43 protein-coding genes and 1 CRISPR repeat array (2 of these 44 running past the window's edge) are annotated in these 57,671 nt (G+C 65.4%); of the genes, 29 read left to right on the plus strand and 14 right to left on the minus strand.

Going from position 1 to position 57,671, the window contains the following annotated elements; translation table 11 throughout:
- The 6 genes in view from ABD056_RS03065 to ABD056_RS03090 are tightly spaced (at most 50 nt apart) and all read left to right on the plus strand, a layout consistent with a single transcriptional unit that may run on beyond the window.
- Nucleotides 1–959 carry the 3' portion of an aldehyde dehydrogenase family protein gene (locus ABD056_RS03065; protein ID WP_343864292.1) on the plus strand. The gene continues 637 nt to the left of window position 1, outside the view, so only the last 959 of its 1,596 coding nucleotides appear in the window; its start codon lies off the left edge, out of view; the stop codon is at nucleotides 957–959.
- Nucleotides 960–964: 5 nt separating this feature from the next.
- Nucleotides 965–1,726 (plus strand): ABC transporter ATP-binding protein, encoded by a 762-nt coding sequence (locus ABD056_RS03070; protein ID WP_343864294.1) that lies wholly within the window; start codon nucleotides 965–967, stop codon nucleotides 1,724–1,726.
- Nucleotides 1,719–2,423 (plus strand): ABC transporter ATP-binding protein, encoded by a 705-nt coding sequence (locus tag ABD056_RS03075; RefSeq protein ID WP_343864296.1) that lies wholly within the window; start codon nucleotides 1,719–1,721, stop codon nucleotides 2,421–2,423. The genes ABD056_RS03070 and ABD056_RS03075 overlap by 8 nt, the downstream gene beginning before the upstream one ends.
- 50 nt (nucleotides 2,424–2,473) lie before the next feature.
- Nucleotides 2,474–3,688, plus strand: coding sequence for an ABC transporter substrate-binding protein (locus ABD056_RS03080; protein ID WP_343864298.1), 1,215 nt, complete (start codon nucleotides 2,474–2,476; stop codon nucleotides 3,686–3,688).
- A 31-nt stretch (nucleotides 3,689–3,719) separates the two neighbouring features.
- A complete protein-coding gene (locus ABD056_RS03085) occupies nucleotides 3,720–4,607 on the plus strand; it encodes a branched-chain amino acid ABC transporter permease (protein ID WP_343864300.1) in 888 nt (295 codons plus the stop codon).
- Nucleotides 4,604–5,611, plus strand: coding sequence for a branched-chain amino acid ABC transporter permease (locus ABD056_RS03090; RefSeq protein WP_343864302.1), 1,008 nt, complete (start codon nucleotides 4,604–4,606; stop codon nucleotides 5,609–5,611). The genes ABD056_RS03085 and ABD056_RS03090 overlap by 4 nt, the downstream gene beginning before the upstream one ends.
- Nucleotides 5,612–5,671: 60 nt before the next feature.
- Here ABD056_RS03090 and ABD056_RS03095 read toward each other — a convergent pair whose 3' ends face one another.
- Nucleotides 5,672–6,586: a LysR family transcriptional regulator gene (locus ABD056_RS03095; RefSeq protein ID WP_343864304.1), complete on the minus strand. Its 915-nt coding sequence runs from the start codon at nucleotides 6,584–6,586 to the stop codon at nucleotides 5,672–5,674.
- A gap of 264 nt (nucleotides 6,587–6,850) precedes the next feature.
- Here ABD056_RS03095 and ABD056_RS03100 point away from each other — a divergent pair, with 264 nt between their 5' ends.
- The 8 genes from ABD056_RS03100 to ABD056_RS03135 all read left to right on the plus strand — a co-directional run bounded on the left by ABD056_RS03100 (nucleotide 6,851) and on the right by ABD056_RS03135 (nucleotide 14,977).
- The gene (locus ABD056_RS03100; protein WP_343864307.1) at nucleotides 6,851–7,642 is read left to right on the plus strand and encodes a 5-oxoprolinase subunit PxpA; all 792 of its coding nucleotides are present in this window, start codon (nucleotides 6,851–6,853) and stop codon (nucleotides 7,640–7,642) included.
- A 59-nt stretch (nucleotides 7,643–7,701) separates the two neighbouring features.
- On the plus strand, nucleotides 7,702–7,938 hold the full coding sequence (locus tag ABD056_RS03105; protein WP_343864309.1) for an acetyl-CoA carboxylase: 237 nt from the start codon (nucleotides 7,702–7,704) through the stop codon (nucleotides 7,936–7,938).
- Between the two features lie 5 nt (nucleotides 7,939–7,943).
- Nucleotides 7,944–9,308, plus strand: a complete 1,365-nt coding sequence (locus tag ABD056_RS03110) for an acetyl-CoA carboxylase biotin carboxylase subunit (RefSeq protein WP_343864311.1) — start codon at nucleotides 7,944–7,946, stop codon at nucleotides 9,306–9,308.
- A 10-nt stretch (nucleotides 9,309–9,318) separates the two neighbouring features.
- Nucleotides 9,319–10,194: a 5-oxoprolinase subunit B family protein gene (locus ABD056_RS03115; protein ID WP_343864313.1), complete on the plus strand. Its 876-nt coding sequence runs from the start codon at nucleotides 9,319–9,321 to the stop codon at nucleotides 10,192–10,194.
- Entirely contained in the window at nucleotides 10,184–11,155 is a 972-nt protein-coding gene (locus tag ABD056_RS03120; RefSeq protein WP_343864315.1) for a 5-oxoprolinase subunit C family protein, read from the plus strand. Before ABD056_RS03115 ends, ABD056_RS03120 begins: the two co-directional genes overlap by 11 nt.
- Nucleotides 11,156–11,245: 90 nt before the next feature.
- A complete protein-coding gene (torT, locus tag ABD056_RS03125; protein ID WP_343864317.1) occupies nucleotides 11,246–12,307 on the plus strand; it encodes a TMAO reductase system periplasmic protein TorT in 1,062 nt (353 codons plus the stop codon).
- Nucleotides 12,308–12,416: 109 nt separating this feature from the next.
- Nucleotides 12,417–13,928 carry a sugar ABC transporter ATP-binding protein gene (locus ABD056_RS03130; RefSeq protein WP_343864319.1) on the plus strand — a complete coding sequence of 504 codons (1,512 nt, stop codon included), beginning with the start codon at nucleotides 12,417–12,419 and terminating at the stop codon, nucleotides 13,926–13,928.
- Nucleotides 13,925–14,977, plus strand: a complete 1,053-nt coding sequence (locus ABD056_RS03135; protein ID WP_343864320.1) for an ABC transporter permease — start codon at nucleotides 13,925–13,927, stop codon at nucleotides 14,975–14,977. Before ABD056_RS03130 ends, ABD056_RS03135 begins: the two co-directional genes overlap by 4 nt.
- Before the next feature lie 13 nt (nucleotides 14,978–14,990).
- On the opposite strand, the gene ABD056_RS03140 is transcribed toward ABD056_RS03135, so the two are convergent.
- Both ABD056_RS03140 and ABD056_RS03145 read right to left on the minus strand, forming a co-directional pair.
- On the minus strand, nucleotides 14,991–17,180 hold the full coding sequence (locus tag ABD056_RS03140; RefSeq protein WP_343864322.1) for an ATP-binding protein: 2,190 nt from the start codon (nucleotides 17,178–17,180) through the stop codon (nucleotides 14,991–14,993).
- Complete coding sequence (locus ABD056_RS03145) at nucleotides 17,177–18,085, minus strand: PhnD/SsuA/transferrin family substrate-binding protein (RefSeq protein WP_343864324.1); 909 nt, start codon at nucleotides 18,083–18,085, stop codon at nucleotides 17,177–17,179. The genes ABD056_RS03140 and ABD056_RS03145 overlap by 4 nt, the downstream gene beginning before the upstream one ends.
- Before the next feature lie 353 nt (nucleotides 18,086–18,438).
- Here ABD056_RS03145 and ABD056_RS03150 point away from each other — a divergent pair, with 353 nt between their 5' ends.
- The 7 genes from ABD056_RS03150 to ABD056_RS03180 all read left to right on the plus strand — a co-directional run bounded on the left by ABD056_RS03150 (nucleotide 18,439) and on the right by ABD056_RS03180 (nucleotide 27,086).
- Nucleotides 18,439–19,431 (plus strand): ABC transporter substrate-binding protein, encoded by a 993-nt coding sequence (locus ABD056_RS03150; RefSeq protein WP_343864326.1) that lies wholly within the window; start codon nucleotides 18,439–18,441, stop codon nucleotides 19,429–19,431.
- A 15-nt stretch (nucleotides 19,432–19,446) separates the two neighbouring features.
- Nucleotides 19,447–20,259: an ABC transporter permease gene (locus tag ABD056_RS03155; RefSeq protein WP_343864328.1), complete on the plus strand. Its 813-nt coding sequence runs from the start codon at nucleotides 19,447–19,449 to the stop codon at nucleotides 20,257–20,259.
- Nucleotides 20,260–20,372: 113 nt separating this feature from the next.
- A complete protein-coding gene (locus tag ABD056_RS03160) occupies nucleotides 20,373–22,616 on the plus strand; it encodes a TonB-dependent receptor family protein (RefSeq protein ID WP_343864330.1) in 2,244 nt (747 codons plus the stop codon).
- Between the two features lie 11 nt (nucleotides 22,617–22,627).
- Nucleotides 22,628–23,383 carry an ABC transporter ATP-binding protein gene (locus ABD056_RS03165; protein ID WP_343864332.1) on the plus strand — a complete coding sequence of 252 codons (756 nt, stop codon included), beginning with the start codon at nucleotides 22,628–22,630 and terminating at the stop codon, nucleotides 23,381–23,383.
- Nucleotides 23,380–24,615 carry an NnrS family protein gene (locus ABD056_RS03170; protein WP_343864334.1) on the plus strand — a complete coding sequence of 412 codons (1,236 nt, stop codon included), beginning with the start codon at nucleotides 23,380–23,382 and terminating at the stop codon, nucleotides 24,613–24,615. The genes ABD056_RS03165 and ABD056_RS03170 overlap by 4 nt, the downstream gene beginning before the upstream one ends.
- On the plus strand, nucleotides 24,599–25,360 hold the full coding sequence (locus ABD056_RS03175; protein WP_343864336.1) for a hypothetical protein: 762 nt from the start codon (nucleotides 24,599–24,601) through the stop codon (nucleotides 25,358–25,360). Before ABD056_RS03170 ends, ABD056_RS03175 begins: the two co-directional genes overlap by 17 nt.
- A gap of 349 nt (nucleotides 25,361–25,709) precedes the next feature.
- Nucleotides 25,710–27,086, plus strand: coding sequence for a DUF6035 family protein (locus ABD056_RS03180; protein ID WP_343864338.1), 1,377 nt, complete (start codon nucleotides 25,710–25,712; stop codon nucleotides 27,084–27,086).
- Between the two features lie 95 nt (nucleotides 27,087–27,181).
- On the opposite strand, the gene ABD056_RS03185 is transcribed toward ABD056_RS03180, so the two are convergent.
- Nucleotides 27,182–27,445 carry a helix-turn-helix domain-containing protein gene (locus tag ABD056_RS03185; RefSeq protein WP_343864340.1) on the minus strand — a complete coding sequence of 88 codons (264 nt, stop codon included), beginning with the start codon at nucleotides 27,443–27,445 and terminating at the stop codon, nucleotides 27,182–27,184.
- 136 nt (nucleotides 27,446–27,581) lie between these two features.
- Here ABD056_RS03185 and ABD056_RS03190 point away from each other — a divergent pair, with 136 nt between their 5' ends.
- From ABD056_RS03190 to ABD056_RS03210, 5 genes are all read left to right on the plus strand, one after another.
- Nucleotides 27,582–28,055 carry an alpha/beta hydrolase family protein gene (locus ABD056_RS03190; protein ID WP_343864341.1) on the plus strand — a complete coding sequence of 158 codons (474 nt, stop codon included), beginning with the start codon at nucleotides 27,582–27,584 and terminating at the stop codon, nucleotides 28,053–28,055.
- A gap of 739 nt (nucleotides 28,056–28,794) precedes the next feature.
- Nucleotides 28,795–29,388, plus strand: a complete 594-nt coding sequence (locus ABD056_RS03195) for a TnsA endonuclease N-terminal domain-containing protein (protein WP_343864342.1) — start codon at nucleotides 28,795–28,797, stop codon at nucleotides 29,386–29,388.
- 13 nt (nucleotides 29,389–29,401) lie between these two features.
- Nucleotides 29,402–31,543, plus strand: a complete 2,142-nt coding sequence (locus tag ABD056_RS03200) for a hypothetical protein (protein WP_343864344.1) — start codon at nucleotides 29,402–29,404, stop codon at nucleotides 31,541–31,543.
- A 2-nt stretch (nucleotides 31,544–31,545) separates the two neighbouring features.
- Nucleotides 31,546–32,523: an ATP-binding protein gene (locus ABD056_RS03205; protein ID WP_343864346.1), complete on the plus strand. Its 978-nt coding sequence runs from the start codon at nucleotides 31,546–31,548 to the stop codon at nucleotides 32,521–32,523.
- Between the two features lies 1 nt (nucleotide 32,524).
- A complete protein-coding gene (locus tag ABD056_RS03210) occupies nucleotides 32,525–34,426 on the plus strand; it encodes a TniQ family protein (RefSeq protein WP_343864348.1) in 1,902 nt (633 codons plus the stop codon).
- Nucleotides 34,427–34,460: 34 nt separating this feature from the next.
- On the opposite strand, the gene ABD056_RS03215 is transcribed toward ABD056_RS03210, so the two are convergent.
- The 4 genes from ABD056_RS03215 to ABD056_RS03230 all read right to left on the minus strand — a co-directional run bounded on the left by ABD056_RS03215 (nucleotide 34,461) and on the right by ABD056_RS03230 (nucleotide 39,885).
- A protein-coding gene (locus tag ABD056_RS03215; protein ID WP_343864350.1) for an IS630 family transposase occupies nucleotides 34,461–35,418 on the minus strand; the annotation gives its coding sequence in 2 pieces (ribosomal slippage) (nucleotides 34,461–35,066 and nucleotides 35,068–35,418; 957 coding nt in all).
- A gap of 253 nt (nucleotides 35,419–35,671) precedes the next feature.
- The gene (locus ABD056_RS03220; protein ID WP_343864352.1) at nucleotides 35,672–37,573 is read right to left on the minus strand and encodes a UvrD-helicase domain-containing protein; all 1,902 of its coding nucleotides are present in this window, start codon (nucleotides 37,571–37,573) and stop codon (nucleotides 35,672–35,674) included.
- Between the two features lie 2 nt (nucleotides 37,574–37,575).
- Nucleotides 37,576–37,944, minus strand: a complete 369-nt coding sequence (locus ABD056_RS03225) for a hypothetical protein (protein ID WP_343864354.1) — start codon at nucleotides 37,942–37,944, stop codon at nucleotides 37,576–37,578.
- 27 nt (nucleotides 37,945–37,971) lie between these two features.
- Nucleotides 37,972–39,885, minus strand: coding sequence for an AAA family ATPase (locus ABD056_RS03230; RefSeq protein WP_343864356.1), 1,914 nt, complete (start codon nucleotides 39,883–39,885; stop codon nucleotides 37,972–37,974).
- Between the two features lie 298 nt (nucleotides 39,886–40,183).
- Here ABD056_RS03230 and ABD056_RS03235 point away from each other — a divergent pair, with 298 nt between their 5' ends.
- On the plus strand, nucleotides 40,184–41,074 hold the full coding sequence (locus ABD056_RS03235) for a helix-turn-helix domain-containing protein (protein WP_343864357.1): 891 nt from the start codon (nucleotides 40,184–40,186) through the stop codon (nucleotides 41,072–41,074).
- Nucleotides 41,075–41,564: 490 nt separating this feature from the next.
- On the opposite strand, the gene ABD056_RS03240 is transcribed toward ABD056_RS03235, so the two are convergent.
- From ABD056_RS03240 to ABD056_RS03260, 5 genes are all read right to left on the minus strand, one after another.
- The gene (locus ABD056_RS03240; protein WP_343864358.1) at nucleotides 41,565–43,094 is read right to left on the minus strand and encodes an LA2681 family HEPN domain-containing protein; all 1,530 of its coding nucleotides are present in this window, start codon (nucleotides 43,092–43,094) and stop codon (nucleotides 41,565–41,567) included.
- A gap of 164 nt (nucleotides 43,095–43,258) precedes the next feature.
- Nucleotides 43,259–44,356 (minus strand): Wadjet anti-phage system protein JetD domain-containing protein, encoded by a 1,098-nt coding sequence (locus ABD056_RS03245; protein ID WP_343864359.1) that lies wholly within the window; start codon nucleotides 44,354–44,356, stop codon nucleotides 43,259–43,261.
- Nucleotides 44,349–49,586, minus strand: a complete 5,238-nt coding sequence (locus ABD056_RS03250) for a coiled-coil domain-containing protein (protein WP_343864361.1) — start codon at nucleotides 49,584–49,586, stop codon at nucleotides 44,349–44,351. The genes ABD056_RS03245 and ABD056_RS03250 overlap by 8 nt, the downstream gene beginning before the upstream one ends.
- Nucleotides 49,587–50,468 (minus strand): hypothetical protein, encoded by an 882-nt coding sequence (locus tag ABD056_RS03255; RefSeq protein WP_343864363.1) that lies wholly within the window; start codon nucleotides 50,466–50,468, stop codon nucleotides 49,587–49,589.
- Nucleotides 50,465–51,859: a hypothetical protein gene (locus ABD056_RS03260; protein ID WP_343864365.1), complete on the minus strand. Its 1,395-nt coding sequence runs from the start codon at nucleotides 51,857–51,859 to the stop codon at nucleotides 50,465–50,467. The genes ABD056_RS03255 and ABD056_RS03260 overlap by 4 nt, the downstream gene beginning before the upstream one ends.
- Nucleotides 51,860–51,998: 139 nt before the next feature.
- Between ABD056_RS03260 and ABD056_RS03265 the strand changes: the two genes are divergently transcribed.
- Nucleotides 51,999–52,874 carry a WYL domain-containing protein gene (locus tag ABD056_RS03265; protein WP_343864367.1) on the plus strand — a complete coding sequence of 292 codons (876 nt, stop codon included), beginning with the start codon at nucleotides 51,999–52,001 and terminating at the stop codon, nucleotides 52,872–52,874.
- 69 nt (nucleotides 52,875–52,943) lie between these two features.
- Nucleotides 52,944–54,089: a DUF3800 domain-containing protein gene (locus ABD056_RS03270; protein WP_343864369.1), complete on the plus strand. Its 1,146-nt coding sequence runs from the start codon at nucleotides 52,944–52,946 to the stop codon at nucleotides 54,087–54,089.
- A 108-nt stretch (nucleotides 54,090–54,197) separates the two neighbouring features.
- Here ABD056_RS03270 and ABD056_RS03275 read toward each other — a convergent pair whose 3' ends face one another.
- Nucleotides 54,198–55,199: a hypothetical protein gene (locus ABD056_RS03275; RefSeq protein WP_343864371.1), complete on the minus strand. Its 1,002-nt coding sequence runs from the start codon at nucleotides 55,197–55,199 to the stop codon at nucleotides 54,198–54,200.
- A gap of 688 nt (nucleotides 55,200–55,887) precedes the next feature.
- A CRISPR array of direct repeats spans nucleotides 55,888–57,671; the repeat unit is 36 nt; unit sequence GCTTCAATGAGGCCCCGGCGGTTGGGCCGGGGAGGC; it runs 3,499 nt beyond the window's last position.

Raw genomic sequence — 57,671 nt, forward strand, 5'->3', positions numbered from 1 at the left:
TGGTCTACAAGCCGAGCCCGCTGGCCGGCCTGACCGGCCGGCTGATCGTCGAGTGCTTCGTCGCCGGCGGCCTGCCGGACGGCGTGCTCAACCTGCTGTGCGGCGGTGCGGCGACGGGGGAGGCGATGCTCACCCACCCCGGCATCGACGGCGTCGCCTTCACCGGATCGCACGCCGTCGGCATGGACATCTTCCGCCGCTTCGCCGCCGGCCCGCAGGCGCGGCCGGTGCTGGCCGAAATGGGCGGCAAGAACCCGGCCTATGTCACCGCCTCCGCCGATCTTGATGTGGCGGTGGCCGGCGTGGTGCGCTCCGCCTTCGGGTTGCAGGGGCAGAAGTGCAGCGCCCTGTCGACTGTCTTCGTCGCCGACGCCGTGCACGATGCCTTCCTGGAGCGCCTGACGGCGGCGACCGAGGCGCTGACCGTCGGCAACCCGGAGGACGCCGGCGTCTTCATGGGGCCGCTCATCAACGAGGCGGCGCTGCGCCGGTTCGATGAGGCCTGCGCCGCCGGCCGCGCCGACGGCACCATCCTCTGCGGCGGCGACGTGCTGCGCGGCGGGGTGTACGACGGCGGCTGCTACGTGCGGCCGACGGTGATCGCCGGCCTGCCGGACGACCACCGGCTGCACCGGGACGAGCTGTTCCTGCCGGTCCTCACGGTGCGCCGCTTCATCGACCTGGATGCCGCCATCGCCGCCGGCAATGCCGTCCGCTACGGCCTGACCGCCGGCCTCTACAGCCGCGAGCTGGCGGAGATCGAGCAGTTCCTGGCGACGGCGGAGGCCGGCGTGCTCTACGCCAACCGGCCAAGCGGCGCCACCACCGGCGCCTGGCCCGGCATCCAGACCTTCTGCGGCTGGAAGGGCTCCGGCCTTACCGGCAAGGGCGGCCTCGGGCCGTGGTACGTGCCGCAGTTCATGCGCGAACAGAGCCACACGCTGATGGGGTGGGAGTGAAACCGATGGCAGCCCATGACGACTACGTCATCGAAACCCGCGACATGTCCAAGTCGTTCCGCGGCTTCCTGGCGGTCTCCGGGGTGAACCTGCGGGTGCGGCGGCACACCATTCATGCCCTCATCGGGCCGAACGGGGCCGGCAAGACCACCTGCTTCAACCTGATCACCAAGTTCCTGCAGCCCAGCAGCGGCCAGATCCTGCTCAATGGCCGCGACGTCACCCGTGCCAGGCCGGCCCATGTGGCGCGCATGGGCATGGTGCGCAGCTTCCAGATCTCGTCGGTGTTCCCGCATCTGACGGTGCTGGAGAACCTGCGCGTCGCCCTGCAGCGCAAGATGGGCAACAGCTACCAGTTCTGGCGCTCCGACCGCTGCCTGGACAGCCTGAACGACCGCGCGCGGGAACTGATCGCCGACGTCGGCCTGGCGGAGTTCGAGGACAGCTTCGCCGCCGAACTGCCCTACGGCCGCAAGCGCAGCCTGGAACTGGCCACCACCATGGCGCTGGAGCCGGAAGTCATGCTGCTGGACGAGCCCATGGCCGGCATGGGCAGCGAGGACATCCAGCGCACCGCCGCCCTCATCCGCCGGGTGGCGCAGGGCCGCACCGTGCTGATGGTGGAGCACAACATCAACGTGGTCGCCGACCTGTCGGACACCATCACCGTGCTCCAGCGCGGTCAGGTGCTGGCCGAGGGCACCTATGCCGAGATTTCGTCCAACCGCGAAGTCATCACCGCCTACATGGGAAGCGAGCATGAATGACGCCCTGCTGACCGTCCGCGACCTCCAGGCCTGGTACGGCGAAAGCCACATCCTGCACGGCATGGCCTTCGAGGTCGGCAAGGGAGAGGTGGTCACGCTGCTCGGCCGCAACGGCGCCGGCAAGACCACCACCATGCGCTCCATCATGGGGCTGGTTCGCCAGCGCCAGGGATCGGTGACCTTCGACGGGCGCGAGACCATCGGCCTGCAGGCCAATCAGGTGGCACGGCTCGGGCTGGCCTTCTGCCCGGAGGAGCGCGGCATCTTCGCCTCCCTCGACGTCACCGAGAACCTGACCCTGCCGCCGGTGATCCGCGGCGGCGGCATGAGCCTTGAAGAAGTCTACGGCCTGTTCCCCATCCTGCGGGAACGCGGCCGCAGCCAGGGCACCAAGCTGTCGGGTGGCGAGCAGCAGATGCTGGCCATCGCCCGCATCCTGCGCACCGGGGCGACCATGCTGCTGCTCGACGAACCGACGGAGGGCCTCGCCCCGGTCATCGTCGAGCAGATCGGGCAGGTCATCCGCACCCTGCGCGACCGCGGGTTCACCATCCTGCTGGTGGAGCAGAACTTCCGCTTCGCCGCCGGCGTGGCCGACCGCCACTACGTGGTCGAGCACGGCCACGTCATCGACATGATCACCCGCGCCGAGGTCGAAGCGAGCCGCGAGAAGCTCAAGACCTACCTCGGCGTCTGACCGTGGTGGCCGCCCGGGCGGCCCCGCTGAACACACCAGGGAGAAACCGAATGACCAAGTTGAAGACGGCCCTGCTGGCCGGCATCGCCTCCACCGCCCTGGCCGGCGCCGCCCAGGCGGAGATTTCCGACGGGGTGGTGAAGATCGGCGTGCTTGACGACATGTCGGGGGTCTATGCCGACCTGGCGGGCGAAGGCTCGGTCCTGGCCGCCCGCATGGCGGTGGAGGACTTCGGCGGCAAGATCGGCGACACGCCGATCCAGGTGATTTCCGCCGACCACCAGAACAAGGCCGACATCGCCGCCAACGTCGCCCGCCAGTGGATCGACGCCGACAAGGTGGACGTGGTGGTCGACGTCGGCAATTCCGCCGCCGCCCTGGCGGTGCAGGAAGTGACCAAGGACAAGGGCAAGGTCCACCTCAATTCCACCGCCGCCACCACGGCGCTGACCAACGAGAAGTGCTCGCCCACCGGCGTCCACTGGACCTACGACACCTATGCCCTCGCCAACGGCACCGGCCGGGCGCTGGTGGAGCAGGGCGCCAAGAAGTGGTTCTTCATCACCGCCGACTACGCCTTCGGCCACAGCCTGGAGGAAAACACCAGCAAGGCGGTGAAGGCGGCCGGCGGCGAGGTGGTGGGCAGCGTGCGGGCGCCGTTCCCGAACAATGACTTCTCCAGCTACCTGCTGCAGGCCCAGGGTTCGGGCGCCGACGTCATCGCCTTTGCCAACACCGGCGGCGACTTCGTCAACGCCCTGAAGCAGGCGCAGGAATTCGGCATCACCCAGAGCGGCCAGCGCATCGCCGGCCTGCTGGTGTTCCTGACCGACGTGCATTCGCTGGGCCTGGAATCCACCCAGGGCCTGACCATCACCACCGGCTGGTACTGGGACCAGGACGAGGACTCCCGCGCCTGGGCCGACCGCTTCGCCGAGCGTCACGGCGGCAAGCGGCCGACCATGGTGCAGGCCGGCGTCTATTCGGCGGTCGCCCACTACCTGAAGGCCATCGACGCCATCGGCAGCGACGACGGCAAGGCGGTGGTCGACCAGATGAAGGAACTGCCGGTCAACGACATGTTCGCCAAGAACGGCCAGATCCGCGCCGACGGCCGCATGGTCCACAACATGAAGCTGGTGCAGGTGAAGACCCCCGACGAGTCCGAAGGGCCGTGGGACTACTACAAGATCCTGTCCGACATCCCCGGCGACCAGGCCTTCATGCCCCTGTCGGAAAGCACCTGCTACCTCGTGAAGCAGTAACCGGCAGCATCATGCACGAGGGGAGCGAGACATGATCGACTTTCTGGGCGTACCCATGCCCGTGCTCATGGGGCAGCTGCTGCTCGGGCTCATCAACGGCGCCTTCTATGCCGTGCTGAGTCTGGGGCTGGCCTTGATCTTCGGGCTGCTCAACATCATCAACTTCGCCCACGGCGCCTTCTACATGCTGGGCGCGTTCGTCGCCTGGCTGGCCATGCAGTACCTGGGGATCGGGTACTGGCCGTCGTTGATCCTTGCTCCCCTCGTGGTCGGCGCCTTCGGCGTCGTCATCGAGCGCACGCTGCTCAAGCGGCTCTACAACCTCGACCACCTTTATGGCCTGCTGCTGACCTTCGGCCTGGCGCTGGTGATCGAGGGCACCTTCCGCCAGATCTACGGCATCTCCGGCCAGCCCTATCAGCTGCCGGCGTCGCTGTCGGGCGGCATCAACCTCGGCTTCATGTTCCTGCCCAAGTACCGCGCCTGGGTGATCGTCGCCTCGCTGGTGATGTGCCTCGCCACCTGGCTGATCATCGAGCGCACCAAGCTCGGCGCGCTGATGCGGGCGGCGACGGAAAACCCCGACCTCGTCCGCGCCTTCGGGGTCAACGTGTCGCTGCTGGTGACGCTGACCTACGGCTTCGGCGTGGCGCTGGCCGCCTTCGCCGGGGTGCTGGCGGCGCCGATCTACTCGGTCAATCCGATCATGGGCTCGCACCTGATCATCGTCGTCTTCGCCGTCGTCGTCATCGGCGGCATGGGGTCGATCCTCGGCGCCATCGTCTCCGGCTTCATGCTGGGGGTGTTTGAGGGGCTGACGCGGGTGTTCTGGCCCGAGGCGTCGAGCGTCGTCATCTTCGTCATCATGGCCATCGTGCTGATCGTCAAGCCGGCCGGCCTGTTCGGGAGGACTGCATGATGCCGTCCGTCATGACGCACAAGGGCCTGTGGCTCGCGCTCGGGCTGGTGGCGCTGGCGGTGGCGCCGCTGGTGGTCTACCCGGTGTTCCTGGCCAAGGTGCTGTGCTTCGCCCTGTTCGCGGCCGCCTTCAACCTGTTGCTCGGCTATGTCGGGCTGCTGTCCTTCGGCCATGCCGCCTTCTTCGGCTTCGCCGCCTACTGCGGCGCCCATGTGACCAAGGAGTGGGGCCTCGGGCCGGAATTCGCCCTGCTGACCGGCATTGCCGTCGGCGCCGGCCTCGGGCTTGCCTTCGGCCTCATCGCCATCCGCCGCCAGGGCATCTATTTCGCCATGGTGACGCTGGCGCTGGCGCAGATGGTGTTCTTCGTGTCGCTGCAGGCCCCCTTCACCCACGGCGAGGACGGCATCCAGGGGGTGCCGCGCCGGCCGCTGCTCGGGCTGATCGACATTCAGTCCAACCTGTCGATCTATTACTTCGTGCTGGCGGTATTCCTGATTGGCGTCTTCATCGTCTACCGCACGGTGCATTCGCCCTTCGGCCAGATCCTGAAGTCCATCCGCGAGAACGAGCCGCGCGCCATCTCGCTTGGCTACGACACCGACCGCTACAAGCTGATCGCCTTCGTGCTGTCGGCGGGGCTGTCGGGGCTGGCCGGGTCGACCAAGGTGCTGGTGTTCCAGCTGGCGTCGCTGACCGACGTGCAGTGGCAGATGTCGGGCGAGGTGGTGCTGATGACCATCCTCGGCGGCATGGGCACCATGCTCGGCCCCATCGTCGGCGCCGCCGTGGTGGTCAGCATGCAGAACTATCTGGCGCAGGTGGGGGCGCTGACCACCATCGTGCAGGGCGTCATCTTCGTGGTCTGCGTGCTGCTGTTCCGCCGCGGCATCGTCGGCGAACTGGCGGCGCTGCTGCGCCGCCGGCGGCGGCCGAAGGACAGCGCCGCCGGACAGGAGAAGCCCGCCGGTCAGGCCGCGCCGGCTCCGGGCCGGAGCACATAGGGCCAGCCATCAGACAGGATGGATGCGGTGGCGGCGGTTTCGGTCGCCGCCGCCGTCCTGTCATGCCACCACCTGGCTCACCGGGGTCTGGTAGACGCTGCTGAAGTAGGTGCGGAACAGCCGCATGGCCGGCGTCAGCTCCACCCCCTGCCGCCAGGCAAGGCCGACGTTCATGGGCGGCACCGGCTGGGCCAGCACCGCCGTCTCGATGCGGCGGCCTTCCAGCGACCACGGGCGATAGACCATGTCCGACAGGATGGTCACCCCCTGGCCGTTGGCGACCATGGACCGCACCGCCTCGATGGACGAGGTGCGCAGGCGGATCTGCGGCTGATAGGGGGTGGTGTTCCAATAGCGCAACGCCGTATGCGCCGCCTCGTCCACCGTCAGCATGATGTAGGGTTGTTCCGCCACATCCTTCAGCCCCACCGAGTCGCGCTCCAGCAGCGGATGGCCGGAGGGCAGCCACAGGCGGCGCTGGCTGCTCATCAGCGTTTCGGTGGCGATTTCCGGGTTGGCGATGTTGGAGGTCAGCACCACCGCCATGTCGAAGCGGTTGGTGACCAGCCCGTCCTCGATCATCTCGCGGCTGAGTTCGTACAGCTGGATGCGCAGGTCGGGATAGCGGCGCTCCAGCCGCTCCAGGTGCTGCGGCAGGAAGTAGCCGAGGACCGTGTAGCTGGCCGCCACCGACAGGGTGCCGGCAACGTCGTGGGCGCCGGTGTCCAGGTGCAGCGCTTCCTCCACGCTCGCCAGGATGCGGTGGGCCGAGGCGAGGAAGCGGCGGCCGGCTTCCGTCAGGTGCATGCCCTGGGCGGTGCGGTCGAACAGGCGCACGCCGATTTCCGTCTCCAGGTCCTTGATGGCGGCGGTTATGGCCGACTGCGAGATGGACAGTTCCTTGGCCGCCCGCGACACCTGACCAAGATTTGCCGTCGCAACGAAATACTTGACGTGGCGAAAGTTGAGCGACATCGGCTGCTTGCTCTATCTGTTTTTGTGAACGGGTAAGGCGACAAAATCTGATTAGGCGCCGAGAAATTGGGCAGGCGGGGTGATCGGCTGGCGGAAAGACAGGGTGTTGCGCCCGCTGCCTCATCGCCAGCAATCAAGTTTTTCAGATAATGGTGCAGCCGAAAATAAAATTTGTCAAAGCGGGGTCGGTCCCGCAGCCTTGATGGTGAAGCAAGGGCCGGCGCGACGCCCGCCGCCCCCGCCTGAACAAGGGAGAAACGGACCGTGGCAGCCAGACTCGTCGATCTGAACTGTGACCTCGGCGAAGGCTTCGGCCAGTGGACGCTGGAGGCCTCCGACGACGACCTCATGGACCTCATCAGCTCCGCCAACGTCGCCACCGGCTTCCATGCCGGCGACCCCAACCTGATGGACCGCGTGGTGCGGCTGGCGGTGGAGCGCGGCGTCGCCCTCGGCGCCCATCCCGGCTTCCGCGACCTGCAGGGCTTCGGCCGGCGGGTCATCCAGGCGCGGCCGGAGGAACTGGTCAACGACATCCTCTACCAGCTGGGCGCCCTGCGTGAGTTCGCCCGCCGTCACGGCGTGCGGCTGCAGCACGTCAAGCCGCACGGCGCCCTGTACATGGAAGTGGCGCGCGACGAGACGCTGTCGGAACAGCTGGTCGAGGCGCTGCTGAAGTCGAGCCCGGAGACCCTGCTGTTCTGCATGGACGTCTCGAAGACCTATGCCGTCGCTCGTGCCGCCGGCCTGCCGGTGGTGCGCGAGTTCTACGCCGACCGCGACTACGACCGCAGCGGCTCCATCGTCTTCGCCCGCCGCATGCGGCCGCTCGATCCGCAGGAGGTCGCCGACAAGTGCGTCCGCGCCTGCCTGGAGGGCAAGGTCCGCACGGTGGAGGGCGACGACATCGATATCGAATTCGACTCCATCTGCTTCCACTCCGACACCCCCGGCGCCCTGCGCATCGGCACCACCCTGCGGGCGGCGCTGATCGACAACGGCATCCGCATCGCGCCGGCGGCGGAGGTGGTGGCCCAGGCCGGTGGCAGTCGCTGACCGCCGCCGCCGCACACGTATCGAACAGGGACAGTCGCACAACAAGGGAGAGACCCCCGATGCCCGAGATCCGTTCCCCGCTGCCCGGCACCTTCTACCGCGCCGCCGCCCCCGGCGAACCGCCGTTCAAGAAGGAAGGCGATGCGGTTGCCGTCGGCGACGTCATCGGTCTGGTGGAGGTGATGAAGTCCTTCATGGAAGTGAAGGCGGACGCCGCCGGCACCATCGCCCGCTTCCTGGTGGAGAACGAGCAGCCGGTCACCGCCGGCGCCGTCCTGGCCGAGCTGGAAGGGTGAGGCCGATGGCGATCCGTCGGCTGTTCATCGCCAACCGCGGCGAAATCGCCGTGCGGGTGGTGCGTTCCGCCAAGGCGCTGGGGATCGAGACGGTGCAGGCCCATTCCGAGGCCGATGCCGAGATGCTCGCCGTGCGCCTGGCCGACCGCGCCGTCTGCATCGGCCCCGCCGCCGCCAGGCACTCCTACCTCAACATCGACGCCGTGGTCGGTGCCGCCCGCGACGCCGGCTGCGATGCCGTCCACCCCGGTTACGGCTTCCTGGCCGAAAACGCCGCCTTCGCCGAGGCGGTGGAGGCGGCCGGCATGATCTTCGTCGGTCCGTCGCCCGACACCATCCGCACCATGGGCGACAAGGCCGCCGCCCGCGCCGCCGCCATCGCCGCCGGCGTGCCGGTGGTGCCGGGCTCCGACGGCCGTCTGGCCGACGTGGCGGCGGCGGTGGAAGCGGCCGAGGCCATCGGCTACCCGGTGATGATCAAGGCCGCCGCCGGCGGCGGCGGGCGCGGCATCCGCGTCGCCGACAGCGCCGACGACCTGCGCCGGCTGGTGCCGCAGGCCCAGGCCGAAGCACAGGCCGCCTTCGGCGACGGTGGTTTCTATCTGGAGCGGGTGGTGCGCGATGCCCGCCACATCGAGGTGCAGATCGTCGGCGACGGCAGCCGCGCCGTCCATTGCTTCGAGCGCGAATGCTCCCTCCAGCGCCGCCGCCAGAAGGTGTGGGAGGAAGCGCCCGCCGCCTGCCTGGACGATGCCACCCGGGCCGAGCTGTGCCGCTCCGCCGTCGCCCTGGCGGAAAGCGTCGGCTACCGCGGCGCCGGCACGCTGGAATACCTCTACGAGCCGGCGACGGGCGCCTTCTTCTTCATCGAGATGAACACCCGCATCCAGGTGGAGCACCCGGTGACCGAGATGGTGACCGGCGTCGACCTGATCGCCGAGATGATCCGGGTCGCCGGCGGCGCCCCGCTGTCGTTGCGGCAGGAGGACATCCGCCTCACCGGCCATGCGGTGGAGGTGCGCATCAACGCCGAAGACCCGGCCAACAACTTCATGCCGTTCCCCGGCGTGGTCGGGGCGCTCTCCATCCCGGAAGGGGAGGGCCTGCGCTTCGACGGCATGATCTACGAGGGCTATGCCATCCCGCCCTTCTATGACTCGCTGCTCGGCAAGCTGATCGTCCACGGCCCCGACCGCGCGGCGGCCATCGACCGGCTGGCGGCGGCGCTGCGCGACCTGCGGGTGGACGGGGTGAAGACCACCGCCCCGCTGCACGTCGCCCTGGCCGCCGATCCGGCGGTGCGGGCCGGCGACTTCCATACCCAGTTCCTCGAACCCTGGCTTGCGGGCCGCAGCCTGGCTGCCGAATAGGGAGGACCGGATGAAGACTCGTTACTCGTTCGGAGGCGATGAGCACATCTTCGTCGAAATGGACGAAGAAATGTCGCTGGACGCCTTCTTCAAGAGCCTGTCCATGACCGAGGCGGTACGGGCCGCCAACATTGCCGGCGTGACCGAGGTGTGCCCGGCCAACGCCAGCTTCCAGGTCAAGTTCGACCCCGACCGCATCGCCCCCGACGCCCTGCTGGCCGAGCTGCAGGCCCTGGAACACGCCGCCGAGGCGGGCGAGAAGCGGATCCGCACCCGCATCATCGAAGTGCCGGTGTTCTACCGCGACCCGTGGACGCACGACACCCTGATGCGCTTCCGCGAACGTCACCAGGACCCGAGCGGGACGGACCTGGATTACGCGGCGCGCATCAACGGCTATGCCACGGTGGACGACTTCATCACCGCCCACCACGCCAGCCCGTGGTTCGTCTCCATGGTCGGCTTCGTCGCCGGGCTGCCGTTCCTGTATCAGCTGGTCGACCGCGACAAGCAGATCCAGGTGCCGAAATACCTGCGGCCGCGCACCGACACGCCGAAGCAGACCATCGGCCACGGCGGCTGCTTTGCCTGCATCTACTCGGTGCGCGGGGCCGGCGGCTACCAGATGTTCGGCATCACTCCGGTGCCGATCTACGACCCGACCCAGACCGTCGCCCACCTGCGGGACTTCATGGTGTTCTTCCGCCCCGGCGACATCGTGAAGTGGAAGCCCATCGACGCGGCCGAATACGACGCCATCACCGCCGACGTGGCGGCCGGGCGGTACGAGCCGCGCATCCGTGAGGTCACCTTCGACCTCGACGCCTTCAAGGCGGACATGGACGGCACCAACGCGCGGCTGATGGAGGCTCTCTATGGCGTTTAAGGTCATTTCTCCGGGCCTGCTGACGACGGTGCAGGATCTTGGCCGCCCCGGCTACTTCCACCTCGGCATTCCCATGTCCGGCGCCATGGACCGCTTCGCGCTGCGCGCCGCCAACCTGCTGGTCGGCAACGACGAAGGCGCCGCCGGCCTGGAAGCGGTGTTCATGGGGCCGCAGCTGGAGTTCGAGGTCGACTGCACGGTCGCCGTCACCGGCGCCGACATGCCGCCGCGCGTCGACGGCCAGCATGTGGAGACCTGGACCGCCTTCCGGGTAAAGGCCGGCCAGACGCTCACCTTCGACTACCTGCGCGGCGGTGCGCGGGCCTACATCGCCATCTCCGGCGGCATCGACACGCCGCCGGCCCTCGGCAGCCGCTCCACCTACGCCATCGGCGCCCTCGGCGGCTATCACGGCCGCGCCCTGGCGGTGGGGGATGTGGTGCCGCTCGGCCGCGGCGGCGCGGTGAAGGAAGGCCGCACCCTGGCACCGGCCCTGCGCCGCCTGCCGGGCTCGCCGGCGGAACTGCGGGTGCTGCCGGGGCTGTTCTGGCGCCTCATCACCGAACAGGCCGGCCGCAACTTCTTCGACGACGAGTGGAAGGTGGCGCCGGAGGCCGACCGCATGGGCTACCGCTTCCGCGGCGGCCGCCCCATCGAGTTCGAGCCGCGCGAGCAGCCCTTCGGCGCCGGATCGGACCCCTCCAACATCGTCGACGGCTGCTATTCCTACGGCTCCATCCAGGTGCCGGGCGGGTCGGAGCCCATCGTCCTGCACCGCGATGCGGTGTCGGGCGGCGGCTACTTCACCCTCGGCGCCGTGATCTCGGCCGACATGGACCTGATCGGGCAGTTGCAGCCGCATACACCGGTCCGCTTCGTGCGGGTCGACATGGATGCGGCGCTGAAGGCCCGCCACGACCGCGCCGCCCTGCTGGCGAAGGTGCGCGACGCCCTGGCGTAAGCCGGGGCGCCCGCCCGCCGGCGCTCAACGACCGGCGGGCACGATCACAAGAAACGACAGAACAGACCTACAGGACAGTGGAGGCACCACATGAAAACCCTTGCGCTTGCCCTGACGCTGACGACGGCCCTGACCGGCGGCGCCCTTGCCGCCGACTGGTTCCCGTACCCGGCCCAGGAAACCGTTCCCGCCTTCGCCGCCGACGGCGAGGTGCGCCCGGTCGACTACTCGCCGCTGGCCAAGGCGTCGAAGGATTGGGACATCTGCGTCTCCTTCCCGCACATGAAGGACGCCTACTGGCTTGGCGTGAACTACGGCGTCGCCGAGGAAGCCAAGCGCCAGGGCGTCAAGATGACGCTGGTGGAGGCCGGCGGCTATACCGAGCTGAACACCCAGATCAGCCAGATCGAGAACTGCGTCGCCCGCGGCGCCGACGCCGTCATCATCGGCGCCATCTCCCTCGACGGCCTGAACAACGTGGTGCGCGAGGTGCGCGCCAAGAACATCCCGGTCATCGACGTCATCAACGGCATTTCCTCGCCGGAGCTGTCGGCCAAGTCGCTGGTGTCCTTCCACACCATGGGCAGCGAGGCGGGCCGCTACCTCGCCGCCAAGCACCCGGCGGGCAGCGAGCCGGTGAAAGTGGGCTGGTTCCCCGGCCCGGCCGGCGCCGGCTGGGTGGAAGCGGCGCACCAGGGCTTCATGGAGGCGGTCGCCGGCTCGGCGGTGCAGGTGCTGGAACCGCGCTACGGCGACACCGGCAAGGAAGCCCAGCTGCGGCTGGTGGAGGACGTGCTGCAGGCCACCCCTGACGTCCGCTACATCGCCGGCACCGCCGTCACTGCCGAGGCCGCCCAGGGCCTGCTGCGCGAACGCGGCCTGACCGACAGGATCGGCCTGCTCGCCTTCTACATGACGCCGGGCGTCTACCAGGGCATCCAGCGCGGCTTCATCGAGGCGGCGCCGGCCGATTCCATGGTCATCCAGGGCCGCATCGCCGTCGACCAGGCGGTGCGCCTGCTGGAGAACCAGGAGGTGGTGAAGCACGTCGGGCCGAAGATCTTCGTGGTGTCGAAGGACAACATCGGCTCCGTCGCCCGCGAGACCATCCTGCCGCCGGAAAACTACACGCCGGTCTTCCGGGTGCCCTGATCCGCGGCGGGCGGACCCCGCCGGGCGTGTCTCCCTCCCCCTGCCGCGCCCGGCGGGCCGTTCCGCACCTGCCCTGACGTATTCGTTCTTCAGACTGTGGGGTTCCTTCATGACCCAGACCCCTCTGGTCGAGACGGTGGCGCTGACCAAGCGCTACCCCGGCGTGGTCGCCCTGAACGCGGTGGATTTCGACCTGCGTTCCGGCGAGGTCCATGTGCTGTTCGGCGAGAACGGTGCCGGCAAGTCGACCCTCATTTCCATGCTGGCCGGTGCCTCGCAGCCGTCGTCCGGTGAAATCCGGGTGCGCGGGCAGGCGGTGCAGTTCGCCTCCGTCGCCGATGCGCGGGCGGCGGGCATTGCCGCCGTGTTCCAGGAATTTTCCCTGGTGCCGACGCTGACCGTGGCCGAGAACCTGTTCCTCGGCGACGAGCCGCGGCGCGGCCCCTTCATCGACCGCGCCGCCATGGTGCGCAAGGCCACCGACCTGTTCGCCCGGCTGGGCTTCGCCATCGACCCGCAGCGCCGCGTCGCCAGCCTGAGCCGCGCCGAGCAGCAGATGGTGGAAATCGCCAAGGCGCTGCACCGCGACGTCGGCATCCTCATCCTCGACGAGCCCACCGCCTCGCTCACCGACCGCGAGGTGGACCACCTGTTCGACGTCATCCTGCGCATGAAGGCGCGCGGTGTCGGCATCATCTACATCTCCCACCGCATGCAGGAATTCGCCCGCATCGCCGACCGGGTGACGGTGCTGCGCGACGGCGCCCGCATCGGCACCGTCGCCATGGCGGAGACGTCGGAGGCGCACCTGGTGGAGATGATGGCCGGCCGCGCCATCGCCGAGGTCTATCCCGTCATCGCCCGCCGCCCCGGCGAGGTGCTGCTGAGCGTCACCGGCCTGCACGCCTGGGGCGTCCACGGCGTCGACCTGGAGGTGCGGCGGGGCGAGGTGCTGGGGGTGGCGGGGCTGGTCGGCTCCGGCAAGTCGCGCAGCTTCCGCGCCGTCATGGGCCTGCTGCCGGTGCGCGGCGGCCGCGTCCGCCTGGGCGGGCGCGACATGACCGGGCAGCCGACGCGGGCCATGATGGCGGCCGGCGCCTACTACCTCACCGCCGACCGCAAGACCGAGGGCCTGCAGCTGGCCTTCACCGCCCGCGACAACCTCGCCCACGGCATCCTGGCCGGGGGGGAGGAAGGCGCCGGCCGCGCCGGACTGCTGCCGTGGCGCCGCATCCGCGCCCGTGCCGAGGCGGTGGCGGAACGGGTGGACCTGCCGCCGGCCTACCGCGGTCGGCTGGTGGCGCAGCTGTCGGGCGGCAACCAGCAGAAGACCCTGTTCGGCCGCGGCCTCGGCGGCGACTACGACCTCTACATCTTCGACGAGCCGACGGTGGGGGTGGACATGGGCGCCCGTGCCAGCCTCTACGGCCTCATCCGCGACCTGACCGAGGCCGGCAAGGCGGTGGTGGTGATCTCCTCCGACCTGCCGGAAGTCATGAACCTGGCCCACCGCCTGGTGGTCTTCGCCCACGGCCGCATCGCCGCCGAGCTGGAGGGCGAGGCCGCCACCGAAGCGGCGGTGCTGTCCCACTTCTTCGCCCAGCCTGGAGTCCCCGCATGACCGCGACGCCCGTCACCGACGCGCCGACGCCCGACCGCGCCGCCGTCGCGCCGCGCCACGCCGGCCTGCCGGCGGTTGCCCGCGCCCTGTTCGTCCGCCTTGGCGTGCTGCCGTTCTTCCTGGTGGGCGCGCTGATCATCTTCGGCGGCCTGTCCGACCGCTTCCTCACCCTCGACAACCTGGTCAACGTCGCCCGCCAGTCGGTCTATCTGGTGCTGGTGTCCATGGGCCAGATGCTGGTGCTGATCACCGGCGGCTTCGACCTGTCGGTCGGGGCGGCCATCGCCGTGACGTCGGTGGTGTCGGCCATGGCCATGGTGGCGCTGGCGACGGTCTTTCCCGACGCGGTGTGGCTGGTGATCGCCCTCGGCGCCTTCGCCGGCTTCGCTGCAGCCCTGGTGATCGGGGCGGTGAACGGGGTCGGCGTCGCCTTCTTCGGCGTGTCGCCCTTCATCATGACGCTCGGGGTCAGCTCGGTCGCCGCCGGCATCTCGCTGTTCCTGACCGGCGGCGTGCCGGTTTCCGGCATTCCCTTCACCTTCGCCGACACCTTCGGCTTCGGCCGCCTGTGGGGCGTGCCGGTGCCGGTGATCGTCGCCGCCGTGGCGGTGGCGGTAATGTGGGTGATCATGGCCCGCACCCGCATCGGCGCCCATGTCTACGCCGTCGGCGGCAACATCAAGGCGGCCCACCTGTCGGCCATCAACACCCGGCGGACGCAGATCTTCGCCTATGTGCTGTGCTCGCTGATCGCCTCGCTGACCGGCCTGCTGCTGACCGCCCGCGTGGAGAGCGGCGAGGCCAACCTGGGCGGCACCATCGCCCTGGAGAGCATCGCCGCCTGCGTCATCGCCGGCGTTTCCCTGCGCGGCGGCATCGGGCGGGTGGAGAACGTGGTGCTGGGCGCCTTCTTCATCGTGCTGGTGCAGAACGGCATGAACCTGTCGCAGGTGAGTTCCTACATGCAGATGGTGCTGCTCGGCCTGCTGCTGATCCTGGCGGTGGTGTTCGATCAGGTGCGGTATCGCATGATGATGGGCGGCCACTGAGGCGGAGGCGGGGTCAGGCGTCGGCGGTGGCGGCGGTTGCGACCGCCTCCGCCTGCGCCGGTGCCGGGTCGGCGGCGGCGATGTCGAAGACCACCGCCGCGCCGCCCTCGGCCGCCGCCGCCACGTCCACGTTGCCGCCGCCGCACTCGATCAGGCGGCGGACCAGCGACAGGCCGATGCCGGTGCTGCGGCTGCCGGGATCGGGGTGCAGGCGTTCGAACAGCCGGAAGACGCGCTCCCGGAACTCGGGCGGAATGCCGTGGCCGTTGTCGGCCACCCGGAAGACGACGCGGTCGCCGTCCATGCGGGCGTCGATGCTCAGGCGAAGGGGGCGGTCCGGGCGGTGGTAGCGGATGGCGTTGTCGATCAGCGCCTCGAAGATGCAGCGCAGGCGGCGGCGGTCGAAGTTCACCGCCGGCAGGTCGCCCACCGTCGCCTCGGCGCCCACCGCCTCCAGATCCGCCGCCCGGTGGGCCAGTTCTTCCTCCGCCACCGCCCGCGCGTCCACCCGCTCCACCTGGCGCGGCGGCTGACCGGCGGCGAGGTAGATCTCCACGTCGCGGATGAGACTGCGCATCTGCATGGCCTCCGCCTCCAGCTTGGCGAAGGTGACGCCGTGGGTTTCCTCGGCGCCGGTGCAGGTCTCGCCGATGCGGCGGCGCAGCAGGTGGGCGAAGGTGACCACCCGCCGCACCGGCTCTTGCAGGTGGTGGGCCATGACTTCCGCCAGCCGGCTCATTTCCTCGTTGGAGTGGCGGAGGGCGGCGATGATGCTTTCCCGCTCCCGCTCGCGCGCCTTCTGGGCGGTGATGTCGCGGAACACGGTGACGGTGCCGCGGACCGCGCCGTTCTCCACCAGCGGCACGCTCTTGACCTCGGTGGGGAAGGAGCGGCCCGACTTGCCGACGAACACTTCCTCGCCCTGATAGGCCTGGCCGGAACGCACGGTGCGGAAGATGGGGCAGTCCTCCAGCGGCAAGCCGCCGGAGACGGCATGGCCGTGGATCAGGTCGTGGATGGACCGGCCGAGAACCTCGCCGGCGCCATAGCCGATGAGACCGGTTCCGGCCGCGTTGATGAAGGTGGCGCGACCCTCGGCATCAAGCACGTACAGGCCGTCGGCCATGGTCTGGGTGATGACCTCCAGCCGGTTGCGCTCCTGCGCCAGGGCGGCGCGCTGGCGCAGCAGGCGGCAGACCAGGGCGAAGGTCAGCGCCAGGACCAGGGTGACCACCAGCAGCGCCACCTGGAACTCGCGCCGGAACACCGCCAGGATCTCGGTGGGGGTGTAGGAGATGACGTAGCCGGCCAGTTCCCCGGTCAGATCCCGCACCGGCACGAAGGACACGGCCACATCCCGCCCCTGGGCGCGGGCGCCGACGGTGAAGGTGTCGCCGCTGTTCATCGCCTGCTGGACGCCGTCGTCGTCGCGCAGGCTGAGGTTGGCGGCACCGCTGAGGGGGGAGAGGTCGGGAACGTCGGGAAACAGCTCCGGCAGCGGGTCTTCCACCCAGAACTCGGGGTGGATGGCGGATTCGGTGTACAACTGCTCCTGCCCGTCGAACAGCACCGAGGCGACCACCGCCCGCCGGACCACGAAATCATACTCCCGCGCCGGGTCGAGCGCCGCCATGGCCTCGCGGATGGCCTGGAAGGAAATGCTGATCTCCACCGCCCCCAGGTGCTGGCCGTGGTAGGCGATGGGATAGGCGAAGCGGAAGCCGGACATGATCTTGCCGGCTTCGAACGCCTGCACCGGCCGCCGCTCGGCATTGGCGAGGCGGAGGGCGGGGCGGACGCTCAGAACCTCGTCGCCGGCGCGGTCGGGCTGGTGCATGCGCAGATAGCTGGTGCCGTCGGCCAGCACGAAGTGGAACTGACGGACGTTGTTCTCCACCAGGTTCAGGTAGGCGGGATACAGCGCCCGGTACAGCCGGCCGCGGGCGAGGGCGCGGGCCTCGCCGGTGCTCGCCGCGCCCTCCGCCAGCAGGGCCAGGATGTCGTCGCGCGCCACCACCTCCTGGTACACGGTCTGGGTCGCCAGGCTGTACATCTGGATGCTGGCGCTATAGGCGGTGGACAGGAACTCGGTGTACTGGGCGAGGTACTGGCGTTCCTTGTCGGCGCGCACGTAGTCGAGGAACAGGGCGGCCAGCAGCCCCGCCAGCAGGAACGGCAGCACCGTCACCGCAGCCCGCCTCATCGCCGGCCCTCCGGGATGATGGGGCCGGGGCCAGTGGGGATGTCGTGCCAGCCGCCCATGGCCCGCAGGGCGTCGTAGTCGCCGTCGGCGGCCGGCTCGGCGCCGTAGCGGAAGTTGACGCCCCACTGAGCCATGCGGTCCTTGTCGGACCCGGCGGGGTCGAGGGCGGTCAGCGCCGCCACCAGCCCGTCGCGCTGGGCCGCCGCCACCGTGTCGCGGTTGGCGATGAGGGCGAAGGAGGGCAGCGGCTCCGTCTCCGCCAGGATGCGCAGGCCGAGGTGGGCATACTTGCGGGCGATCGCGGTCTTGAGGCCGCCGACCTCCGCCTCGCCGCGGATGACCGCCAGGGCCACCAGATCGTGGGCGCCGAGGTAGCGCCAGCGGGTGGCGGCGATGTCGCTGCCGGCCGCCCGCAACAGGGCCGACGTCGACAGATAGCCGCAGGTGCTGAGCGGTTGCGGCAGCGCCAGAGTGGCGCCGTTAAGTCGGGCGAGGTCGGGAAGGGCATCGCCCCACGCCACCAGGGCGCAGGTATAGGCGGCACTGCCGGAGGCTTCCCGGAAGCGGACCAGCGGCTCGGCGGCGGCGAAGCCGTCGCGCAGGGTCATGTACGGCAGCGGCCCGAGGTAGGCGAGATCCACCTGGCCGGCCCGGAACCTGTCCAGCAGTTCGCCGTAATCGGTGCTGTAGACGATTTCAATGTCGACGCCCAGGCGCTGCTCCAGATACGCCAGCATGGGGCGCACCTGGGTGATGACCGTTTCCGGCGCTTCCATGGGCAGGGGCGCGAAGCGCAGCGGCCGGGCCTTCTCCGCCGCTGCCGCAGGGGCGGGGGCAGGGCAGAAGGCAACAGCCAGCAGCAGGCCGGCCAGGGTGGCCCGCCAGGTCCATCCGCGTGTGGTCATCGTGCATGCCCAGCGCCCCAACCTGCCTTCGTCCGACAGCAGAACCGTCGAGGGCCCACCGGGAGCTTCGGGGGGCTTCGGTATACCCCCTTTTATACGCCGAGGCCCCCTTACCCTCAATTCAAAAGAGGATATGCCGGATGCCGCGACCGGTTGTTTTGCGCGCCTCTGCCAGCGCCGAGGTTGGTCCCGCGGGCGGCTCACAGTCCCGGACCTTCGCCGTATGGTCTTGATGCCGGGTAACTCCTGGCACGACAGAAGTTGCAAACAATTCTCAATCGCGCTAAGCCCGCGGAGAAATCAGGGGCTTGCGCGGCGCCCACCGTCGCCGTCGCCGTGGTGGAGGTGGAACAATGGTATCCTTGAACCGTCGGACGGTGCTGGCCGGACTGGCCGCCGCAGGGGCGGCGGCGGTGGTGCCGGGGGTGACGCGGGTGCGGGCGGCAGAGCCGCTGCGGAGCCTCACCCTGTGGGGGCCGCCGGCCGGGCCGTCCATCCTGCTCGTGCATGCCATCGCCACCGGCCGCCTGCGCGCCGTCGCCGACAAGGTGACCTTCAAGCCGTGGCGCGACCCCGACGAGCTGCGCGCCGGCCTCACCTCGGGCGCCATGCAGCTGTTCGTGCTGCCGACCCAGGCGGCGGCCAACCTGTTCAACCGCGGCATGGACGTGCGGCTGGTCAACGTGCTGACCAACGGCCTGCTCTACGTCGCGGCGGCCGATGGCAGCCTCACCACCCTGGCGTCGCTGAAGGGGCGCAGCGTGGCGGTGCCGTTCCGCAACGACACGCCGGACGTGATCTTCCGCCGCCTGCTGCGGGCCGAGGGCATCGCCGAGGCGGAGCTTGACCTGCGCTTCACCGGCACACCCATGGAGGCGGCGCAACTGCTCGCCACCGGCCGCATCGACGCCGCCTTGCTGCCGGAACCGGCGGCCAGCGCGGCGATCCTGAGGGCATCGCTGGCCGGCACCACCCTGACCCGGGTCATCGACCTGCAGGCCGAATGGGCCCGCATAACCGGCCTGCCGCCCGCCCTGCCGCAGGCCGGGCTGGGGGTGACCGGCGGGTTCCTGGACAGCCATCCGCAGGTGGTGCAGGCGGTTCATGCCGCCCTGGCGGCGGCGGTGGCGGAGGTCAATGCCGCCCCATTGGAGGCCGCCGCCGGCGCCGCCTCCGCCCTCGGCCTGCCGCAGCCGGTCATCGCCGAGTCCGTGCGCCACTCCAACCTGGTGGCGACCCCGGCGCGGGAGGCGCAGCCGGTGCTGGAGGCGGTGTTCGCCAGCCTGGCGGAGGCCGACCCCGGCATCGTCGGCGGCGGCATCCCGCCCGCCGGCTTCTACCTCTAGGCGGGAGCGGCGGCCATGACAGTCCTCCTGCTCGACCGGTTGGCGCGGGCCGGGCGCTTCCTGTGGTCAGCCTGGGCCGGGCTCACTGGCCTCGCCCTGGTGGCGGCGGCGTGGCAGGCCGGGCACGAGCTGTACGGCGACTTCATCCTGTCGGCCCCGGCCGCCACCCTGTTGCGGGCGGCGGAACTGCTGGCCGATGCCGAGGCTCAGGCGCTGGTGGTGGAAACGGTGCGCCGCGCCACCCAGGGCTTCCTGCTCGCCGCCGCCGCCGGAGCCGCCGCCGGCCTCGCCGCCGGCTATTCGCCCGCGACCATGCGGGCCATGCGTCCCATCGTCACCGTCCTGCTGGGTGTGCCGCCGATTGCCTGGATCGTGCTGGCGATGATCTGGTTCGGGTCCTCCGACGGCACGGTGCTGACTACCATCCTGGTGGCGGCGACGCCCATGACCTTCGTCGGCGTGGCGGAAGGCGTCATGGCCCGCGACCGCAAGCTCGACGACATGGCGACGGCCTTCGGTGCCGGGCCGCTGCTGCGGCTGTGGACGCTCGGCCTGCGGCATGTCTCGGCCTACCTGTTCCCGGTCCTCACCGTCTCCCTCGGCACCGCCTTCAAGGTGGCGGTGATGGCCGAACTGCTGGCCAATACCGGCGGCATCGGTGGGGCACTGGCCCTGGCGCGCTCCAACCTGGATGTCACCACGGCCCTGGCCTGGGTGCTGATCGCCGTCGCCGGGCTGGTGGCGGTGGAGTACCTGCTGGTCCACCCGGTGCGGGCGGAGTTCGAGCGCTGGCGCGATGCAGCACGGCCGTGGGGCGTCAAGCGCTGACCCGGCGGCCTTCCGCGCCCGCCGTCCCCCCGACTTGACCAAAGACAAGGAGCCAGGGCAGGGGTATCCGTTATTGAGAATGCGACTCACTATCGTTTATGAGGGGGTATGTGATGAAGGGACACCTGTCAAGCCTGCGCATGGTCTCGCACGCCGCCCTGCTGGCGGGGCTCGCCGCGGCCGTGGCGCCGGCGGCGGCCTGGGCCCAGTCGGCGACGCCCGGCGCCACCGTGCAGCTGGCGCCCATCAGCGTCGAGGGCACGGCGCTGCGGCCCGAGGACCGCTCGCGCGAGGTGCTGGAGGCACTGCCCGGCGGCACCGCCGTGGTCACCGCCGGCGAGCTTGAGGGCCGCGCCGACCTGACGCTTTCCGATGCCTTGTCGGGGGTGCCGGGGGTGGTGGTGCAGGACTTCTTCGGCGGCAACGATCAGCCGCGGGTGCAGATCCGCGGCTCCGGCCTGCAGCAGAACCCGGTGGAGCGCGGCGTGCTCGCCCTGCAGGACGGTCTGCCCCTCAACCGCGCCGACGGCTCCTACATCGTCGGCCTCGCCAATCCGCGGACGGCGGAGGTGATCGAGGTCTATCGCGGCTATACCGCCAACCGCCTGGGGGCGGCCATGCTCGGCGGCGCCATCAACTTCGTGTCGCCCACCGGCACCTCCGACCCCGGCGTGGTGGTTACGGCGGAAGGCGGCAGTTTCGGTCATGCCAAGGGGACCTTGCAGGCCGGCGGCCGCCTGGGCGATGTCGACGGGCTGGTCCAGCTCGGCCACAGCCGGCGCGACGGATACCGCGAGTACAACGGCTCCGACCGCACCAGCATCGACGCCAACCTCGGCGCCGAGTTGAGCGATGCCATCTCCACCCGCTTCTTCGCCGGTTTCACCGACCTCAGCTTCGATGTCGCCGGGCCGCTGCCCAAGTCGCTGCTGGAGGCGGACCCGGAGGCGGTGCATCGCGGGCCGGTGGTGGTCGGCGGCGTCGCCCGTCAGCCCGGCCCCAACGTGCTGCGCGACCGGCCGCAGCGGGAGTCGCAGCAGTACCGCATCGGCAACCGCACCTCCTTCACCTACGACAGCCACCTGATCGACGTCGGCGCCGGCTACACCTACACCGACGATGCCTTCCGCTTCCCCATTTCCTCCGGCGTGCGCGAGATCGAGGGCGGCGACGCCACCCTGGTCGCCCGCTATGCCTATGCCCCCGACGCCGCCGCGCCGCTGCCGCTGGTCGACACCAGCATCCGCTACGTGGTCGGCTCGGCGGAGCGCAGCGACTACCTCAACCTCGGCGGCACCCGCGGGCCGCTGTTCGGCCGTAACGACCTGGACGCCCGGACCCTGTCGCTGCACGCCGGCCTCAACCTGCCGCTGGGCGAGCAGGTGACCCTGTCGCCGGCCGTCACCTACGCCTACGCCACCCGCGAAAGCACCGACACCTTCGGCGCCGCCCTGCGGCCGACCGCCGCCTACAGCCCCATGAACCCGTCGGTGCGCCTTCCCAATGGCGCCGTGCCGGCCGGCGATACCAGCTACGACCGCACCTATTCCGCGGTGAGCCCGAGCCTCGGCCTGTCCTACCGGCCGCACCCGGATCACATGGTGTTCGCCGCCATCAGCCGCAGCTTCGAGCCGCCGACCCACGACGACCTGCTGGCGACCGTTAACGGCACCCCCAACAGCAGCGCCGGCCGCCCCAATCCGGCCGCTCCGGCGGCGGCTGCGGCGGCCTACCGCACCCCCGACCTGGACGCCCAGACCGCGACCACCGTCGAAGCCGGCTGGCGCGGCCGCCTCGGCCCGGTGGCGGTGGATGCGGTGACCTACTATTCGTGGGTGAAGGACGAACTGCTGAGCCTGCGCGACGAGACCGGCGCCTCCCTCGGTGCCGTCAATGCCGACGATACCCGCCACTTCGGCGTCGAACTGGGCGCCACCGCCGCCCTCACCGACGACCTGACGGCGCGGCTGGCCTATACCTACCAGGACTTCCGCTTCCACGACGACCCGGTGCGCGGCAACAACCGCCTGGCCGGGGCGCCCGAGCATGTCGTCACCCTGTCGGCCCGCTATGCCGTCACCGATGCGCTGGCGGTGGGGGCGGAGCTGGATTGGCTGCCCACCCGCACGCCAGTGGACAACATGAACACGCTCTACCGCGACGCCTATGCCACCGTGTCGCTGCGGGCGGATTACCAGCTGACCGACGGCATCACCCTCTATGGCGAGGCCCGCAACCTGTTCGACGAGACCTATGCCTCGTCGTCGCTGGTGGTGGACCAGGCGCGGCCCGATCAGGCGGCCTTCATGCCGGGGGACGGCCGCTCGTTCTACATGGGCATCAAGGCCGCCTTCTGAGGAGACGTCGCATGGACGACCCGGCCCTGACGCTGCGCGCCGTCGGCCACGCCTACCTGGGGCGCACCGTCATCGACGCCGTCGACCTGACGATGGCCGCCGGCGAGGTGGTGGCGCTGGTCGGGCCGTCCGGCTGCGGCAAGAGCACCCTGGCGCACATCGCCGCCGGGGTGGTCGACCCGGTGCGCGGCAGCGTCCGCCGCGCCTACCGCCGCCACGCCATGGTGTTCCAGGAACCGCGCCTGCTGCCGTGGGCGACCGCCCGCGACAACATCGCCTATCCGCTGCGGCTCGGGCGCCTGTCGCGGCGCGACCGCCGGGCGCGGGCGGAGCAGGCGGCGGCCCGGGTGGCGCTGGAGGCACGCGATCTCGACAAATACCCGGCCGAACTGTCGGGCGGCATGCGCCAGCGCGCCGCCATCGCCCGCGCGCTGGTGGTGGAGCCTGACTTCCTGTACTTCGACGAGCCCTTCACCGCCCTCGACGTCGCCCTCAAGCGGCGGATGCAGGATCTGGTCATCGAGGCGTCGGCGCAGATGCGCTTCGCCGCCCTGTTCATCACCCACGACCTGCTGGAGGCGGCCCGCATCGCCCACCGCATCGCCGTGATGGACGTGTCCGGGCGCGGCATCCTCGGCGTGCGGGCGGTTCCCGGCGAACCGGGCGGCCGCAGCGACATGGACCTGTTCCGGCTGGTCGCCGACCTGCTCGCCGACGACCCCGTCTTCCGCCACATCCACGACGTTGACGAAAGGCGGCTGGCATGACCGCGACCGTCCGCCGCCGGCCCCGCACCCGCACCCCGACCCTGGCGGCGCTGGCCCCGATCCTGGGCGACGAGGGGCTGCGGCTGTTCTTCCCCCTCTCGGCCCTGCATCTGGCCCTGTGGCCGGTGCTGTGGGCCATTGTCGGCGGCTTCGCGCTGCCCTTCGACGAGCCGCTGCCGCCGACCCTGCGGCACGGCCATGAAATGCTCGTCGGCGGCTTCGGCGCCGCCCTCATCGGCTTCGTCACCACGGCGGTGCCGGAATGGAGCAACATCGACCGCCTGCGCGGCCGGCCGCTGTTCGTGCTGGCGGCGCTGTGGGCGGTGGGGCGGCTGGCCGGCCTGCTGGCGGCGGCGCCGCTGAGCCTGGTCGGCGCCGTGGCCGATGCCCTGTGGCTGGTGGCGCTGCCGGTCTATGTGCTGGTGGTGCTGGTGCGCCGCCGCCGTGCCCGGCTGCTCGGCATGGTGCTGTGGCTGTCGGCCCTGGCGGCGGCGGGGGTGACCCTGCAGGCGGCCATCGTGCTGGCCGATGTGGAGCTGGCGGCGGCGGCGCTGCAGGCGGTGGCGCTGGTTTACGTCGGGCTGCTGGGGCTGGTGCTGGGGCGCATCACCGTGCCGGTCACCAACCTGATCCTCGACCCGACCGAGACCACCTCGCCCTACCGGCCGCATCCGGGGCGCCTCAACCTGGCGCCGGGAATGGCGGCGGTGGCCCTGGCGGGGACGGTGGCGGGGCTGTCGCCGGCGGTGACCGGATACCTGCTGATCGGCGCCGGAGCCGCCTTCCTCGACCGCACCGGCGAGGTCTTCGTCGGCCGCGAAGCCTTCCGCACCGCCCTGCTGGCCCCGGCCCTGGCGAGCCTGATGGCCGGCCTGGGCCTGGGGCTGATGGGGCTGGCGCGGCTGGGGGCGCCCTTTCCCGAAACGCCGGCCCTGCACCTGGTGATGATGGGGGGGCTCGGCCTCGCCGTGCTGACCGTGTTCGCCGTCGCCGGGCTGATGCACACCGGCCGCCGCCTGACCATGCTGCCCCGCGCGGTGCCGGCCGCCGTGGCGCTGCTGGTGGCCGCCGTGGTGCTGCGGGTGGGGCCGGACCTCGGCCTCATGCCCGCCCCGCCGGGACCGCCGCACGCCCTGGCGGCGGTGCTGTGGGCCGGCTCCTTCCTGCTGTGGCTGTGGCGCTACTGGCCCATGCTCAGCCGACCGAATGCGAGCGATGACAAGATCTGCTGACTCCCCCGTCCTCCTGCTGCTGGCCTGTTTTCAGCTGCTGCTGACCGGCGTGCTGTGGGTGGCGTGGCACCTGGGCCTGCTGACCGTTCCCGCCGCCCTCGGCGCCGACGCCTGGCTGCTGCACGAGGTCACCCTGGCCGCCATGCCGCTGCTGGTGGCCGCGCGGGGCGGGGTGGTGCCGGCGGGCATCGGGTGGAGCGCGGCGATCATCGTCGCCTGGGGGGTGGGGCGGCTGGCGATCACCTTCCTGCCCGAGCCACCGCTGTGGCTGGCGCTGACCGCGGCCACCGCCCTGCCGGCGCTGCTGGCGGGGCTGGCAGGGCGGCGGTTCCTCGGCCTGCTGCTGCTGGCCCTGGCGGTGGCGGCGGGCGTGCTGCAGTGGGAAGCCTGGCGCTATGGCACCGCATCGTCGGCCTGGCTGGCCGTGGCCCTCGGCGCTGCGCTGCTGCCAGCCGCCGGTGGTGGCCGCTGGCGCCCCGGCGTGGTGGCGTTCCTGGCCCTGGGGCTGATGCTGCTGGCCGCCGGCTGGGCGACGGCCAACCCGGCGCTGGTCCGCGCCGCCCTGGTGGCGCTCACCCTGGCCCCCGCCGCTCAGGCACTGCCCGTCGGACGCCCGCTGCTGGCGCTGTCGGGCACGGCGGCGCTGCTGATGATGCTGGGACTGGCACTGCCCTGGTGGCCGGCACAGCTGGCGGGGGCGGTGGTGTGGGGGGTGGTTGGGGTGGGGGTGGGGGTGTGTAGGTGACAGGGTTTGTGAATGGGGCCAGGAGGTGCAATGGCCCCGGCGGTTGGGCCGGGGAGGCAGCCATGTACCGCAACGAGGTCTGCAAGAACGGACCGCTTCAATGAGGCCCCGGCGGTTGGGCCGGGGAGGCGGCACTGCTATGCCGCGCACCATAATTTGGCCGGTGCGCGGCATACCCTGGCCCAAGCGACGCAACAGCGCGCCGCTGCGGCTATAGCTGCCGTTGCTCGCCTGTGCTGCCCTCAGCGCCCCCCGGGGGTGTCGCTCATCGACATGAAGCGCAGCGCGTGATCTGGCCTGGTAAACTGCCGCACCAGAGGGGAGCCGCCCGATGGTTTCGAGGAATGTCATGAGGAACCCGGCGGAGCCAGCAATTGCGGTCGATGCCCCAGAAATTGAAAGAGTTCTAAGCCTCCGTAGCGGTGCCGAATTTGAAAGCCGCCGCCTTATCCAAGGGCGCCGCTACGATCGACTTGTGGGAGGTCTGCGGGACGTCATATCGGATGCCATCAGGGAGAAGAAACCGCGCTTGGTCTGCCCTTTGTGCGGAGTCGCGGTGCGCCTCAGCGCATCTCAACAGAAGCGCTTCTTCTTTAGGCACATTGAGGAGGACGGTTCGTGCCCGGCGGTCACGAGGTCGAACCTAGACCACGACACAATTAGGGCACTGAAATATAATGGGGCCCGTGAAAGTGATGCTCACAAAATAACGAAAAACCGCATTGTTGAAAGCCTTTCGGCCGATGGCGGCTTCTCCGAGGTTGCAGTTGAAAAAACATGGCGTGCCAAGGTAGGCAACCGCCTTCGGCGACCTGACGTGCAGGCAGTCTACAATGGCATTCGAATAGCGTTCGAGGCGCAACTGACCACCACTTTCCTTGACGTGGTTCGGGGGCGACGCGCCTTTTATCTTGAAGATGGCGCTCTGCTGGTCTGGATCCTCCGGCGGTTCGATCCGGAACATCGGCGGATGACCGAGGATGACATCCTTTTCTCGAACAACTCCAATATTCTGGTCGTGGACGAGGAGACATGGCGCCTGTCTCGGGAAAAGGGGCGCTTCATGTTGCGCTGCCACTATAGGGAGCCCCATCTGGACGACGACGCCAGGGCGGAACGGTGGCAGCAAGCTGTGATTGGGTTTGATGAGCTGACCCTCGACTCGGTCGGGCAGCGGGCGTTCCTCTTTGACTTTGATGCCCGGGACGCTGAAGTCGTGCAGGAGGCGGCGAAAAGGCAAGCCGAACGCCTTGATGAGGCTCTACGGGAGGAGATCTTTTCCTATTGGACGGAGAAGAACATCCGAATGGGCCTCGATAAATCGTCGTTATTATCCTGGGAAGCCACGGTCGGGAAAGCGGCTCAGCGTGGGCTAACGCTTCCTCAGGTTCCCGATGAGCATGCGGCTTTCGTCACCGCGGTGGCGGTCTTGCTGAGTGCCAAACTGGGGCGCCCCGCAGGCTACCGCTACACGAAGCTGATTCAAGTAGCCCATCAAGTAGCAGAAAGCCACAGCGAGCTCTTGGTTCCATTCGGCTTTGCGCTCAAGGCCTATGGAACCGAGGCAATAGTCGACGCCGAGGATGGCAAGGGAACTTGGCGGCAACGTAAAGTCGGATTCAAGGAACGTATTGCCGCTTCGCCAGGCGCTCACTTTGCTGCTCTGCCTTACGCTGGGGCATTACGGTATTTGTTCCCGGAATTATCAGAAAAGATACGCGGATAGGGGGAAGTCTCCCCTGTCACAGTATTTGCAAACGCCGCTGAGTCTCAATGGGCGCACAGGTGCGCCTTGCGACGAGAGATCGCCATCCGCCACAGCTACTTCTTAGGCCGCCGCCCCTTCGGCAAGGTCTCCGGTGGTGCAGCGCCAGGGACTGGCTCGGTGAAGAACTCCCGGATATCGACCTTTAGTGCGTTCGCTAAGCGCTCCAGAACGGCAACGGTTGGATTCTCCAGTTCCCGTTCCAAACGGCTCACATAGGTCCGATCGATAGACGCATCTACGGCAAGGCTCTCCTGCGAGAGCCGCCTCTCAACGCGAATCCGCCTCAGATTTCGAGCCACAAGCGCCTGTGCATTCATAGCGACAGGCGAGCATCTTGTGGAGCATCAAACCACGGACTATAGTCACGTATTACTTTGCAGGAGCTGCTGATTCCGCGGAGGCGCGACCGGCCCGCCCATGGTCGGCCGGTTCGCCTAATCGAGAGGGGGCATAATGACTTGGTACTGGTGGTTGGCAGTAGCGGCAGCCGGCTGCGGTTTCTATGCCCTATGGAAGTCGCACAAGAAGGGGGTAGCAGATCAGGAAGCCCTTGAGGCTGCGATCGCCGAAAGCATGGGGCGGGCGCCCGACTATTCCTATCGCCTTACAAGCCACTCTCTTGGTCCCCTGCGCTTTTTTGCTGCCTTTGTTGGCGAGCGGAAAATTTACATCGGCGGCTATGCGGAGCCGTTTGACCCGGCGCGCTTCCTGAAGTCTGACGACGTTCGCTCCTGGGACATCCACTGGGACACCGGCGTCGATGATCGTGGCCGGACATTCAAGAGACGGTTCTCCCTGCACGTGGCGGTGAAGTCGATCGAAACGCCTCTGGTGCGAATCGACTGCCAGAGCGAAGCAATGGCTTACAAGATGCGCGAGATCTTCAACCAAACTTTCGGCGACCGCAGCGTTGCCAGCGCCTCATAAACGCCCGCTGATTGGCCCGGAAGGACCGGGCGTCCCGGAATGCAGAATCGAGCGGCGTGCTCTGTGGAGCGCGCCCTAATTCTTTCCGGCAGGAACTCGCGCCCGCCGTCGTTTTCAGAAGGTCCTACAAAACACAGAAATGCCGGTCAAAAGAAGATGGCGCACGACATCAACTTTAAATAATAAAATTGGATGGCGCTGACTGTGACGCAAGAACGAATAAGGCAACAATGCTTGCCAAAAAAATTAATCTATCATTTCACAAAGCAGATAAAAAGACTGGACGTGCCTGCGTGACCTCCGGATATTAAGGTGCAAGCAACCCGGAGGCTCTCCAATGTAGTCATCATTAGAGCCGGCGTCAGAAACGAACAACCCCACCGCGCCAACGGTGGGGTCATGTCGTCTCTGACGTCTTTGACCGCTTTAACCGATCTCGACGATCCCTGCGTAGAGGGCAGTTACATCCTCTCTATGCCAGATCGTGAGGTCCTTTGCAAGCCGGAGCGACACCTCCCGTCGCTCGGAAGGGGGACTCATGTCTCAGCGAGCTATCTTACGCCACCTACTGAACATCCGTGCCGGCTTCGACGAACTCGAGGTTTTATCGGCGACGCCTGCGGATGATACTGCCCTATGTCGGGCCGCACATGACCGAGATGCCAATACCGGCACCCCGTGGCGGCCTACCCGCCCGTCGGAGGCGAGCCGTCGCCCACCCCTGCGAGGCCGCGGCTCAGTGCGCGGGACGCTGGTCGATCAAGCCAGTGGCCGGGAACTCGTCTTCGAAAGCCGCCTCGAGCGCGGGCTGGCGGAAATACTTCTAGCCAGGCGGGACGTCAGCCACATCGCCGACCAGCCGCCGGCGGTGCACTACATGACGCCAGACGGACGCACTCGCGGCCATACCTTCGACTTCCTAGTCACGACCGTCGATGGAAAACGGCTCGCGATCGCGGTGAAGCCAGAGGCGAAAGTCAAAAGCAGTGGCATCCAGACTACCCTCTCTCTGGTCCGCGCCCAAATTGGTTCGCGGTTTGCTGACGCCTACCTGCTGCGGACCGATCGACACATCACACGGGACAGGGTGTTCAACGCCCAACTGCTTCTACGTGGCCGTGTCTGCCGCATTGAAGCCGATGTTGCCGCCATGCGAGCCATTGTCGAAACCCTGCCGGGCAGCTTCAGACTCGCAGACCTCGTCGCCCGTGCAGGAATTGGGGCGCGGGGCTTCAACGCCGTAGTCAGCCTCATTGATGACGGTCTACTGCAGCCAGGGGAGGGCGGAAAGATTGACTACCTCACCTACCTCCGCCGTGCGGCAGCGAAGTGAGGGAGGTGCGGCTATGACTAGAGCAACGCGTCTGCCCCGTCCTGTCACCCGGTATCGGCTCACTTCGGTTGACCGCGTCCAGATTGACGGCATTGATTTCACCCCGGTCTCGGGAGACCAGGCCGGCTACGTCTTCAGGCCTTTTCAAGATGATAGAGGCCTCACGATCTCTCTTGACCACGCTGAAATTGAAGATCGGCTAGCTGCGAAGACACTCGTCGTTCATCGCAACTGGTACGGCCCAAATAAGGCAAGGCAGCGTTTGACGGCCGCCACGACGCTTCTCTCCGATCTCCCTGCCTCCGAGCAGCACAAGATTCTCTGGCGACTTGAATACTGCGAGCGTTTCCTGCGCCTGGAAGCTTCGGAAGCGAGCGTTACCCGATCCGACCAAGCAATGAGTCGGGCGATTGCGCGCATTCATACCGAGCTATTGCACCTTGAAGCAGCCCGGCACGGCAAGCCTCGCAGGTGCGGGCGGAAGAATGAGTATTTCGATCCGCCGTCGCCGCGATCTCTCCGGCGCTGGCTCACCGCCTATGTGGGCAGCGGTCTTGAGCCCATGGCGCTCCGAGAAGGCCACCATCGTAGCGGCAACAGAATCCCTCGAACTGACGGCGACAGCAGGGAGTTCGCGCTTAAGCACGCATGGAACGCTGTAAGCTTAAACCGACCGAAAAAGGCGGAAGTCTATGACACCTACAAGGACGCCCTGGTCGACGAGAATGGCGAGCGCGAGCAAAATGGCGCTCCCCCGCTGCGCCAAATCGGCCGGCGCTCCTTCGAGCGGATGATCGGCAAATTTTCGCCGTTTGCGCTGTATGCGGGCCGGTACGGCCGAGCAGCGGCATTGCAGCATTTTGCCCTCGTCCACCGAGGAGCTGACGTCATCCGTGCCCTGGAGCGGGTAGAGATGGACGAGTACAACGTCTCGCTCCAAACCTTACTGGTGGAAGCCGGGCTCTGGTCCCGACTTTCGCCTAAGTCAAAGGCTGCAGTACAGCGTACTCGCACATGGCTGACGTTGGCTATCGATTGCGCCACCCGCTGCATCCTTGCAATGCGCCTGCTGGTCGCCGCGCCCAGTAGCGAGAGCGCGATCTCGGCCCTGGAAATGGCGGTGTTCCCTAAGGACACCGCTTCTCATGCGGTCGGGCTAAACGGCCAATGGGAAATGCATGGGGTGATGGAGACCCTTGTCACCGACGGGGGCGCAGCATTCATCGCTGTTGCGACACAGGCGGCACTCCGGGATCTGGGAGTTGCGCACGAGGTCCCCCCCGGGGGCGTGCCCTACCTCCGCGGCACTGTCGAGCGGTTTTTCTTGACCGTTCAGTCCCAGCTCCTGCCGCTGTTTCCCGGGCAGACCTTCGAGAACGCCATCATCAAAGGAGATTACGACGCTGAGGGGAACGCCTGCATCAATGTCGAAGAATTGAACAGGGTCCTGATCAGGTACGCGGTCGACATCTACCATAATCTCCCGCACGAAGGCTTGGCCGGAGAAACCCCGCGCAACGCCTGGCGGCGCCTCATGGGGCTCTACTCGATCGCTCTCCCGCCTAACGAGACTATCCGCAGACACATATTCGGCATTACGACCACCCGACACATCGACAATCGCGGCATCCGCTTCCTTGGCCTGCACTTTCAGAGCGAGGAGTTGCAGAAGCTGCGCATCATCGACGACCGGAAGCTTGTTGCCATACGGGTGAATCGGCACGACCTCCACGCCATCTCTGTGCAGCTTGAGCAGGGTTGGCTCTCCGTGCCATGCGTGTTCAAGGAGATCGCGGGAACCAGCGTCTGGGAGTGGATCGCGGCGGCGCAGGATCTCAAGCGTCGGCATGCCGATATGGCGGCGCTGTCAAAGGGCGTGGTGCGACAAGCCATGGATGACCTCCGGCAGACAGCGGCCATGGCCACCAAGCGGGCGGAGATTGGCGAGCCTGTTCTGACGCTACAAGATGTCGAAACGGCCGAGCGCGAGCTGTTCCGTTCCTTCGAATTCGCCGACGACTCTGATGCCTCCGACGAAGAACTGCTCGGCGCCACCGAGGTTCTCCCACCTTCAGCCCCACCGGGTGCCTCCGACATGTTCGAGGCGACCGACGACGAGTTCGGCGGTCCAGCCGATTGGCAGCAGGAGTCATGAGAATGGACGGACTGGACGACCTCCTTGGGGGCATGGACCCCGCGCGGCGGCACCGCTACGAGCTGACACAACGGATGCAGAAGCGGTATTTCTCGAGCCGCCGAGACAAGACGCTGAGCAACGAGATCAATCGGTGGGTTGACGTCACTCTTGCCTCATTGGTGGGCCCGCATCCAGAGGGCAGAATCCTCGCCGTGATCGGAGACCCGGGCGCAGGGAAAACTAGGGCCATCAAGCGCGCAATGTCTGCGGTCCCCGCGCTGGGGCAATCGACCCTCTGTGTGATCGCGCCGCGGCCATGCACCCTCAAGCAACTCGGCCGCACGTTTCTGAGCGCAATGGGGTACGAACTGCATCGCGACCTGCGCGAACATCTGACCTGGGAAAAGGTTCGTGACCACCTTGAAGCCAACCAGGTGCGGTTCGTCTGGGTGGACGAGTTCCAGCACGTACTCGACGGAAAGCACGATGCTCAGGTAGCGGCGATTTCCGACACGTTCAAGAACCTGGTGCAGCGGCGCTCCTGGCCGGTCAGCTTCCTGCTCTCCGGCCTGCCGGCAGTCTCATCTTTTCTGGGCCGCGACCGCCAACTTGAACGGCGGAGCCGCACCCTTGAGTTCGGCTGCTTGTCCTTCCCCGCCAGCACCGGCCTGATTCGGGAGGTGTTGCTGAATACCATCGTGGAGACGGACGGCGGCATGGGCCTTGGAGACCTGGCCACCGACGAGTTCGTGCATCGGCTTTGCCACGCCACAGGTGGGGCGCTCGGCGTCGTCATCGACCTGATTCGCTCTGCCGTCCTGGAGGCAGCCGAACGGTCGACGTTCAATGGCATCATCCAGATGTGTGACTTTGCCGCGGCCTATGCCTCGGAACGAGGCTGCGAACCGTCCGAGAACATCTTCCTGTCATCGCGGTGGCACGAGATTCGGCCAGAGAACTCGCGGCTCCGACCACCAGTTTCGGCGGAGGAGAGGTAACATGCTTAACCTGCGCGTTCCCTACATTCCCGGCGAGACGGCAACCAGCCTATGCTCCCGGCTTGCCTTGAGAAATCGGTGCCCGTCCGTTACTGAGTTTTGCCTTGATGTCGGCCTTGTTTTTCAGGACGTGGTGGCCGGAACCCCGAGTGCGCTTTCGCGGCTCTCCACCCTCGCGGGCGTCGATATTGAGCAGCTACTACCCTCGGCATTGCGAGGGCTTGGTGCCAAATTTACATGCGGGAACAACGTTCTCGAGCAGGCTTTGCGTCGGTCCATGCGGCGGATCATGGTCTGCCCGGCATGCATTGCCCGCGATCTCGAAACCCACCCCAGTGTAGGCTCCGCAGCTCCAGCCGGGCGCCTTGCTTGGCTTTTCGAGCCCATATCGACCTGCGTCGAACACGAACTGGCCCTCGTTGCGGCCGACGTCCAGCCGCAGAACGCTGAATGGCGGGCAAACGTGTCCTTAGACTTTGCCCGGCGGGTTCAGCCTTTCATCCAAAACATCGAGAGCCATCGGGCCTCCGCATGGCGACGCCCGCCGACCGGCTTGGAACAGTACCTTTGCGCGCGCTTAAATGGGCCCGTTCCAGCAGTCAGCGACCTGATTGATACGCTCCCGTTTTATGCTGTCGCACAGGCCAGCCTGATCTTGGGCGCCTTCGCTACTTTCGGGCCCAAGCTCATCTTGAAAAAGCTCACCGACGAGCAACGGCGAGACGCTGGCAAGCAAGGATTCTCAATTCTCGCAGCCGGCGCGGATCCACTTGAGGCGTTCCTGCGAACCAGCATGGACCGCTGGCCGCGGAGCAAGAACGCCACCTCTGTGAACGCGTTCTATGGGGCGCTTTCGCAATGGCTTGAATACCGGAGAGACGACGCTTCATACGAATTTCTCCGGAACACGATCCGCAACCTGATGTTCTCGTGGCAGCCTCTGCGAGAAAACACCACAATTTATGGCGTCTCTCTAGGCGCTGAGCGCGTCAAATCGGTCCTGACTCTTTCGGAGGATATGAGCACCCATCCTAATCGTCTTCAGCGGCTACTCGTCGCTACTGGTGTCCTGGATAAGAGCGCTGCCCGGCTGAGCGCGCACAAAGCGGTTTTTGTCGTTGATGAAAAGGCGTCTGATGTCGTAGCCCGTCTTTCTCGCTGCATGTCCAAAACGGCGGCGGCCAAGTACGTCAATGCGCCGTGGGTGCACTTCGACACGCTGCACAGGGCGGGGATCGTTGTGCCGTTCGTTGAACCAACTGGAAAACTGAGCGTCCATGGGTTCGACAGGCTAGATTTGGACCGTTTTCTGGAGCGGCTTTTTTCTCATGTTCGCGGGGCAGTGCCCGAGAAATTTGGGGGGATACCCATTTCTACTGCTGCCAAGCGGGCAAATTGCTCCGCCCTGGAGATAGTTCAGCTGATCTTCAACGGCAAACTGTCCGAAATTTACCATCGGCAGGAGGTTAGGGGCTTCTTGGGGATTGTAGTCGATCCTGATGAAGTCCGGGGCGCGCTGAGGCGGCCAGAGCGCCCAGGGCTATCAATTGCGCAGGTTGGAAAGCGGATGCGATGGTCCCGCCCCGTGATCGACGCGCTCATCGCCCATGGATGGCTTGCCGCAGAAACTGTAAAGCATCCGATATCCCGAAGGCGGCAATACGTCGTTGAGCCCCGCGACCTCGAAGAGTTTGATCAAAGCTACGTGACTCTGTTCGTACTGGGCAGGGAACATCGGCTCTCGCTTCCGAGCATGAAGGCGGTGCTCACAGACAGAGGGATCGAGCCGGCGTTCGATCCGCAAGTGGTTGGTGCGACATTTTACCGGCGTGCTGATCTGCCGCCAGTTGAGCCCCGCAGCAGCAGACAGCACGGAAACCACTTGTTGAACCGATACCGCTGAAATAGCCTCTCGTCGGCTCTAGAGCGGCGGTGGATTAATCGTACGCGTATCCGGAATGCCTGAGGTAGTTCCAGCATTCGTCAGGGTCGAAGAGATCGCAGATCGAGCCAAGGGCTGCGGATAGTCCGTCGAAGGTTCTGGCCGCTGCGGCGCGGAGGTGGGCCTTGATCTTGGCGAACGCCATCTCGATGGGATTGAGGTCCGGGCTGTAGGGCGGCAGGAACAGGAACCAGGCGCCGCGGCTCCTGAGGCAGTCGGCGGCCCTTGCGCTCTTGTGGACGGCGAGGTTGTCGAGAATGACGACGTCGCCGGCCGACAGGCTCGGCGCCAACTGAGTTTCGACCCAGACGTCAAAGAGGTGGCGGTCGATGGCTTTGTCGACCACCCACGGCGCCGTCAAACCGTGCAGGCGCAGGGCGGCGATGAAGGTCTGCGTTCCCCAGCGCCCGAAGGGCGCCTCGGCGCGCAGCCGGGTTCCGCGCAGGCTGCGGCCGCGCAGACGCACCATCCGAGTGGTGATCGAGGTTTCATCGACGAAGACCAGGCGGTCGGGCTCGAGCCTCATCCGAGGCTGGCGCCGCGTCGTCCAGATGTGGCGCTCATGGGACACGGTGGCGCGGGCGGCTTCCGAGGCCAGGAGCTGTTTTTTTATATGTGAAGCCGTGCTTGCACAGGAACTGCGACAGCGAGCATGGCGCCGCCGACACGCCCCGCTCACGCTCCAGCAGCGCCGCCAACTCGGGCATCGTGATGTCGGGCTTGGCCTCCACGGCCGCGATGAGGAACGCTGCGTGAGGGCCGAGTTTCCCGCTCCCCGCCGGCCGCCCCTGCGGCTTTGGGGCGCAAGAACCCTCCCGCTCCACACGCTGCAACAACTTGATCGAGAAGCTCGCGCTCACCCCGAAGTGGCGCGCGGCCGCCTTCCTGGAGTGGCCGCATCGCACAAACTCCACAACACGCTCTCGGAGATCCAGTGAATAGCTCTTGCCCATGACCCGGCTCCAGCGCCCACTCGATCATCAACGGCCTGATCCTCAAAAAGGATTCCGCATAAGGCACCGCCGCTCTAACGGTCCGTTTGCGAGGCGCCATGAGCGAAACCCTGGGCCCTATTGGCTCTTCCCGCCTTTCCGGGGAGGGAGGCGGACAACGGCCTTCTGGCAAACTGGTCGTCGCCAAATTGCACGACTGCCAGGGGGCCCGTTGCCCAGGCTCGGTGCCTTGGGCTGCGCTGCAGCGTCAACGCTACTCGACGAGCTCGATCTCGTTGGGCTCGAACCAGCCCTTTAGGATCATGGCCTCGCGCACTAGCGCGGGGTTGGCTGTGTAATAGACGACTGCGAGGCTTTCCTTGGCGCGGCTACAGGTCACATAAAATAGCCGACGCGTCCGATCGACCGTCGTCTCCTTGCCGGCCGCTTCATTCTCAAGGTCGGTCTTGCTTTTCTCCTTCGCTCCGAAGAGTTTGTCGTAAGCGAACATGAATCCGCGCGCCTCCTCGTCGCTCACGATGACCATCACCCGAGGGAATTCCAGCCCCTTGACGCCCTGGTGCGTATCAAAGCGCGAGAGTCCGCGGACATAGCGGTCATACTTCTCTATTTGATCAAACGGCGCCTCGAGCGCCAGTCGCCACGCGCCAAGCTCGCTCTTGAGGTCGACCTCTTGTTCCTCAACAGTTTCCTCTCCCTTGGCATCGCCTTCGGACGCAGCTTCATCGTCTTCGGCGAAAGGCGCCAGCACGTCGGGGATCATGAAGAGATCAGTCTGGGCGACATAGCGCAGCACGGCGCCTGCCGTCGGCTTCTCATTGGCCGATACCAGCGCCAGGAGGCCGTCGCAGACCGCCTTGGCCTTACGCAGAACCTCGGCCTGCTTGTCGCCGGCCGCTTCGAGCATCTTACGTTCGAGCAGCGGCGAGGTGCGGCGCACGATCGCCGCCGCGGCAAATTGATCCGAGGTGCGCAAGGCCGTCACCAGCGGCAGGATCTCACGCGTGAACAACCCAAGGCCGGCGCCGGTCCCCTGGAGCAAGCCCGTCCGGATGCGCTCAACTGCATATAGCGGCTCGAAGAATGCCTCGAATCCGAAGCGACGGGCCGACATCAGATGCTCTAGCGCAAGCGTCTTGATCGCTTCGGAGCTTGCTGCCCAGTTCTGGTCGCCTGTAATCTCGCTCATCCTGGCGGCTATTGCGGCCTCGGCCGCAGCCTTGTCGGTGATCGCCTGCGGCACGATGAAAAGCCGGATAATGCCGGCGGCAGCGTCGCTGCGCGGTTGCTGTTCCTCACCATCCTCATCGCGACGGATATTGTTGATGAGCGTGATGACCCTGGTCGGGCAACGGTGGTTCATCCGTTTACGCGGCTTAGCCCAGACCTTGGGAATTGCATCCGCTAGGCGTTCTTTCCCATCGGCGTAGATGCGTTGCATTGTGTCCCCGAACAAGCCCAGGCAGAAGGTATCGCGGTATGATGCCTCCACGCCGAGCAGCGCATCCATGAGCCTGCGGTTCGTGTCCTGGCTTTCGTCGATGAGCAATATCGGGAAACTTGTGATTAGCAGGCGCCGCAGACCGGGCTTCGTACTCAGAAAATCGGCCGTCATCGCGATAACCTCAGCATGGCTGAGAGCATCGTGGGTCCGGTTGTCGCCGGTCGGGCTGTAGACGAAGCGCGTGATGGCATCGAGGCCCGCATGACGGCGGAGCTTGCTCTCGATCGAGCGAGCACGATCGGCCGCAGCCTTGGTGCCTGACCGCCCTTTGGCCTGGGCCTCCTCTAGCTCGGCGACATCTTGGAGCAACCTCACTGCGAGCCACTGCCGGATATCCGCATCGTAGCCAGCAATCAGCGACCAAGCGAAAGCATGAATGGTCGACACCTCGACGCGCGGTTCGAACTCGAGCCGCTGCTTGATCTCGTCACAGGCAGCATTGGTATAGGTGATAATGCCGATCTTCTGGCCGGTCAGCGTCAGTCGCTGCCCTTGCTCGCGGCAGACCGTCCTGATCGCTTCGACGAGCGACCGCGTCTTGCCCGATCCCGCACCCGCATAGAGGAAGAAACTTCTCGGCTTCTCCAGGTCGAGGCAGGCAAGGATTGTCTCGTCAGCCTCGGCGTCGAACTGGTCATCTGCGGCGCCCATGCTCAATCGTTCCCGGCCTGGGGTAGGATATCGACCTGCTTATTCTTTAACTGAGAGAGCAGCCATCCAAGCCCCTCGGCGATGTAGCGAGGCACAACAATGTCGCTGAACTTTTCAACTTCCATGACGCTGAGCGCAAACTCTGCCTTCTTGCCGTTCTTGAGGTCGAGATACATGCGCTTGCCGATCGTGGCTGCCCCCCCGCCGGCCGCAATCGCGTCTCGGAACTTGCGTACCAGCCCAGTACCGTCGAGCCCCGAGAAGAAGGCGAGGTTCTCGAAGACGAGCGCATCCTCGAACGTATAGGGATAGGCGATTTCCGGTACTGTGGCGCCCGGCGGCGTGACCTCCAGTGGTGTCTGATACGCCACGCGCACAGCAAACAGCGGATCGCCGTCCTAGTAAACCGTCTTAGCCGCAGTATCGGCGTCCATCAGGGCATCGACGTCCTCGAGCTCCGGCACCCAACTCTTCAGCGTCGCGTTGTTGGTCTTCTGACCGGCCCCTATGGCTGGTTGCACCGATGCGCCGCCGGTCTGGTCGAGTGTGTCTAGGTCGGTGATGATCAGCGTCAGCAGCCCGAGATGGTTGATCAGCGGCTTAAGCCGGTGCGCGTGGCTTCCCCCGATTTCGAGCAGCGTGATGTAGCACTGATTGAGTTCCTCGTAATGTGCGCGGATGAAATTGGGTACAAGCATGCGCTCGGCCGGCCCTTCGACAAGGATGGCGGCATCGGCGAAGAACAGATCAGCATGTTGCGCGCGCAGGTAGCGTGTGACGAACCGCTCAGTCTCGTTACCCGCACCGAACACTTCGGACAGGTTGATGACTGTTGAAACCGGCACTTTGGCCACCATGCCGGCGGGGAGCCGACGGAAATAGCGGAGACAAGAGAAGGGAGTCTCGTGCGTAACATGAGTCGAGTGGGTACTGACCACGAGTTGGGTGCGAAGCTTTGTGTTATCGCCCAGGCTCTCGTGGGCGCGGAGCACGGAGTAGGCCTTCTTGATGAAGACCTGCTGCACCTGCGCGTGGAGATGAGCCTCCGGCTCCTCGACGAGCACCAGATGAAGCGGCTCAATGCTGGTGATCGTCGCGCCTTTTGAGGCTTTGCCCACGCGCATCCATGCATCTCGGAAGCTCATCAGCCGGAAAATCATCGAGATAAGGTTCTGATAGCCGAGGCCATTGTTAGCCTCGGGTAATCTGAGCAGCGGCATCGTCGCGCCATCTTCCACGATCACATCAACTTCAAAGCTGATGGCCGCACTGTGGTTGAGGCCGTCGATCGCCTTCAGACGAGTCGATACGCGCGGACGTGGATCGGTCACGCCGGGATAACCCATCCCCTCGACCTCGGTGAAAGCGGCCTTGAAGCTCTCGGTCAGCCGCTTGTCGAAGGCGTCCTGGGCGGCTTCGATCGCTTGGAGCGCCCCCAGATCCTTGGGATCGGGGCCCTTAGTTGGGTCGAGGTGCTTGGCATAATAGCTTCTCAGTTGGTCGGACAGCCGGCCGCCCGCCGCTGCTACAGGGGCGTCTTCGTCCTGGGCTGGCTGCTCCTCCCCGAACCCGCGCTGCGCGGGGATATCGTGCACGCGGATCAGGCTACTCAATGGATCGCCATCGATCGGTAGCGAGGTCGCTGGCAGCATCTGCGGCCGCGCCTGAGATTTGGCGGGTAGGGCAAGCCGGGCAGGGTCCAGTGAGTAGGCGCGAACCGTAAAATGTGTGGCAAGCCGCTTGCTGAGAAAGTCGATAAGATTACTGGGCCATATCGTCAGCTTGGGCGGTTCAGGCGGCGGATCCGCGTCGGGATGTTGCAGCGCCACAGCCGCGATCGCAGCTGCTTTCATAGCCTCGGCGTCGGCCACAGCCCCCAGAAAATCTTTATATAGGAGGTCGAGGTCCTTGGGCTCATATCGCAACCGAACACCGAGCTTGCCACCTTCCCAGTCCAGCGTGGGGATCAGGTCGCGGACATGATGCATCTCGCCGCTGTCCACATGCAGCCACAGGTCGAGTGTCGGCAGGACGTTGATCCAAGGCTCAACGACGAGATCGACCGTTTCCTGGGTGTCGCGCGAGGCAATCCAGCTCTCGCCGAGGGAGATAATCGTCGGCCAGTGACACAAGGTGAAATCGTGCATCTCGAAAGGGCAGCGGCGATGGGAGAGAAAGCGGCGCAGCGCGAGCATCGCAGATGTTTTGCCACTGTTGTTGGCCCCTACGAACAACGTCGTAGTGGTCGAGAGATCGACACGTGTTGAAAGTAGTTTCCTGAAATTTGTGATCTCAATAAACTCGATATGCATTCATCATCCCCCACCCCGCGTCTTGTACCTGGCGCGCGCGACCGCAGACATTTCGCACGCCCACTTAGAAATTGTATGCGCAGGCACTGGACCCTTTGCGCGCCTGTAGCAACAACAGACGCTATACTGATGTTAGAGCCTAAAGCGGCCGATTTTCAAACGCCCTATTGCCGCGAACCTTCATCTGGACGGATTTCCATGGCAGACCCCGCTTATTCGATGGAGAAGTCCGCCCTTTGGTGTCTGTCCGGTTCTGCTATCATGACTCATCTTTTGGCGGCTTGGCTACGGGCGGATCATGGAAGCGCTGTTGAGCGTTCTTGGAAATTTCTTCACCATTCTCGGCGGTGTGACAAAACTCTTCGGGCGAGGCCAGCTTGCTGTTCAGAGTCCGGAGACCACCGCGCGCATTCTTGATGAGCCTCTCGCCGTACGGCCCGTATCACATGCCTCCGAGGTTGCTCAGCGTTTGTCTCAATTAATTGAGTTGCTTAAGCAATGCTATAGCGATCTCACCCTAGCTGAGCTTGCCGAGTATTTAGGACATGACGATGTTGGTGTCTTAGAGGGATTGCTTAGGGGGGACTCGCCGCCAAAGCTGTCGATTCTGGAGGGCGTCGCGAAGCAGCTAGGGGCGAGTCCAGACTGGCTCAAAGCCGGTAAATATACGCCATTTTCGAATCATGCTCCGGCCGAGCATGACCCTAGGAACTATGTTCAGCATATTCAGGCCGCAGAGCCGCTTTCGGTCTACCTGATCCGATCTAAATGCGAAACAGGCCATGTTCTAATCGCCTTCAAATTGAGCAGGTACAATTTTAAGGTGTTTCGCACTATCCTTCATATTAGCCGCCACGTTGGTGCCACCGGGCAGCGTCAACTGTATGAGTTTTACGAATTTATTCGAGAGCTTCGGGATAAATATAGCTACGGGCGGGATTTGGGGACGCAGGTATACGGCCGCACGCTATCGGATGCCAAATTCCGGTCACTTGTAGACGGAACTGTCTTCCCTGGCACGGTTATCGAAAAGCAGTCGTTCAACTGTAGCTGGTGGGATGATTTGACCGACATTAACTATGGATACGCAATTGCTCGGGACGGGTACGCGGGCTATGGGCATCCGTTTATGGAGGCACAATCCGTGATTCGGGATCAGATCAGATGCAGGGGGGGCATAGCTGAGTGACGCTTAACCGAGCGGGGAATAGCGGCAACTAGAGAATGTGCGGGCGGAACACGACGATGAGCAGTCCGATACCTCCCATAACAAAGCCCCAGGCGGTCCAAGGTTTCCGCCGCCCATACCTCACGGTCCTGCGGGGCAGGGGGAACGATTGCCTCTCACATTCCGCCGCTGAGGACACTCGTTCCGTTCGGGCTTGTTCAGGCCGGGCTCCCGGAGGCGGTTGCCTTCACCGCCGCGCAGGACAATAGGGCAGGCATACCTGCCCTGAGGCTGAAACAACCAGAACTTTTGTCCCTCGGGTGGTCCAAGGTTGGGAAGCGGATCAAAACCTCGGAATGCTCTACTTGTTATGACGGCTAAATGAGCAGTGGAAAGCAGGTCCCCCACCAAAGCGCTTGAGGGCCCGGCCGCGGCACATTAACGAGGGGCTGCTACCCGATTTATGAATGTGAAACCCGCCATTCCGCCTCTGACTCCGCAAGGCCATCGGCTAGAGCGGGTCACGGCGCTTGCGCTTTTCCTGCAACCTGAAGACGGGCATCGCGCCGACCAACTGACCTGGGTTGGCACGTTCATTTTCTAATTCTTCATGGCCAATAGCGAACGACGCGTAGAACAGCGCCGAGCGCGCCATCTGCATGACCCGGATCGCTTTCGCCTCGAGTTCGTCGCTGCCAATCACAATGCCGAACCCACTGCTGCCGGGGGCCGCGATCGCGAGCGGTTTTGCCCAGCCTTCATTCACACGTAAATATGTGTGCTCGAGCGCGTTGCGGATAGCGTGCAGTTCGCGCGCATCGGCCGCCGTCGTCTGTTTGAGTTGGTTGTCGAACAGCTCCTTCGAAAGCCAGTAGAGCCCGCGTAGCGGCCAATTGCTTCTGCTCTCGAACTGCGGAAGCAACCGCTGCTTGTTCTCCACCATCCAGACGTTCTTGAAGCTGATCCGCTCAGGGACCTTCCCAAGTTTCCAATAATGATTGACGAGAAAGGCGACCTTGTCGAGGAGTGAATAGGCGACACGATAAGCGGTGCGGATGCGCTCACTCGCAAGGGAGTAAAGTGGATAGTCGAGCGTATCGGTCAGGGCGACGCCGCGATCAGAGAAATGGACCCGCGTACTGCTCATACCCTCGAACAGCATAAAGCGAGCCGAGGCATATTCTTGCTTCATCTGGTTGAAGAAGCCGAAGATCGGCGGGGGCAGATAGCCATTGGGCCGCTCGTCCATCCCCTCCGTAATCGGTGGCAACACCAAGTTGTCGATCGCGGCCGCCGGATGCGGTCCAAGATCGTTCAGCGGGCAGAGGAACAGCCGGTGCTCGAGGCACCAGAGGCGATAAGCTCGGTCGATCTTGGTGCGCCCCATGTAGCCTACGCCGAGTTGCTGCGCCTCACGCGCTGCGACGACATCGAGCGCCCCCGCTAGGCCGCGCTCCATCTCGGCGAATCTGAGAAACACCTCGGTCGGATCTACCGATTCATAGACGGCATCGGGCGCCATCGCCGCGTGCAGGCTGTCATGGGCATGAAGCGCGAGGATGGCGCGCTCGCGATTGTCCCGCACCATGCCCGCATAATGCCTGAGTCCTGCACCGCGATTGCCGAGCGCCATTGCGAAGTTCGGAATGATCTTGAGCGCGGCGCCCCAGCCGGCGATCGCATCGATGGACCGGCCGACCGTGTTGAGCAGGTTTGCGTGGTTGGTGAGAATCTGACAACGCCGCACCTTGTCTAGGCTCTTGAATCCGGGGTGATTGGCGGCGCGCGACAGGGCGAGCATTTCCTCCTGAAGTTCGGGCGCCTCCCACGACCAGGACTGACGGATATTCGCGATATGAGCCTGGGCCGACCATGCATTTGCCCGGAAATACTCACAAAGCGCGCCCTGCTCGTCGGTAAGCGACCGATTGGCGAGGTCGTCGAGCAGGAAGAGTGCACGCTTCACGCCTCGCTCGAACGATGCGTCGAACGCGTCGTCGATCAACTGACCGATATGGGCGAACGCCTCGTCAATGGTCATTTTGATGATGCTGTGGTCGCAGCGTTTGCTGAGTTCTTCCAGGTTTGCTTGCCGTGACTTCATTTGCCGACCAGAAAAAAATCGTGAGGCCTAATTTCTTGAATACCCAGCTTGTAGGTGGGCTGGCTCGCCGCCGAGACGAGATGCACTCGGCGCTATGGTAGCTAGGGAATCACGTCGTAGGCGGCAGCTTCCGAGCATCGAGTTCCTGGTGTCCCCGCGCCAGGAGCAGCAATGCGGTACTCCTCTCCAAGCTGCACCCAGTCGGGCAGCGGCCACACAGCCTCCTGGTCGACCGCACGGTACCGGCAGCGTTCAGCCAAATGCCGCACCTCGGGCAACTCTCCGCGGGGCGCACGCTGGTTAGGCTTTCCGGCCCCAAACAGCTTGGAATAGGGATGGGAGGTGCGCCGGTCGTCCAGCATTTTCTCCATGGTCGCGTAGACTGCTGGCAGCCTTAGCCCCGGAATGGCTTCGCGTAACGCCTCAAAGATGCGCAGCCCTTCGAGATCTAAATCCCCCCAGAAGAAGGATGGCCGCTCGGCCAAGACCGATGGCAGATCGACGCGGTCACCAGCGGCGGGGCAGGCAATTACCTGGCCAGCCGCAAGGCGGCGCCCAAGGTTCTCGATGCTGAGTCCATAGCCGAAGGCGCAGACCACCAGGCGACGCTGGCAGAAGCCGCTGGCCAGCAGGGCGCCGAAGCAGCTCGGGTTTTCGACCAGTAGCACCGATTCCGGGTTAGCCGGGCCGGCGGTCACAGCGAACAACGGCCTTTGAACCAGGCCGCCATGACTCGCCACCACCGCCTGGGTCAGGCCCAGGGCATCGAGTGCCTTAGATGAGCCCATTAGGTTGACTGCCGACAGCACATAGTGGTCGGCATCCCTGACTGGCTGCAGTGTACCGGCGGCCGCCTCGGCCAGCACCGCCTGATCTTCGCTCGGCAATTCCCACACCGTTGCCGGCGGACTGTGAAGCAGGGGCGCGCGGTCCTCGGGTGCCTCGGCCACTCGGCGCCGCCACTCGACCAGGTCCGGCCGCACGACCTCCTCGAGCGGGATGCGCCACCGCAGGGTGGCGACGACATCGCCATCCTGCGTGACGCCCTGAAGCTCTGTAGCTAGCATCCTCAAGCCATCGCGCACTGCTAAGCGGCTGATGTCGGCTTCAGTGGCGATCTTCTCTACAGCCGTCCTGGGCCGCAGGCCACCTTTGCGCAACAGTTTCTCAAGGGCCTGGCGCACCCGCTGTTCAGACATTCGGTTGGTCCTCGGGCAGCTTGTCGACATGCAGCTCAATAACGTCGACCGCTCCTTCGCCGAGTGTTAGAACGTCGTCATCGATCGCTTGATGCTGGTCGTCGACGACAACAAACCCCTCGCCGTCGCCGATCCGGCGGAGGCCAAGGTGCTCGGGGAAGATCTGGGGGTCGTTCTCATAAGCTTCGTTGTGGATCCACCCGATAAGCTGGAACTTTCCCTTGAGCGTACGGAGGGCGTCGAGCGACTCCCGGATCAGCTTCCGATTGCTGACGTTCGAGAACAACCCGTCGATCATCACCACTCGGGTCTGATGCGTAGAGCCACGGCGCTTGCCTGCCGAAGCTAAGCTGTCCCGCTCATCGCGGTGAATGGCGAAGTCGGCCATCTTGGTCATCAACAGCAAGGCTAGGGCGTTCGCCTGGCCGGTCGAAATCTTCTTAGTCAGCTGCATGCGCTCGCCGCGGCCGATGCGCGGGTGGCGCAGATAGACGCGCGGACCGCCGTACTCGCGGCCTTCGGCGTCCTTCTTGCCGGAGAAGACGGCCCGGTAGAAGGAACGACGGATCTCCTCCTTGAGGCGCTTCTCGAAATCCGATTGGCTTATAGCCTCCCCGGCTTCTTCATCGGCAGCACGACTTGCTTCGTGCCGCTTAATCATGGCTATGACCCGATCGACCGCATGTCGGAGGCCGTCGCGACCAAGCACGGCGGCTTCAATCTCGAACCCCGCCTCGCTACCGTCGTTAGACGGCTTGAGGCACGATTTAAGCAACTTGAAGTGATCCTCGACCTGGAAGGTAAAGGCTTCGAGGCTCTCCGAAAGCTTCTGACGCTCGTTGTCGATGTCCTCCTTGGCTTGCGTCCAGACGCGCTCCTGGTCGCCGACATGCTTTTCAAAGGCGCTAAACAGCTGCTCGATGCGGCTGGTCCGGTCGGCGGCCAGCGCCTCGTCCAGTAGCGAGCGGTCGGTGTGGCTGAGGGTCAATGCCTTGTCGTCACGCAGGGCCTCGACCGCCTGCATGTAGGCCTTCCAATAACGATCTTTGGCCCCGCTGGATGCCTTAATGCTTGGCGTTAGTCGATCGAGCTGGAAGTCATCAAGGTCAGCAACCACCTCCTCGAGCTCATCGAGGAGATGCTCGTCCAATTCGTCGCCGAGCCCTAAGCGCACCCGTTCGGCCGAGGCCATCGCCCTGGCCAACAGCTCCGATGGTTTTCCAGTGGCGGACAGCGCGATTTCGACAGCGGAAGCCGCCAAGCGAGCCTGCCGCCGCCGTTCCAGCAGCGCATGCACCACGGTGTCGAGACGCTTCATCCGCTCTCGGGCTATCTTGAGCTGCGGCTTGAGGTCCGCTATCCGGCCCTCGACCTCAACCTTGCGTTCCTGAGCGGCGTTAATCTCCGCGTCGAGGCGGCCATGCTGGTCCTGCAAGCCGCTGACAGTGCGACCCTCGCGTTCTGCGACAAGGCCGGAGATCGCCAGTTCCAACCGGAACGACGCGCGGGCGTCGCAGCGACGCTCCTCCGCTTGCAGCTCGTCAAGCTTGGAGAGATAGTCTCGTTCGAACGCCGGCCCATCAGCATCGAGATAGCCCTGCGCCCGCTCCACAAGCGGCCTTTGTCCTGCTAGAGCAACCTCGGCTTTTGACAGCTCTTCCCGACACGCCGACGCCGCCTGTTCAGCGTCAGCGACGGCCGTCATTCCCTCTTCGTGGGCGGCCTCTGCTTCGTCAAGCGCTTGCTTCAGATCGTTGATCCGGCTGCGCAGCAACGCCAGTGTGTCGCGCCCACCTGCTCGGGCGAATTGCTCGGCAGCCTGAATGTCCGGAATCCGCGCCGCACGCTCTTCAAGGCGCGGCAGGTCGTTCTCGATCATCGCCAGGTCCTCGCGGGCCTTACGCAGTCCCGCTTCAACGGCAATAAGACGAGCCGCGCCACCAGAAGTAAGGAAGCTCACCGCCTGCCTGATCAGCGTCAAAGATGACGGGGAGGCCCGCGCCACCGCCGCCGGTCGCTCGGCTTCTAATTCCGCCTGTTCACTGGCAAGGTCGGATAGCTGCTCCTGTTCTGCCGCAAGGCGCTCCTCGCCTCCTTCGCCCAAATACCGTTCGGCCTCACGCAGGCGCTGCACGCTGTCTTCGGTGATGAGCGCGGCTAACTCGGCTTCGCGCGCAGTCGCCTCGGCGGCGTCGCCACGCAGCGCGTCAAGCTTTGCAACAAGCCCCCGCTCGTCGGCGGCGCAGGCGTCACGCACCAGCTGGCTCGCCGACGAAGCTTCATCCAACTCGTCGCGTTCCGCGGTTAGAGCCTCGACGGCCTCTTCGGCCTTGCGCAGGTTGGCCGCGATCTCCGCCCGGGTGCGTTCGACCTGATGCGGATCGATAAGGCCTTGGACCTGCAGGGTTGCGCCGCCGGCAAAGGTCCCGGTAGCTAGGCCGTCGCGTAGATCGACGTCCGGGTGCCGACAGAATTTGCGCAGTCCATCGAGCCAGAAGATAGGCGACTCAATCTCCGCCGCGTCCAGCGCCGCTAGCATGTGTCGCGCGTCGTCGATCGTCTCGGCTACCGGCGCATGCAGGACATGCGAGAAATGCGTCAGGACGGTGGCGCGATGCTCCTCTCCAGCGAGTTCCTCTTCGATGACCTGATGGACCCGGCGGGGGGAGCCACCGACTACCTCAAGGACTTCCGAGGCAATCCGGCCAGCCGCCGTCGCCGATTTCTTGAGATCCTCAAGCTGTCTCGCAAGCCGCTCGGCCCTCTTCTGCTGGTTGTCGAGGTTACCAATCACATGGGTCAGCCGCTCAGTCCGTTTCTGCCGCTGGGCTGCCGGCGATGAGGCATCCGGGAACGCTGCGCGGAAGCTTGCGATTACCGTCGCGTCGGCTTCGGCGGACGCCAGCTTCGTTGCGACCTCTTGGGCAGAGGCAGCGGCAACCATTTGCTCTTCTCGAAAGGCCGCTTCGAGGCCAGGCACGGGCCGCCCAGCAGCGACGCTCTCCGCGTACTGCAAGGCAGCCGCGCCGGCCATCAGGCTCTCGACTAGACGCGTCTGCCGGGTGAGGTCACTAGGCAGCTCCTGGAGACGGCGCTCCACTTCAGCCAGCCGCTGACTGACCTTGGCCTCCAGTCCATCGGGTTCCTCATTAGGGAAGACCGTCCGAAACTGCTCATTGTCTCCGGCAAGCGTTGTGAGCGTTGTCTGCTCGCTGCCCAGGCTGTCGATGCTGACCTGCAGCTTGGCCCGCTGTTCGATGGCGTCGTCACGCTGCTGCCGAACGATGACCGATAGGCCAACGGGGTTCTCGCCGGGAAAATGCTGCTCAAAGCGCTCGACCGGCTCGAGCAGCAGTTCAATGCGGTGACGCTCCTTGGTCTTCTCTTCAGATGCCGACCTGGCTTTGCCGACGGCCGCCTTCAACTCCTGTTCATGGCGCTTGGCAGCTTCATGGGCCAAATTTGCCGCTCTATGGGCGACCGTCCGCGCGTGACAATCCGCTTCCAGCTGCGCGAGGACCCCTTTGGGCGAGAGATCGCCATGGAGTTCGACAAAGCTTGCATGGGCGTCGCGGGCACCCTGCAAGGCAATGCGCCGCTGGACATGCAGTTCACGGGCCTGGCGCGCCGCACCTCTGGCGGCACCGACCGTCGGTGCGACCGCCTCCAGGTCCGCGAGTTCGGTCGAGGTGAACACCCCACTGTCGCGCAATGACTTGAGTTCAAAGGCATCGGCCTGCAGGGACTGGATGTTCTTGAACAACTCGGCTTGCTGACGGCGTAGCGCGTCGCACTGCTCGTCCAAGCTGGCAATCTCGCCCGTATGGGCTTTTTGCTCGGACTCCATGCTGGCGACCAGCTGACGGAACGGGTTGGTGTCGCCGGCGTCGGCGCGGTACTCAAACCCATAGTTCAGGGCGCGCAGGGCGCTTTCCCTATCCCAGCCTGCAGCAAAAGTGGGGCGTCGCTGCACCAGGGTGACTGCCTGAGTAAGGGCATAACCCCGGCCAGCCGCGCCGCGGCCACGGTTGTCGGTGAGATTATCACAAGGTATCGCAATGACTTCTTTCCGGGAGAGCGCTCGACCTGCGAATCCGTGTCGCTCGGCGTCCTGGTTGATCTCCCGAGATTCGCAAGCCGCCAGTTCGGCCAAGAGTGCATCCGGCACCAGCCATTCGCCGCCCTGCTTCACCAAGCCATTGGCAACCTGGCGGACCTGTTCATTGCGCTCATTGAGCACCGGCGGTACGCCCGGCAACGGCCGTTGCTCGACCACGTCGAGCACGAAGGCCACCTCGCCGCCGAGATCATTGACCAAACGGTCGAGCCGCGCCCGTTCATCAAGAAATGCCTTAAGCTTCGCGCGCACCTTCTCGAGCTCACTAAAGGTTCGCTTGTCCTTCTCAAGGGACTGCCCAAGCCGTTCATTTTTTAGTTCAGCTCGAATCAGCGGGCTGGCGCTATTGAGAATGGTGTCCTCGAAACGCGTTTCGTCGTCCTTGCCGAAGCCGCGCATAGCGTTGGCCAACACCTCGGGGGCAATATGCTCGTAGAAGAAGGCCGCGTCATAGGCATCGACCTGGCCATCCGACCGCCGCGTCTTCACCCGGAAAAACTCCTCGGCCGAGTCCCCCCCGCCCGCCTTCTGATAGGCGACCAGTTGGGCCAGCATCGCTAGGTCGAAATGCTTGGCAACCAGCTCAAGCGAACCCTCCCTGGTGAGGTTCGGGTGAGCATCGCGCTGCGCCTTCAGACGGTCGCGAAACTGCTGGTTTGAGATGACGCGAACCTTGGTACCAGTGCGCTCGACGCAGGGGCAATCCTCGAAATTGCCCTGGTAGTAATAGAAGGTCAGCTCACTGTCGGCGTTGCCGTAGATGCCGAACACGTATGGCTCGCCGGGCACTTCGACGCCCATGTGACCGAGAAGACCACCGACCGGCTGGTCGCGATACAGCAGCTCGACACGGATATGCGTGTAGACGCCCTTGCGTCGTGGGGCACAGACCGCCTTGGTGGTCTGGGCGAAGCCCTGGTCGCGGGTCAGCATGCAGTAAATCGCACGGTTCAGTGTGCTCTTGCCCATGCCATTGGTCGCGACGATGGCCGCCGACTGGCCCCTCAGATGGAGCAGTAGGTGCGGATAGTGTGTCTGCCACTGCGCCTTCCGCGGCTCGACGTTGTCAAGATTGAGGAAATTGGCGATCTCAAAGCGATTGATGACGGACATCTATTCCACCTCCTCGACCTCGTCTTCGGCCAAGTCACCCGCATCGCGCGGCTGGTCGTTTTCTTCCCGCGCGAATTGGCGATCTTCCGGCGCCTCGCTGGCGCCACCGATCGCTTCGACCTGCTCAATGGTATCCTCGACCAGGAGATGCGGGGCATAGCGGCGGAAATTCTCGGCGATCTCCAAGGCACTCCACAGAGTCTGGCGGTAAGCCACATGCGGCAGGCCGCCGACACTGACGCTGACGTCCTTGATCTCTTCCAGGATGCCGACGCGCTTCATCGCGCCTAGAAACGCCTCAACCCGCTTGTCGAGCTGGCGGTCGGTGAGCCCGACGATGGCCGAGCGGATCGCGGTACGCCTGCTATCTGAGCCATCGTCACGCTCTGCATTGAGGGCATCAATGCGCCGCCGCGCCTCGGAGAGGAACTCCTCCTCATCGACCGATGAGTCTTTGAAACTGCTGACCGCCTCAATCGGCCGCTCGTCGCGGGTGTAGAGGAAGTAGAGCAAGATCAGCATGAAGAATGTGGCACGGATGGCTACCTGCTCTGGCGTTTCGTCACGACGGCTGTCGGTCACCGCGCGCAGGATTTCGCCGCCCCGCAGATGTGCCGGAGGTGCGGTCGCCGGATTGCGGATGGCGGCGTAGGCCAGGCCGTCGCCAGCCAAGCCGAACTGCTGGATGTCGCGCACCACGAGACGCAGGCCCTGCGTCTCAAGAAAGTCCTCGAGATCGCCCAGGCGACCGCCCGCCGCAGTCAAGATACGAATGGCTTCGCGTTCGCTCTCCGACCGCCGACGGCCCGGCACTGCCTGACCATAGAGGATGCGGTTCTGGCGGAGCTCGTTGTAGACGAGCCCGATTTGCTGCGGGGTCATCGCATCTTCTCCTCAAGGCGCAGGCGGATGTCCGATGCGGTAAGCCGGTGGCCAGCATGGTCGACCGACTTGAAGCCGTCGCAGCGTTCGACGACGACGGATATTCTTTTCCCGAACGGTTCGGCCACCACGTATGTGCCGAACAGGCCGGCAACGTCGGATGGCGACTCGATCCCGAGTGCGCCGTCCTCCAGAAAATCGAAAAGGCTTTTTGGCCCTGTCTTCAGGGCGGCCAGCAGTTGGCGCCGATGGCGCATCAGCCAGCTCTGCATTTTGACGCTCACGCTCAGCGCGCCGAAATCGAACTCTGCACCTGCCGGCTCCTCAGGCTCCACGGCCTCAGGCAGGCAACCTTCAATGTCGAGGACTGACAGGTAATCGGCGTCGGAGCCCCAGCCGCCGAGACCCTCGAGCATCGACATCATGGTGTCTTCTGAGCATGGCGTGGCAAGAAAGGCATCAAGGGCGAAATCGAAACGCACGAGGCCGACACGGGGGCGCTGGTCCTGCTGGACGACGTCGAGCAGTTCGTCCCAACGTCGACGCAGGCTCTCGGTTGCGCGGTGGACACGTACCACATGCACGCGCAGCTCACTTAAGCTGATGCCGCGGGGGCCGGCGGCCATCAGCCAGGTCTCGTGACGGGTGGCCACGTCCTGGGTGCCGATGATCTCGAGCGCCTGGATGGCGGCCGAATGGCATCGGCCAATCATGCCGCTGAAGTGGGTGCGGTGCTCAAGGTATTGACGGACCAATTCGCGGAAGGACGGGCTCTCGAGGATCGACGTCAGGTGTTCGTTGAACAGCCGGATCGAGGTGATCACTTCGGCGGCGATGTCGGGAATACGGTCGAACAGCCCGCTGTGCAGGGCCGCGACAATTTTCTCGACCTCCTTGTCCTCGAACAGCCAATGCTCGCGATGACGCAGCACGCGGATCCACAGCCGCCCCGCCTCGCTCAGCTTCACACGGTCAAGGCGCGCGTGGTAGCGCACCAGCCGCGACCAGGTGCGCGTGCGATGGTCCTGCACCACGCCGTCGATGACCTGCTGGTAGCGGATCTCGCGGTCGACATCAAGGAAACGCACGCAGAACCGCAACTCGTCAAGATCGAGTCCAACAATGTGGTCCTTCAGGCCGTGTGCGACGACGGACAGGGGCACGAAACCGCTATCGCCCATCTCAAGTCGTTGTTCAAGGGCGGCCAGCAGATGTCCGGCAACAAGGGCGCGGCGGCCAGCATTCTCCTGCGTGGTCGGCGCTGCGATGGCCGGGGAGTCAGGATCGACCCGAGCACCTTGCAGATCAGCCAGCCGCGAGGCCAGCGCAGTAATCAGCACGTCAGGGGGGAGGCCCTGAGGATTGGCATCGAAGTAGGTCAGCGCCGTCACGATCTACCATCCGCCTGTTTCCTAGGTGCACACCACTATACACTCCAGGTAGGTCGCTTCAAGCGACGCATCGGAACAGCCGATGGTAAATCCTGATCAATGGCGTTATGGTCTACGGCGAAGACAGGAAGCCGCCGCCATGATGATCAAGTCACCGCTGACTGAACGCTCAAATCCGGTCGAACTGCCTGATCGGGTTGAGGCCAGCTGGTTTGCGCGTCAGCGCCTGCGTTTCATAGAGTCGCGGCTGTTCTGGTCGGGGCGTGTCAACCGAGCTGACTTGATGCGCCTGTTCGGCGTACACCAGTCGGTTGCCTCGAAGGACCTGACCGATTATCAGCTCCTCGCACCGAAGAACGCCGTCTACGACAAGAGTCAGAAGACCTACCGCGCCGGCAGCCATTTCGTGCCGGTTTTCGACACGCCGACACTAACCGACCTGTTCGGTCACGTGCTGCTCGGAGATGGATTTGCCGCCGGCCGGCCGCTATTCGACTCCGTGCCGCTGCCCCTGCGCCCAGGCGACCCGGTCATCGTGCGTAACGTCATCCAAGCCGTTGAAGACGGTTTGGCCATCCACATCCACTACCGCTCACTTAACAACCCGGACGGGGTGTGGCGTTGGATCGAGCCACACGCCATTATTTATGATGGCCAGCGTTGGCATGTTCGCGCCTGGTGCCGTCGCACCAGCGAGTACCGGGATTTCAACCTCGGTCGCATGGGTGCCGCCGAGGAGACCGGCGACGCAAAGACATCGCCCGACGATGACACCGCCTGGCACCGGGTTGTCGATGTCGCGCTCCGGCCCCATCCCTCCCTTTCTGCTGCACAAGCGGCCCTCGTCGCCCACGATTATGGCATGGAGGACGGGGAGCTCGCGCTGCCATGCCGCGAGGCGCTGCTTGGCTATCTGCTTGCAAATCTTGGCCTTGATCACGATCAAGGGCCACCGCGGCAGCTGCTGGCCCTGGCCGATCCCAATGTACGAGAAAAAGCATTTCCCAAGACATAGCCTCGGTCTGCTGAACCCTGCGCTCGGCCGCTAGGCAGGGAGAATCGCCCTAAAATCACAATAAAAGTCATGCCGAAGCTCACGAACAGCTATTTTCTCGACGAAAGCGGCTCCAGCGGCGACCTTGCGCGGCCGGGAGCTGCCTTCGACTTCAACGGCCAGGAAATCTTCACGTTGGCCTGCCTCGGAGTTGAGGACACGGCGGGCTTGGAGGAAGAGCTTGTTCGGCTTGCGGCCGAGCACCGGGTCCGCAAACAGAGCTTTAAGTCGTCGACGGCGTGGGACAAGCCGGAACTGGCTCTCGGACTCATCAACTACGTCCGCGACTCCGGCTTGTCGCTGATGTTGGAAGTGGTCGACAAGCGGTTCATGATTTCGACCAACTTAATCAACACGACCGCCTTCCCGGTAGTCGGGGATTGTGACTGCACCCCCGATGCCTTGGCAATACGGAACGTTCTTGCCGCGTACGTCCATGCCAACGCCCCATCGGCGGTGTTCGGGTCATTCCTCGCAGCGTGCGCGGATCCATCGGCGGAATGCATCATAGAGACCTATGGGGCACTGTTTAGCTGGCTGGCGAATGTTCGGGAGGAGGACGAGGTTGGAAAAGGCCTGCGCTACTGCGTCTCGGACAGTCATGAATTCTTCATGCAGCTTGGCCCTGAAAAGGAGGGCGTTCGCAGCCGGTTCTTGCCCTTGCCGGACCAGGGGAAGAAAGGACAGAAGGTATGGATGTTACCGAACCTGACGTCGCTGACCAACATCTACGCGCGGATAAACCTGCGGCATCGCGGGCGGATCGAGAGCATCACCTTGTTCCATGATCGTCAGGACCATTTTGACGATATTCTTCGAGAGGCAAAATCGACCGCCGAAGAGCTCGCGGCTATCGGACTAGGCCCAAGGCTACCCACTGCGGACTACCGTTTCACGGAGCAGGCCCAACTGAGGTTCATCCCCTCGGCAGACGCGCCAGGGATCCGGGCGGCAGACCTGCTCGCAGGATTCGCCATGAGATACGCCCGTAGCGTGCTCTACGGACGGAAGAGTTTGGACCCGGTGTATCACGAGGTCTTCGAGAAGGTCCTAGATCTGGACCGCCCGTCCGAGGGCTTGGGAACGAATCTGGTCCTCTCCCCGCTCGACAGGCTTAGGCTGTTGTCCCCCAGCGCTCCGTGGCGATGGGGTTCCTGGCGTTCGGACGAATGTTGAACGCAGCCTCTGCTAGTGCGACAAGCGCCGCCACAGACTCCCCTTCCTTGGGGCGACCGGCTGGTGGACTGGCACTCAAAAGTTCCGGAAGACGGCGAGAAGGCGGAGCTACCTCTCTCCCACGGCCGCTGCCCGCGCCTCTGCCACCTCATGCAGATTTCCCCAGGCGACGCCGAGAGTGGCGATCAGGCGGGCGCGAAATTCGAGTACAAGTTTTGGGAGCCGCAAATTGATCTTGTCCTCCCCGCTGTACCAGAGGCTCCGGTTCTTGAACTTAACCAAGTGCCCATCCACCCGATCAGGCATCAGCAGGAATTTCTCCACGATTGCTCCGTCACGAGAGGCCACGTACAGCTTTGGCACGTCGTCGAGGAAGCCATCGTGGATAACCATGTTGCGGACCAGTTCGACTTCGTCGATCAGTCCGCACGACTCGAACAGAGTTCCTACAGTTCCATTAACGGTCAATTTCTTGCGGGCGCCGAACAGGACCTTCGAGGACGAGAGCCTGGGATACACTGTGAAGTCGGTGGCGAGGTGCTCGATCTCGTGAAAGAGCTTCGTAAGATAGTCCAGGAGGCTGTGCATCCTGATGAAGATAAAGTTCATTGTACTGATCAGGCTCGTAACGCTCGCCGAAGAGGTCCAGCAGACGCCATCCTCAAGCTGGACGCCTGGCGGCGGCCAGTGGTTTTCCAAATTTAGATTCCTGTAGAATTCGCCGAGCATCCGGCCGATCTCCACGTCGCACAGCTGAATGGCGGACACGAGGCGAGCGACGTCGTTCAGATAAAGGAAGTGATTAAGATAAGGAAGTCGCACCAACTCGCTCAGTGCCCGCTCGAAGGCCTTGCAAGACATTTGGGACTCGGAGTTCAGTCCGCCCAAGTAGACGAGTTGGGGCATGGTCGGTAGAAGCTGGGTGTAGATGCTTTTGTCCCCGAACACCGCCCCGGGAAGCTCGTTGTGGATGCCCAAACAGGCTGCCTCGACGTCGTAGGCGAGATCGTCCTGGATCATGCACCAGCCGTGCAGGGAGACGTGCCAGAACGAAACCTCGCCGCCCTTCGGAGGCCGCTTGCTGGGAACGCCGTTCAGGTTCAGGATCAAGTTAGGGCCTCGCTCAAAGACGTAATGTTGTCTGATGCCGTACTGCGACAGGAGCGCCGCTTGGAAACTAATCGGGTCCGCTCCGTCCCTCGGCCCCGCAGTTCGTTCGCCGAACCGGGAGACCTGGCGAGTTTCAGCCGGCGGTCCTCGGCGATCATCACCGCGTACTTCGACAAGGACGCGGTCCCGTCCTCGGCGGCAAAATGTTGTTAGCCATCCACTTCGACGACGACACGAGCATTGCCCCGCAGCAGAAACAGGAAGTCCATCCGCTGACGTGGCAACCTCTTTTTCAGCGTGGCAAGTGTTGCGGGCTCGGACGTCGGGATTTATCAGAACCCAACTTTGCCACCTGCATACTGATGGGAGGACGCAAGTAAGGTACACGTGGCGGGCACGGCCGAAAAGCTGTCACGGCGGTAGGTCATGGGTCCGCAGGAGCCTATCATGGATGATCCGTCCTGCCGAACGTAGCCCCACTCGAGGGACGACGCTCTCGGAAGCTGCGAGGCGTGGCCGATGCGGGATGATACCCAGTGCGGCGGCCAGTTGCGTCGTTCAGGCCAATTATTGCTGCGGATCCATCAGTCGCGCCAGACTTATCAATGGGTTATGGGGGTGCCTGCGGCATGTTATGGTGCCCTTCATAACTGCCGGTATGCCGTGAACAGGTCCATCCGTTGATTTCGCTTCAATGAGGCCCCGGCGGTTGGGCCGGGGAGGCACCGGTAGCCGAGGCGGCGGAGTTCGGCGACCCAGCGCTCGCTTCAATGAGGCCCCGGCGGTTGGGCCGGGGAGGCCCAGGAAGACCCTAACGGTCCACTGCTTCTTGAAGCCGCTTCAATGAGGCCCCGGCGGTTGGGCCGGGGAGGCAGAACCGGCCGGTCGAGAGGTCGTGCGCCATCGTCATGCTTCAATGAGGCCCCGGCGGTTGGGCCGGGGAGGCCCGCCTCTTCGGCGGTGAGGCCCCGCTTCCGGCGGTTGATGCTTCAATGAGGCCCCGGCGGTTGGGCCGGGGAGGCACTTCCTGCGCGACGTGCTGTTCTCGGAGGACGGGTTGCTTCAATGAGGCCCCGGCGGTTGGGCCGGGGAGGCTCAAGGGGTGCTGCGCGGGGAGGGGGATCACCCACCCGCTTCAATGAGGCCCCGGCGGTTGGGCCGGGGAGGCCGCTCTATCGGAGCCATGAACACGGCGGCGTGCCGCTGCTTCAATGAGGCCCCGGCGGTTGGGCCGGGGAGGCTGCTCAAGACCATCATGCAGACCGCCTGGACCATCGCCCGCGCTTCAATGAGGCCCCGGCGGTTGGGCCGGGGAGGCGATGCAGCACAAAAACGTCTTTGGTGTGAATAGCATGCTTCAATGAGGCCCCGGCGGTTGGGCCGGGGAGGCAGTTACATCCGGCTACCCACGCAGGGGAAAAGAGGGGGGCTTCAATGAGGCCCCGGCGGTTGGGCCGGGGAGGCGACTTCAAGCTGGGCACCGCGAGCACCGACGTGTTCGCGCTTCAATGAGGCCCCGGCGGTTGGGCCGGGGAGGCCTGGTGGACGACTTTGTGAACTTCCGCGCTGCTCACGCGCCGCTTCAATGAGGCCCCGGCGGTTGGGCCGGGGAGGCGGTGCAGGGCCTCGGCGAGTGTTTCCGGGATCTGGACCGCGCTTCAATGAGGCCCCGGCGGTTGGGCCGGGGAGGCAACTCAGGAGGAGCGATGGCACCAACGTTAAGACCAAGGCTTCAATGAGGCCCCGGCGGTTGGGCCGGGGAGGCGTCGCGAGACATATTCACACCCTCCGTTGTGTCTGTGTGCTTCAATGAGGCCCCGGCGGTTGGGCCGGGGAGGCAGGCCGAAGGCTGGTACAACCGCAATCCCAAGTGGAAGCTTCAATGAGGCCCCGGCGGTTGGGCCGGGGAGGCGTCGCCCGAAGCGTCCGGTATTGCAGGCATCATTGAGCTTCAATGAGGCCCCGGCGGTTGGGCCGGGGAGGCCACATACAAACCAACACTGAGCGATCATGTGTATGAAGGCTTCAATGAGGCCCCGGCGGTTGGGCCGGGGAGGCCTCCTATGTGCAGCCGTGCACGTAACTGTGCGTCGGCTGGCTTCAATGAGGCCCCGGCGGTTGGGCCGGGGAGGCTCATGCGTCGTCTCCGTAGGCCTGCAGCGACAGGGTGCTTCAATGAGGCCCCGGCGGTTGGGCCGGGGAGGCGTTCGCCCACCGCGTCGCCGCGCCCGCCCTGTGACCAGCTTCAATGAGGCCCCGGCGGTTGGGCCGGGGAGGCCGGGGCGGACGAAGGGCCGTTCCCAGATGAACCACGCGCTTCAATGAGGCCCCGGCGGTTGGGCCGGGGAGGCCGCTGCAGGCGCTGCTGACGGCGAACCGCGGCGTGGCGCTTCAATGAGGCCCCGGCGGTTGGGCCGGGGAGGCGCCTCATGCGGAGAGGGGCGGCCGGTTGGCCGCCCCGGCTTCAATGAG

This window comes from Caenispirillum bisanense (assembly GCF_039523075.1).
Classification (GTDB): Bacteria; Pseudomonadota; Alphaproteobacteria; order Rhodospirillales; family Rhodospirillaceae; genus Caenispirillum; species Caenispirillum bisanense.

What these genes read in the sequence shown, in the direction of transcription:
- ABD056_RS03130 (WP_343864319.1), top strand. Translation starts at nt 12,417, where the DNA reads ATGACCCAGACCCCTCTGGTCGAGACGGTGGCGCTGACCAAGCGCTAC.
- ABD056_RS03250 (WP_343864361.1), bottom strand. Translation starts at nt 49,586, where the DNA reads ATGTCCGTCATCAATCGCTTTGAGATCGCCAATTTCCTCAATCTTGAC.
- ABD056_RS03120 (WP_343864315.1), top strand. Translation starts at nt 10,184, where the DNA reads ATGGCGTTTAAGGTCATTTCTCCGGGCCTGCTGACGACGGTGCAGGAT.
- ABD056_RS03190 (WP_343864341.1), top strand. Translation starts at nt 27,582, where the DNA reads ATGACTTGGTACTGGTGGTTGGCAGTAGCGGCAGCCGGCTGCGGTTTC.
- ABD056_RS03245 (WP_343864359.1), bottom strand. Translation starts at nt 44,356, where the DNA reads ATGTCTGAACAGCGGGTGCGCCAGGCCCTTGAGAAACTGTTGCGCAAA.
- ABD056_RS03230 (WP_343864356.1), bottom strand. Translation starts at nt 39,885, where the DNA reads ATGCATATCGAGTTTATTGAGATCACAAATTTCAGGAAACTACTTTCA.
- ABD056_RS03110 (WP_343864311.1), top strand. Translation starts at nt 7,944, where the DNA reads ATGGCGATCCGTCGGCTGTTCATCGCCAACCGCGGCGAAATCGCCGTG.
- ABD056_RS03235 (WP_343864357.1), top strand. Translation starts at nt 40,184, where the DNA reads ATGGAAGCGCTGTTGAGCGTTCTTGGAAATTTCTTCACCATTCTCGGC.
- ABD056_RS03070 (WP_343864294.1), top strand. Translation starts at nt 965, where the DNA reads ATGGCAGCCCATGACGACTACGTCATCGAAACCCGCGACATGTCCAAG.
- torT (WP_343864317.1), top strand. Translation starts at nt 11,246, where the DNA reads ATGAAAACCCTTGCGCTTGCCCTGACGCTGACGACGGCCCTGACCGGC.
- ABD056_RS03135 (WP_343864320.1), top strand. Translation starts at nt 13,925, where the DNA reads ATGACCGCGACGCCCGTCACCGACGCGCCGACGCCCGACCGCGCCGCC.
- ABD056_RS03165 (WP_343864332.1), top strand. Translation starts at nt 22,628, where the DNA reads ATGGACGACCCGGCCCTGACGCTGCGCGCCGTCGGCCACGCCTACCTG.
- ABD056_RS03270 (WP_343864369.1), top strand. Translation starts at nt 52,944, where the DNA reads ATGCCGAAGCTCACGAACAGCTATTTTCTCGACGAAAGCGGCTCCAGC.
- ABD056_RS03115 (WP_343864313.1), top strand. Translation starts at nt 9,319, where the DNA reads ATGAAGACTCGTTACTCGTTCGGAGGCGATGAGCACATCTTCGTCGAA.
- ABD056_RS03090 (WP_343864302.1), top strand. Translation starts at nt 4,604, where the DNA reads ATGATGCCGTCCGTCATGACGCACAAGGGCCTGTGGCTCGCGCTCGGG.
- ABD056_RS03080 (WP_343864298.1), top strand. Translation starts at nt 2,474, where the DNA reads ATGACCAAGTTGAAGACGGCCCTGCTGGCCGGCATCGCCTCCACCGCC.
- ABD056_RS03180 (WP_343864338.1), top strand. Translation starts at nt 25,710, where the DNA reads ATGAGGAACCCGGCGGAGCCAGCAATTGCGGTCGATGCCCCAGAAATT.
- ABD056_RS03170 (WP_343864334.1), top strand. Translation starts at nt 23,380, where the DNA reads ATGACCGCGACCGTCCGCCGCCGGCCCCGCACCCGCACCCCGACCCTG.
- ABD056_RS03175 (WP_343864336.1), top strand. Translation starts at nt 24,599, where the DNA reads ATGACAAGATCTGCTGACTCCCCCGTCCTCCTGCTGCTGGCCTGTTTT.
- ABD056_RS03155 (WP_343864328.1), top strand. Translation starts at nt 19,447, where the DNA reads ATGACAGTCCTCCTGCTCGACCGGTTGGCGCGGGCCGGGCGCTTCCTG.
- ABD056_RS03220 (WP_343864352.1), bottom strand. Translation starts at nt 37,573, where the DNA reads ATGGGCGCCGCAGATGACCAGTTCGACGCCGAGGCTGACGAGACAATC.
- ABD056_RS03075 (WP_343864296.1), top strand. Translation starts at nt 1,719, where the DNA reads ATGAATGACGCCCTGCTGACCGTCCGCGACCTCCAGGCCTGGTACGGC.
- ABD056_RS03210 (WP_343864348.1), top strand. Translation starts at nt 32,525, where the DNA reads ATGCTTAACCTGCGCGTTCCCTACATTCCCGGCGAGACGGCAACCAGC.
- ABD056_RS03160 (WP_343864330.1), top strand. Translation starts at nt 20,373, where the DNA reads ATGAAGGGACACCTGTCAAGCCTGCGCATGGTCTCGCACGCCGCCCTG.
- ABD056_RS03255 (WP_343864363.1), bottom strand. Translation starts at nt 50,468, where the DNA reads ATGACCCCGCAGCAAATCGGGCTCGTCTACAACGAGCTCCGCCAGAAC.
- ABD056_RS03240 (WP_343864358.1), bottom strand. Translation starts at nt 43,094, where the DNA reads ATGACCATTGACGAGGCGTTCGCCCATATCGGTCAGTTGATCGACGAC.
- ABD056_RS03150 (WP_343864326.1), top strand. Translation starts at nt 18,439, where the DNA reads ATGGTATCCTTGAACCGTCGGACGGTGCTGGCCGGACTGGCCGCCGCA.
- ABD056_RS03265 (WP_343864367.1), top strand. Translation starts at nt 51,999, where the DNA reads ATGATGATCAAGTCACCGCTGACTGAACGCTCAAATCCGGTCGAACTG.
- ABD056_RS03095 (WP_343864304.1), bottom strand. Translation starts at nt 6,586, where the DNA reads ATGTCGCTCAACTTTCGCCACGTCAAGTATTTCGTTGCGACGGCAAAT.
- ABD056_RS03185 (WP_343864340.1), bottom strand. Translation starts at nt 27,445, where the DNA reads ATGAATGCACAGGCGCTTGTGGCTCGAAATCTGAGGCGGATTCGCGTT.
- ABD056_RS03140 (WP_343864322.1), bottom strand. Translation starts at nt 17,180, where the DNA reads ATGAGGCGGGCTGCGGTGACGGTGCTGCCGTTCCTGCTGGCGGGGCTG.
- ABD056_RS03105 (WP_343864309.1), top strand. Translation starts at nt 7,702, where the DNA reads ATGCCCGAGATCCGTTCCCCGCTGCCCGGCACCTTCTACCGCGCCGCC.
- ABD056_RS03200 (WP_343864344.1), top strand. Translation starts at nt 29,402, where the DNA reads ATGACTAGAGCAACGCGTCTGCCCCGTCCTGTCACCCGGTATCGGCTC.
- ABD056_RS03085 (WP_343864300.1), top strand. Translation starts at nt 3,720, where the DNA reads ATGATCGACTTTCTGGGCGTACCCATGCCCGTGCTCATGGGGCAGCTG.
- ABD056_RS03205 (WP_343864346.1), top strand. Translation starts at nt 31,546, where the DNA reads ATGGACGGACTGGACGACCTCCTTGGGGGCATGGACCCCGCGCGGCGG.
- ABD056_RS03145 (WP_343864324.1), bottom strand. Translation starts at nt 18,085, where the DNA reads ATGACCACACGCGGATGGACCTGGCGGGCCACCCTGGCCGGCCTGCTG.